The organism is Roseomonas mucosa ATCC BAA-692 (genome assembly GCF_000622225.1).
Lineage (GTDB): Bacteria > Pseudomonadota > Alphaproteobacteria > Acetobacterales > Acetobacteraceae > Roseomonas > Roseomonas mucosa.
The window spans coordinates 160,572-213,956 of record NZ_JHWD01000009.1 but is presented as its reverse complement, the minus strand read 5'-3'; the positions used below and the strand labels follow the sequence as shown (position 1 = coordinate 213,956).

47 protein-coding genes (1 of these 47 cut by a window edge) are annotated in these 53,385 nt (G+C 71.0%); 29 read left to right on the top strand and 18 right to left on the bottom strand.

Translation table 11 applies throughout. The features are described from left to right. Nucleotides 1-144 precede the first annotated feature (144 nt). Nucleotides 145-867 (bottom strand): phosphonate metabolism transcriptional regulator PhnF, encoded by a 723-nt coding sequence (gene phnF / locus BT98_RS0111850; protein ID WP_019463226.1) that lies wholly within the window; start codon nucleotides 865-867, stop codon nucleotides 145-147. Between the two features lie 85 nt (nucleotides 868-952). Here phnF and phnG point away from each other — a divergent pair, with 85 nt between their 5' ends. The 8 genes from phnG to phnN are packed head-to-tail and all read left to right on the top strand — an operon-like array spanning nucleotide 953 to nucleotide 7,326. Beyond that, nucleotides 953-1,441 (top strand): phosphonate C-P lyase system protein PhnG, encoded by a 489-nt coding sequence (gene phnG / locus BT98_RS0111845; RefSeq protein ID WP_076970021.1) that lies wholly within the window; start codon nucleotides 953-955, stop codon nucleotides 1,439-1,441. Beyond that, nucleotides 1,441-2,040 (top strand): phosphonate C-P lyase system protein PhnH, encoded by a 600-nt coding sequence (gene phnH, locus BT98_RS0111840; protein ID WP_019463228.1) that lies wholly within the window; start codon nucleotides 1,441-1,443, stop codon nucleotides 2,038-2,040. The genes phnG and phnH overlap by 1 nt, the downstream gene beginning before the upstream one ends. 3 nt (nucleotides 2,041-2,043) lie before the next feature. Then, a complete protein-coding gene (locus BT98_RS0111835; RefSeq protein WP_019463229.1) occupies nucleotides 2,044-3,165 on the top strand; it encodes a carbon-phosphorus lyase complex subunit PhnI in 1,122 nt (373 codons plus the stop codon). Continuing rightward, nucleotides 3,162-4,091, top strand: a complete 930-nt coding sequence (locus BT98_RS0111830; protein ID WP_026033588.1) for an alpha-D-ribose 1-methylphosphonate 5-phosphate C-P-lyase PhnJ — start codon at nucleotides 3,162-3,164, stop codon at nucleotides 4,089-4,091. The genes BT98_RS0111835 and BT98_RS0111830 overlap by 4 nt, the downstream gene beginning before the upstream one ends. Continuing rightward, nucleotides 4,088-4,864, top strand: a complete 777-nt coding sequence (gene phnK / locus BT98_RS0111825) for a phosphonate C-P lyase system protein PhnK (protein WP_019463231.1) — start codon at nucleotides 4,088-4,090, stop codon at nucleotides 4,862-4,864. The genes BT98_RS0111830 and phnK overlap by 4 nt, the downstream gene beginning before the upstream one ends. A gap of 8 nt (nucleotides 4,865-4,872) precedes the next feature. Beyond that, on the top strand, nucleotides 4,873-5,592 hold the full coding sequence (gene phnL / locus BT98_RS0111820) for a phosphonate C-P lyase system protein PhnL (RefSeq protein ID WP_019463232.1): 720 nt from the start codon (nucleotides 4,873-4,875) through the stop codon (nucleotides 5,590-5,592). 11 nt (nucleotides 5,593-5,603) lie between these two features. Further along, nucleotides 5,604-6,773, top strand: a complete 1,170-nt coding sequence (locus tag BT98_RS0111815) for an alpha-D-ribose 1-methylphosphonate 5-triphosphate diphosphatase (protein WP_019463233.1) — start codon at nucleotides 5,604-5,606, stop codon at nucleotides 6,771-6,773. A 1-nt stretch (nucleotide 6,774) separates the two neighbouring features. After that, nucleotides 6,775-7,326 carry a phosphonate metabolism protein/1,5-bisphosphokinase (PRPP-forming) PhnN gene (phnN, locus tag BT98_RS0111810; protein WP_019463234.1) on the top strand — a complete coding sequence of 184 codons (552 nt, stop codon included), beginning with the start codon at nucleotides 6,775-6,777 and terminating at the stop codon, nucleotides 7,324-7,326. Between the two features lie 239 nt (nucleotides 7,327-7,565). Here phnN and BT98_RS0111805 read toward each other — a convergent pair whose 3' ends face one another. Further along, nucleotides 7,566-8,570 (bottom strand): asparaginase, encoded by a 1,005-nt coding sequence (locus tag BT98_RS0111805; protein ID WP_019463235.1) that lies wholly within the window; start codon nucleotides 8,568-8,570, stop codon nucleotides 7,566-7,568. A gap of 97 nt (nucleotides 8,571-8,667) precedes the next feature. After that, on the bottom strand, nucleotides 8,668-9,120 hold the full coding sequence (locus tag BT98_RS0111800) for an Lrp/AsnC family transcriptional regulator (RefSeq protein WP_019463236.1): 453 nt from the start codon (nucleotides 9,118-9,120) through the stop codon (nucleotides 8,668-8,670). A 145-nt stretch (nucleotides 9,121-9,265) separates the two neighbouring features. On the opposite strand from BT98_RS0111800, the gene alr reads away from it, so the two are divergent. The 3 genes from alr (at nucleotide 9,266) to BT98_RS0111785 (ending at nucleotide 13,410) form a co-directional block, all read left to right on the top strand. Further along, entirely contained in the window at nucleotides 9,266-10,402 is a 1,137-nt protein-coding gene (alr, locus tag BT98_RS0111795) for an alanine racemase (RefSeq protein ID WP_027297223.1), read from the top strand. A gap of 108 nt (nucleotides 10,403-10,510) precedes the next feature. Further along, nucleotides 10,511-11,809 carry a D-amino acid dehydrogenase gene (locus tag BT98_RS0111790; protein ID WP_019463238.1) on the top strand — a complete coding sequence of 433 codons (1,299 nt, stop codon included), beginning with the start codon at nucleotides 10,511-10,513 and terminating at the stop codon, nucleotides 11,807-11,809. Nucleotides 11,810-11,976: 167 nt separating this feature from the next. Further along, complete coding sequence (locus BT98_RS0111785) at nucleotides 11,977-13,410, top strand: NAD-dependent succinate-semialdehyde dehydrogenase (protein ID WP_019463239.1); 1,434 nt, start codon at nucleotides 11,977-11,979, stop codon at nucleotides 13,408-13,410. Between the two features lie 426 nt (nucleotides 13,411-13,836). On the opposite strand, the gene BT98_RS24185 is transcribed toward BT98_RS0111785, so the two are convergent. After that, nucleotides 13,837-14,382 carry a TetR/AcrR family transcriptional regulator gene (locus BT98_RS24185; RefSeq protein WP_019463240.1) on the bottom strand — a complete coding sequence of 182 codons (546 nt, stop codon included), beginning with the start codon at nucleotides 14,380-14,382 and terminating at the stop codon, nucleotides 13,837-13,839. 292 nt (nucleotides 14,383-14,674) lie between these two features. On the opposite strand from BT98_RS24185, the gene BT98_RS24180 reads away from it, so the two are divergent. From BT98_RS24180 to BT98_RS0111735, 9 genes are all read left to right on the top strand, one after another. Further along, a complete protein-coding gene (locus tag BT98_RS24180; RefSeq protein ID WP_037250545.1) occupies nucleotides 14,675-15,865 on the top strand; it encodes an efflux RND transporter periplasmic adaptor subunit in 1,191 nt (396 codons plus the stop codon). 27 nt (nucleotides 15,866-15,892) lie between these two features. After that, a complete protein-coding gene (locus tag BT98_RS0111770; protein ID WP_027297222.1) occupies nucleotides 15,893-19,066 on the top strand; it encodes an efflux RND transporter permease subunit in 3,174 nt (1,057 codons plus the stop codon). 119 nt (nucleotides 19,067-19,185) lie between these two features. Further along, on the top strand, nucleotides 19,186-19,755 hold the full coding sequence (locus tag BT98_RS26135) for a chalcone isomerase family protein (protein WP_157223086.1): 570 nt from the start codon (nucleotides 19,186-19,188) through the stop codon (nucleotides 19,753-19,755). Nucleotides 19,756-19,880: 125 nt separating this feature from the next. After that, entirely contained in the window at nucleotides 19,881-21,413 is a 1,533-nt protein-coding gene (pehA, locus tag BT98_RS0111760; RefSeq protein ID WP_026032881.1) for a phosphoric/sulfuric ester hydrolase PehA, read from the top strand. Then, on the top strand, nucleotides 21,410-23,044 hold the full coding sequence (locus BT98_RS0111755) for an ABC transporter substrate-binding protein (protein WP_019459219.1): 1,635 nt from the start codon (nucleotides 21,410-21,412) through the stop codon (nucleotides 23,042-23,044). The genes pehA and BT98_RS0111755 overlap by 4 nt, the downstream gene beginning before the upstream one ends. Before the next feature lies 1 nt (nucleotide 23,045). Then, complete coding sequence (locus BT98_RS0111750; RefSeq protein WP_019459220.1) at nucleotides 23,046-24,053, top strand: ABC transporter ATP-binding protein; 1,008 nt, start codon at nucleotides 23,046-23,048, stop codon at nucleotides 24,051-24,053. Beyond that, nucleotides 24,050-25,060, top strand: coding sequence for an ABC transporter ATP-binding protein (locus BT98_RS0111745; protein ID WP_019459221.1), 1,011 nt, complete (start codon nucleotides 24,050-24,052; stop codon nucleotides 25,058-25,060). Before BT98_RS0111750 ends, BT98_RS0111745 begins: the two co-directional genes overlap by 4 nt. Next, on the top strand, nucleotides 25,061-25,993 hold the full coding sequence (locus BT98_RS0111740; protein ID WP_019459222.1) for an ABC transporter permease: 933 nt from the start codon (nucleotides 25,061-25,063) through the stop codon (nucleotides 25,991-25,993). An 11-nt stretch (nucleotides 25,994-26,004) separates the two neighbouring features. Then, nucleotides 26,005-26,898, top strand: a complete 894-nt coding sequence (locus BT98_RS0111735) for an ABC transporter permease (protein ID WP_019459223.1) — start codon at nucleotides 26,005-26,007, stop codon at nucleotides 26,896-26,898. A gap of 389 nt (nucleotides 26,899-27,287) precedes the next feature. On the opposite strand, the gene BT98_RS0111730 is transcribed toward BT98_RS0111735, so the two are convergent. Genes BT98_RS0111730 through BT98_RS0111705 form a run of 6 tightly spaced genes read right to left on the bottom strand, consistent with a single transcriptional unit; the run spans nucleotide 27,288 to nucleotide 34,290 of the window. Then, on the bottom strand, nucleotides 27,288-28,616 hold the full coding sequence (locus BT98_RS0111730; protein ID WP_019459224.1) for an NAD(P)/FAD-dependent oxidoreductase: 1,329 nt from the start codon (nucleotides 28,614-28,616) through the stop codon (nucleotides 27,288-27,290). A gap of 41 nt (nucleotides 28,617-28,657) precedes the next feature. Continuing rightward, complete coding sequence (locus BT98_RS0111725; protein ID WP_237719314.1) at nucleotides 28,658-29,668, bottom strand: ABC transporter ATP-binding protein; 1,011 nt, start codon at nucleotides 29,666-29,668, stop codon at nucleotides 28,658-28,660. After that, complete coding sequence (locus tag BT98_RS0111720) at nucleotides 29,665-30,753, bottom strand: ABC transporter ATP-binding protein (RefSeq protein ID WP_237719315.1); 1,089 nt, start codon at nucleotides 30,751-30,753, stop codon at nucleotides 29,665-29,667. The genes BT98_RS0111725 and BT98_RS0111720 overlap by 4 nt, the downstream gene beginning before the upstream one ends. Further along, nucleotides 30,750-31,640 carry an ABC transporter permease gene (locus tag BT98_RS0111715; RefSeq protein ID WP_019459227.1) on the bottom strand — a complete coding sequence of 297 codons (891 nt, stop codon included), beginning with the start codon at nucleotides 31,638-31,640 and terminating at the stop codon, nucleotides 30,750-30,752. Before BT98_RS0111715 ends, BT98_RS0111720 begins: the two co-directional genes overlap by 4 nt. A gap of 11 nt (nucleotides 31,641-31,651) precedes the next feature. Next, a complete protein-coding gene (locus BT98_RS0111710; RefSeq protein ID WP_019459228.1) occupies nucleotides 31,652-32,602 on the bottom strand; it encodes an ABC transporter permease in 951 nt (316 codons plus the stop codon). Nucleotides 32,603-32,634: 32 nt separating this feature from the next. Further along, nucleotides 32,635-34,290, bottom strand: coding sequence for a peptide ABC transporter substrate-binding protein (locus BT98_RS0111705; protein ID WP_019459229.1), 1,656 nt, complete (start codon nucleotides 34,288-34,290; stop codon nucleotides 32,635-32,637). Between the two features lie 51 nt (nucleotides 34,291-34,341). Here BT98_RS0111705 and BT98_RS27280 point away from each other — a divergent pair, with 51 nt between their 5' ends. The 4 genes from BT98_RS27280 to BT98_RS0111690 all read left to right on the top strand — a co-directional run bounded on the left by BT98_RS27280 (nucleotide 34,342) and on the right by BT98_RS0111690 (nucleotide 37,581). Further along, nucleotides 34,342-34,578: a hypothetical protein gene (locus BT98_RS27280; protein WP_139341637.1), complete on the top strand. Its 237-nt coding sequence runs from the start codon at nucleotides 34,342-34,344 to the stop codon at nucleotides 34,576-34,578. A 65-nt stretch (nucleotides 34,579-34,643) separates the two neighbouring features. Beyond that, nucleotides 34,644-35,789 carry an FAD-dependent monooxygenase gene (locus tag BT98_RS0111700; protein ID WP_019459230.1) on the top strand — a complete coding sequence of 382 codons (1,146 nt, stop codon included), beginning with the start codon at nucleotides 34,644-34,646 and terminating at the stop codon, nucleotides 35,787-35,789. Beyond that, nucleotides 35,789-36,598 carry an IclR family transcriptional regulator gene (locus tag BT98_RS0111695; RefSeq protein WP_019459231.1) on the top strand — a complete coding sequence of 270 codons (810 nt, stop codon included), beginning with the start codon at nucleotides 35,789-35,791 and terminating at the stop codon, nucleotides 36,596-36,598. Before BT98_RS0111700 ends, BT98_RS0111695 begins: the two co-directional genes overlap by 1 nt. Beyond that, the gene (locus tag BT98_RS0111690; protein WP_019459232.1) at nucleotides 36,595-37,581 is read left to right on the top strand and encodes an MBL fold metallo-hydrolase; all 987 of its coding nucleotides are present in this window, start codon (nucleotides 36,595-36,597) and stop codon (nucleotides 37,579-37,581) included. The genes BT98_RS0111695 and BT98_RS0111690 overlap by 4 nt, the downstream gene beginning before the upstream one ends. A 76-nt stretch (nucleotides 37,582-37,657) precedes the next feature. Here BT98_RS0111690 and BT98_RS0111685 read toward each other — a convergent pair whose 3' ends face one another. Further along, nucleotides 37,658-38,686, bottom strand: a complete 1,029-nt coding sequence (locus BT98_RS0111685) for a zinc-binding alcohol dehydrogenase family protein (RefSeq protein WP_019459233.1) — start codon at nucleotides 38,684-38,686, stop codon at nucleotides 37,658-37,660. 301 nt (nucleotides 38,687-38,987) lie between these two features. Between BT98_RS0111685 and BT98_RS0111680 the strand changes: the two genes are divergently transcribed. The 3 genes from BT98_RS0111680 to BT98_RS24170 all read left to right on the top strand — a co-directional run bounded on the left by BT98_RS0111680 (nucleotide 38,988) and on the right by BT98_RS24170 (nucleotide 43,451). Further along, nucleotides 38,988-41,303 carry an ATP-binding protein gene (locus BT98_RS0111680; protein WP_019459234.1) on the top strand — a complete coding sequence of 772 codons (2,316 nt, stop codon included), beginning with the start codon at nucleotides 38,988-38,990 and terminating at the stop codon, nucleotides 41,301-41,303. A gap of 151 nt (nucleotides 41,304-41,454) precedes the next feature. Beyond that, entirely contained in the window at nucleotides 41,455-43,047 is a 1,593-nt protein-coding gene (locus BT98_RS0111675) for an ABC transporter substrate-binding protein (protein WP_019459235.1), read from the top strand. A 128-nt stretch (nucleotides 43,048-43,175) separates the two neighbouring features. After that, entirely contained in the window at nucleotides 43,176-43,451 is a 276-nt protein-coding gene (locus BT98_RS24170) for a hypothetical protein (RefSeq protein ID WP_019459236.1), read from the top strand. A 138-nt stretch (nucleotides 43,452-43,589) separates the two neighbouring features. Here BT98_RS24170 and glpK read toward each other — a convergent pair whose 3' ends face one another. From glpK to modA, 7 genes are all read right to left on the bottom strand, one after another. Beyond that, entirely contained in the window at nucleotides 43,590-45,086 is a 1,497-nt protein-coding gene (glpK, locus tag BT98_RS0111665) for a glycerol kinase GlpK (RefSeq protein WP_019459237.1), read from the bottom strand. Nucleotides 45,087-45,149: 63 nt separating this feature from the next. Continuing rightward, on the bottom strand, nucleotides 45,150-46,004 hold the full coding sequence (locus BT98_RS24165) for an MIP/aquaporin family protein (protein ID WP_019459238.1): 855 nt from the start codon (nucleotides 46,002-46,004) through the stop codon (nucleotides 45,150-45,152). 39 nt (nucleotides 46,005-46,043) lie between these two features. Next, the gene (gene glpD, locus BT98_RS0111655) at nucleotides 46,044-47,570 is read right to left on the bottom strand and encodes a glycerol-3-phosphate dehydrogenase (protein ID WP_019459239.1); all 1,527 of its coding nucleotides are present in this window, start codon (nucleotides 47,568-47,570) and stop codon (nucleotides 46,044-46,046) included. A gap of 180 nt (nucleotides 47,571-47,750) precedes the next feature. Next, nucleotides 47,751-48,560: a DeoR/GlpR family DNA-binding transcription regulator gene (locus BT98_RS0111650; protein ID WP_026032884.1), complete on the bottom strand. Its 810-nt coding sequence runs from the start codon at nucleotides 48,558-48,560 to the stop codon at nucleotides 47,751-47,753. Between the two features lie 42 nt (nucleotides 48,561-48,602). Beyond that, the gene (gene modC / locus BT98_RS0111645; protein ID WP_019459241.1) at nucleotides 48,603-49,730 is read right to left on the bottom strand and encodes a molybdenum ABC transporter ATP-binding protein; all 1,128 of its coding nucleotides are present in this window, start codon (nucleotides 49,728-49,730) and stop codon (nucleotides 48,603-48,605) included. A 55-nt stretch (nucleotides 49,731-49,785) separates the two neighbouring features. Next, complete coding sequence (gene modB, locus BT98_RS0111640; RefSeq protein WP_019459242.1) at nucleotides 49,786-50,508, bottom strand: molybdate ABC transporter permease subunit; 723 nt, start codon at nucleotides 50,506-50,508, stop codon at nucleotides 49,786-49,788. A gap of 100 nt (nucleotides 50,509-50,608) precedes the next feature. Further along, the gene (gene modA, locus BT98_RS0111635) at nucleotides 50,609-51,403 is read right to left on the bottom strand and encodes a molybdate ABC transporter substrate-binding protein (RefSeq protein WP_019459243.1); all 795 of its coding nucleotides are present in this window, start codon (nucleotides 51,401-51,403) and stop codon (nucleotides 50,609-50,611) included. Nucleotides 51,404-51,838: 435 nt separating this feature from the next. On the opposite strand from modA, the gene rimP reads away from it, so the two are divergent. Together rimP and nusA are read left to right on the top strand one after the other, a co-directional pair. Next, nucleotides 51,839-52,402: a ribosome maturation factor RimP gene (gene rimP / locus BT98_RS28050; protein WP_026032885.1), complete on the top strand. Its 564-nt coding sequence runs from the start codon at nucleotides 51,839-51,841 to the stop codon at nucleotides 52,400-52,402. Between the two features lie 5 nt (nucleotides 52,403-52,407). After that, on the top strand, nucleotides 52,408-53,385 hold the 5' portion of the coding sequence (gene nusA / locus BT98_RS0111625) for a transcription termination factor NusA (RefSeq protein ID WP_019459245.1). Its footprint extends 618 nt past the window's final position; only the first 978 of its 1,596 coding nucleotides appear in the window; its start codon is at nucleotides 52,408-52,410; its stop codon lies off the right edge, out of view.

Genomic DNA, 53,385 nt, shown 5'->3' with positions numbered 1-53,385 from the left:
CAGGACACCGGTCGCCGGATGGCATACCGGCGGAACAACCCCCTCCTCGCGGAGCGCTCATGGCGGGGTCTCGGGGGCACACTGTGCCCCTGAGCGGAGGGTCCGGGAGGCAGAGCCTCCCGGTCCAACGGCCCGATCCTCCCTTCACGCCGACAGTTCGACGCGGTCGGCGGCGAAGCGGGAGTGGGTGGCCTGGATGGGGCGGCCCTGGGCATCGGTGTTGACGCTGTCGAGGACGAGGACGACGCGGCCGGGGGCGAGGCTGAGGGATTCGGCTTCTTCCGGCGTGGCGGGGCGCGCGGTGATGCGGGTGGAACGGCGGAGATAGTCGGTGACGCCGTAGGAGGCGTAGGCGCGGGTGATGGAGCCGGTCCCGGCATAGCGCTCGGCGAAGCCGGCGAAGCGCGGCAGGGGCAGGCGGGTGAGGCCGGTGGAGATAGGCACGCCGTCGGCCTCGTGCAGCGTGACGAGCTCCAGGATGGGACTGCCCGGCGGCAGTTCGAGCGCCTCGGCCAGGGCGGCGTCGGCCATGACCTCCCGGGCGGAAAGCAGCCGGCCCCAGGCCTCACGCCCGGCGGCGGTGGCGATCTCGGAGAAGCGGGTGCGCGGCCCGATCGGATAGCGGAGCGGCGGGGCCTCCACAAAGGTGCCGCTGCCCTGGGTGGCGCGGACCAGGCCGCGTTCGGCCAGCGCGGAAAGGGCGCGGCGGACGGTGTGGCGGTTCACGCCGTACTGGGTGGCTAGCTGGGCCTCGGTGGGCAGGCGCGCGCCGCGCGGGAAGCAGCCGGCGGCGATCTCGGCCTCCAGACCGTCGGCGATGCGCTTCCAGGCGGCAATGCCGTCGCCCCGGCGGAAGGGCTCGTTCATCGGCGATGAATCATCGAATTGTCACTGGCTCGTCTTGTTGAGATGTCTATACTACTAGACATATTCGCAGAGGGGCTTCCGGGCAATGGCGGCAGAGAGCGAAACACGAGAGGGGGCCGGGGCGCCAGCCACCCCCGTCACGGCGGCGCGCCAGGCGGTGATGGCGCTCTGCGCCGCGGCGACCGGGGCGGAGCTGGACACGGCGCTGGCGGCGGTGGGCTATGCCGGGCCGGTGCAGGAGCTGCGGCGGCCGGAAACCGGGCTGGTGATGGTGCGGGGCCGTGCCGGCGGCGACGGGCGCCGCTTCAACCTGGGCGAGGCGACGGTGACACGCGCCGCGGTGCGGATCGAGGGCGGCGAGACCGGCTTCTCCTATCTGCTGGGGCGGGATGCGGTGCGGGCGCGGCAGGCGGCGGTGCTGGACGCGCTCTGGCAGGCACGGGCGCATCGTCAGGCAGTGGAGGCAGCGCTGCGGCCCGTCGCCGCGCGACGGGAGGCCGAGCGGGCGCGGCGGGCGCGACAGGCGGCCGCGACGCGCGTGGATTTCTTCACCATGGTGCGCGGAGAGGATTGATGAACGTCGTCACCGGATTGCTGCCCGGCTTCGCCGATCCCGTCCTCGACGCGCAGCGGGTCTTCCGCGGCGTGATGGAGGCGCTGGCACGCCCCGGCAGCCTGCAACCCCTCGCCGACCTGCCGGAAGTTCCGGCGCCGCTGACGCCGGAACTGGCGGCGATCGCCCTGGCGCTGGCGGATGCGGATGCGCCGCTCTGGCTGGACGCGCCGTTGGCCGGGGCGCCGGCGGTGGCGGAGTTCCTGCGCTTCCACACCGGGGCGCCGATCGTGAAGGACCCGGCGGAGGCCGCCTTCGCCCTGGTCGCCGATCCGGCACGCTGCCCGCCGCATGAGGGCTTCGCCCAGGGCACGCCGGACTATCCGGATGCCTCCACCACGCTGGTGCTGGCCCTGCCGCGGCAGGAGGGCGGGAAGCTGCTGCTGCTGGAGGGTCCGGGGATCGAGGGCTGCCGCAGCGTGACGCCGCCCCTGCCGGAAGGCTTCGTGGCGCGGCTGAAGCGGAACCGGAAGCGGTTCCCGCTCGGGCTCGATCACCTGCTGGCCCTGCCGGGCGCGGTGATGGGCCTGCCCCGTTCCACCCGCGTGACGGAGGCCTGACGCATGTATGTGGCCGTGAAGGGCGGCGAGGCCGCCATCGAGAACGCGCACCGGCTGCTGGCCGATGCGCGGCGCGGCGACCGCGCCGTGCCGGAGATCGGGGTCGATCAGATCCGCGAGCAGATGCGGCTCGCGGTGGACCGGGTGATGACGGAGGGCTCGCTCTATGACCCCGACCTCGCCGCGCTGGCGCTGAAGCAGGCGCGGGGCGACCTGATTGAGGCGGTCTTCCTGGTGCGGGCGGCGCGGACCACCCTGCCCCGCTTCGGTGCCTCGGAGGCGATCGACACCGCGGCGATGGCGGTGCGGCGGCGGGTTTCCGCCACCTACAAGGACCTGCCGGGCGGGCAGGTGCTGGGGCCGACCTTCGACTACACGCACCGGCTGATCGACTTCGCCCTGGCGGCGGGGCTGGAGCCGCCGGCCCCGGCCGAGGCGCCCGCCGATCCGGCCGAGCCGGTGCCGCATGTCACGGCGCTGCTGGGCGGCGAGGGGCTGATCGAGCCGAGCGAGCCCGGGGCGGAGGTGGAGAACGGCGCCGAGGTGGGCGACCTGACCCGGGCGCCGGTGGCCTATCCGGCGGAGCGCGACATCCGCCTCCAGGCCCTGGCGCGGGGTGACGAGGGCTTCGTGCTGGCGCTCGGCTATTCCACCCAGCGCGGCTATGGCCGCAACCACCCCTTCGTCGGCGAGATCCGCTTCGGCACGGTGGAGGTGGAGTTCGTGCCGGAGGAGCTGGGCTTCGCCGTGCCGCTGGGCGAGGTCGAGGTCACCGAATGCGAGATGGTGACGCAGTTCAAGGGCTCCTCCCAGGCGCCGCCACAGTTCACGCGCGGCTATGGCCTGTCCTTCGGCCAGGGCGAGCGCAAGGCGATGGCCATGGCGCTGGTGGACCGGGCGTTGCGGGCGGAGGAGCTGGGCGAGGAGGTGAATGCCCCGGCGCAGGACCAGGAATTCGTCCTCTCCCATTGCGACAACCTGCAGGCGACGGGCTTCGTCGAGCACCTGAAGCTGCCGCACTACGTGGATTTCCAGGCGGAGCTGGAGCTGGTGAGGCGGATGCGGGCGGAACATGCCGCCCAGGAAGAAGCAGCGCGAGAGACGCGGAAGGAGGCGGCGGAATGAGCGCTGGAATGACCCCCGGGCAGCAGGCCGGCGCGGGCGTGGCCGGCTACAACTTCGCCTATCTGGACGAGGGCACGAAGCGGATGATCCGCCGCGCCATCCTGAAGGCCATCGCCATCCCCGGCTACCAAGTGCCCTTCGCCTCGCGCGAGATGCCGATGCCCTATGGCTGGGGCACGGGCGGCGTGCAGGTGACGGCGGCGGTGTTGGGGCCCGAGGACCGGCTGAAGGTGATCGACCAGGGCTCGGACGACACCACCAACGCCGTGTCCATCCGCAAGTTCTTCGAGCGCACGGCGGGCGTCGAGACCACCACCCGCACGGCGGAGGCCACGGTGATCCAGACGCGGCACCGCATCCCCGAGCATCCGCTGACCGAGGGGCAGATCCTCGTCTACCAGGTGCCGATCCCGGAGCCGCTGCGCTTCCTGGAGCCGCGCGAGACGGAAACGCGGCGCATGCACGCGCTGGCGGAATACGGGCTGATGCACGTGAAGCTCTACGAGGACATCGCGCGGCACGGCCATATCGCCAAGACCTATGCCTATCCGGTGGAGGTGGCGGGGCGCTACGTGATGGACCCCTCGCCGACGCCGAAATTCGACAACCCGAAGATGGACCACTGCGCCGCGTTGCAGCTCTTCGGCGCAGGGCGCGAGCGGCGGATCTATGCCGTGCCGCCCCATACCGAGGTGCGGAGCCTGGATTTCGAGGACCATCCCTTCACCATCCAGAAGTTCAGCCAGCCCTGCGCGCTCTGCGGCGCCACGGGCACCTACCAGGACGAGGTGGTGCTGGACGACCGGGGCGGCCGGATGTTCGTCTGCTCCGACACGGATTTCTGCGAGGAGCGGCGCGAGGCGGGGCATCGCGGCCCGATGCTGGGCGAGGCCCCCTCCTTCGCACGGAAGGAGAATGCGCGATGAGCGGGCTGCCCCTTCTCTCCGTTGAGAGCCTGAGCAAGCGCTACGGCGCGCGCATCGGCTGTGCCGATGTCAGCTTCGACCTGGAGCCCGGGGAGGTGCTGGCGGTGGTCGGCGAATCCGGCTCCGGCAAGTCCACCCTGCTTTCCTGCCTCGCCACCGAGCTGATGCCCGACAGCGGTCGCGTGCTCTATCGCGGCAAGGATGGCGAGGCGCGCGACATCCTGGCGCTGGGCGAGGCCGAGCGGCGCCTGCTGCTGCGCACCGAATGGGGCTTCATCCGCCAGGATGCGGCGCAGGGGCTGCGCATGTCCGTTTCCGCCGGCGGCAATGTCGGGGAGCGGCTGATGGCGGTGGGGGCGCGGCACTATGGTCGCATCCGCGCCACGGCGCAGGACTGGCTGGGCCGCGTCGAGATCGGCGCCGACCGCATGGACGACACGCCGCGCGCCTTCTCGGGCGGCATGCGGCAGCGGCTGCAGATCGCGCGCAACCTCGTCACCCATCCGCGCCTCGTGCTGATGGACGAGCCGACCTCCGGCCTCGACGTCTCGGTGCAGGCGCGCCTGCTGGACCTCGTGCGCGGACTGGTGGCGGAGCTGGGGCTGGCGGTGATCATCGTCACCCATGACCTCGCCGTGGCGCGGCTGCTGTCGCACCGGATCATGGTGATGCGCCATGGGCGGGTGATCGAGAGCGGGCTCACCGACCAGGTGCTGGACGATCCGTCCGAGCCCTATACGCAACTCCTCGTCTCCTCGGTGCTCGCGGCATGAACCCCTCCATGAACGGGCCTCTCGTCACGCTGGACGGCGTCGGCAAGACCTTCACCCTGCATCTGCGCGGCGGCACCCGGCTCGGCGTCGTCGATGGCGTGTCCTTCTCGGTCGATCCGGGGGAATGCGTGGTGCTCGGCGGCCCCTCGGGCGCGGGAAAGTCCTCGCTGCTGCGGATGATCTACGGCAATTACCGCTGCGACACGGGCCGCATCCTGATCCGCGACGGGGGGAAGATGGTGGATGTCGCCAGCGCCGGGCCGCGCCGGGTGCTGGCGCTGCGGCGGACCACCATGGGCTATGTCTCGCAGTTCCTGCGCGTCATTCCCCGCGTGGGCGCGCGCGAGATCGTGGCCGCCGCCGGGCGCGAGGGCGGGCTCGACGCGGAAACCGCCAGCGCCCGCGCGGCGGAGATGCTGGCGGCGCTGAACCTGCCGGAACGGCTCTGGGACCTGCCGCCCGCCACCTTCTCCGGCGGCGAGCAGCAGCGCGTGAACATCGCGCGTGGCCTGATCGCCGAGCGCCCGGTGCTGCTGCTGGACGAGCCCACCGCCTCGCTGGACGCGCGCAACCGCGCCGTGGTGGTGGAGATGATCCGACGCAAAGCCGCCGCCGGGGTGGCGATGATCGGCATCTTCCATGACGAGGACGTGCGCGACGCGGTGGCGAGCCGCGTGGTGGACGTCACGCGCTTCTCCGCCTCCCAACCCCAAGCCGACGCGGCCTGACAGGAACGACGATGCTGGAACCCGTGGACCTGATCGAGAATGCCGAGATCGTGCTGCCCGACCGCGTGCAGCGCGGCTGGGTGCGGCTGGAAGATGGCCGGATCGACGCGATCGGCGAGGGCGACGTGCCGCGCGCCGTGCTGCCCGCCGCCGGCGAGGGCCGGCGCGTGGACCTGCGTGGCGCGCTGCTGATCCCGGGCCTGGTGGAGCTGCACACAGACCATCTGGAGACGCACTACATCCCCCGCCCCAAGGTGCGCTGGCATCCGCTGGGCGCCGTGCTGGCCTATGACGCGCAGATCGCGGCCTCGGGCATCACCACCGTCTTCGACAGCCTGCGCGCCGGTTCCGACATCGATGGCGGCGGGCTGGGCGGGGAGCTCTTCGAGCTCGCCGAGGCGATCGATGCGGCCCGGCAGGACGACCTGCTGCGCGCCGAGCACCGCACGCATCTGCGCTGCGAGATCCCGGCGCCGGACGTGGTGGAGATGGTGGAGCGTTTCTGCGAACGCTATCCGGTGGACCTGCTGTCGCTGATGGACCACACGCCCGGGCAGCGGCAGTTCCGCGACCTGGAGAAGTACTTCGTCTATGCCCGCCGTTCCGGCAAGTCCACCGAGGAGCTGAAGGCGCTGACCGCCCTCCGCATGGAGACCGGTGCGGAGCGCGCGGCGCGGAACCGGCCGCCCCTGGTCGCGCTGGCACGGCGGCACGGCATCGCCCTCGCCAGCCATGACGACACCACCCTGGCGGATGTGGCGCAATCGGTGGAGGAACGGGTCGGCATCGCCGAGTTCCCGACCACCCACGAGGCGGCGGCGGAAAGCCATGCGCGCGGCATCCGGGTGATGATGGGCGCGCCGAACCTGATCCGCGGCGGCTCCCATTCCGGCAATGTCGCGGCGGCGGAGCTGGCGCGGCACGGGCTGCTGGACATCCTGTCCTCCGACTACGTGCCGGGCAGCCTGTTGCTGGCGGCCTTCGACCTGCCGGAGCGCGTTCCGGGCATCACCCTGCCGCAGGCCATCGCCACGGTCACCGCCAACCCGGCCCGGGCCACCGGCCTGGACGACCGGGGCGTGATCGCGCCCGGCCAGCGCGCCGACCTGGTGCATGTCACCCTGGCGGGCGGCGTGCCGGTGGTGCGGCAGGTCTGGCGCCAGGGAAGGCGGGTCGCCTGAGATGCAGGGAGGCTTCGTGCTGGTGGTCGGGCCGAGCGGCGCCGGCAAGGACACGGTGATCGCGGGCGCCCGCGCCGCGCTGGAAGGGGAGCCGCGCCTGCTCTTCCCCCGGCGGGTGGTGACGCGCCCCGCCTCGGAATGGGAGGCGCATGACAGCCTGGACGAGGCGGGCTTCCGCCGTGCCGAGGCGGCGGGCGCCTTCGCCCTGTCCTGGCGGGCGCACGGCCTCTGCTACGGCATCCCGGCGGAGACGGCCATGGCCGCGCAAACGGGGAAGCTGGTGCTCTGCAACGTTTCGCGCGCCGTGGTGCCGCAGGCGCGGGAACGGCTGCCCGCCGTGACCGTGGTGGAGATCACCGCGCCCGCCGAGGTGCTGGAGCAGCGCCTCGCCCGCCGGTCCCGGGCGGAGGATGGCGATGTCGCCCTGCGCCTGCGCCGCGCCCAGGCGCTGGACGGACCGCCGGCCGAACTCCGCATCGTCAACGACGGTACGCCGGAGGAAGCGGTGGCGCAGCTCCTGGCGCATCTGCGCGACCGGTTGGCGACGGGCTGATCCCCGGGAGCAGGTGGAGACGCGGGGCTCCCGAAAAGAAGGACACCGTGTCCGCGCCCGTGGCACCGGCAGTCCGCCGGAGAGCCATGCTCTCCGGCGCGATCCGGCCGCAGCGAGAACCAACTCATCGGGTCCAGGGCCCGCAGGGTCCTGGCGGATAGGGGGTCCGGGGGAAAGGCAGCGCCTTTCCCCCGGAGACAGAGCAACGCCAGGTGTGCAGCGGAAGCCGTTTGACCGGATCAGGCCAGGGCCGCCGCCGGGCGCAGACTGCCGACCTCGATGCCGTTCCAGTTGCGCAGCACCGGGTTGGCGAGCGGGGCAAGGACGCCGCGACCGGCTTCCCCGGGGTCGAGGAGGCGCAGCAGAAGGGAGGCCAGCACCACCTCCGCCGCGCGGCCGGCGCCGTCTTCGCACTTGATGGCGATGCCCAGGCCCTGTTCCGGCAGTGCGGCGCAGAAGACGCCCTCGGCCCCGACCTTGGTGAAGGCGCGCTCGCCCAGTGCCTGCATGATCACCGTATCGGCCCGCTTGGTGCCCGCGACCAGGAAGGGGTTCGCCGCCACCGCAGCGCGCAGCCGCTTCGCCGCCGCGGCGCGGGCCGGGCCGAAGCCGTGGCCGGTGCCGATCCGGGCGAAGCCATGGGCCAGGGCGCGGAGCGGGATGGCATAGGTCGGGATGGAGCAGCCATCCGTGCCACGCCGCGCCGCGTCCAGCGCGGTACCGGTCACGTCCTCCAGCGCCGCCTTCACCTCCTGCTGCACCTGGTGTCCGGGGCGGACATAGCCCGCCACATCCACCCCCAGGGCGCAGGCGGTGCAGACGAAGCCGGCATGCTTGCCGGAGCAGTTGTTGTGCAGGGCCGTCGCCTCGGCGCCGGAGCGCGCCAGGTCCCGCGCCGCCTGGGCATTGCTGGGCCAGTGCGTGCCGCATTCCAGGCAGCCCGCCTCCTGCCCGGCCTTGCGCAGCATGGCGGCGGCGGTCTCGGCATGCAGAGGCTCGCCGGAATGGGAGGCGCAGGCGAGCGCCAGCTCCGCTTCCGTCAGGCCGAAGCGATCGGCCGCGCCGCTCTCGATCAGCGGCAGGGCCTGGATCACCTTCACCGCCGAGCGCGGGAAAACGGGCCGCTCCACATCGCCGGCGGAGAGGACGAGCCCGCCCTCCGCATCCACCACCGCGAAGGCCCCCGCATGGCGCGATTCCACCTCGGGACCGCGCGTGACTTCCACCAGAACCGGATCTTCCATGCCTGTTTCCTCCCACGGGACGGGCCGGGAATCCAGGGGAGACGCCTTCCTGTTCCGGGGGTCTGTCCCGCTTTTCCCGGGCGTGGCATCCGCCCCCTCACATGTCGACCGGGCGGATCACCGTGCGGATGGTGAAGTTCGACTGGATGCGCGCCACGCCGGGCAGACGGGACAGCACCTCCTTGTGCAGCCGCTCGTAATCCGCCGCATCCTCCACCACGATGCGCAGCAGGTAGTCCGAGGCGCCCGTCATCAGGTAGCACTCCCGGATCTCGGCATGCCTGCGCGCCGCCTGCTCGAAGCGGCCGAGACAGTCGTCGGTCTGCCGTTCCAGCGTGATCTGCACGATCACCACCGTGCCGCGTCCGGTGCGGCGGTCGTCGAGGATGGCGGTATAGCCCCGGATCACCCCGTTCGATTCGAGTTGCCGCACCCGCCGCAGGCAGGCGGAGGGGGAAAGCCCCACCGCCTCCGCCAGGTCGGCATTGCTGATGCGCCCCTGCGCGCGGAGCAGGCGGATGATGCGCTCGTCGAGGCTGTCCAGGAGCATGGAGGCAGGAAATTTCAGGCCGGTGCAGATTCTGCGGAATCCCTAGCACCGGATCGCAGGATCTTCGACTCTTCGCATGAACATGCCGGCCTCTCCTGGCCAGAATCTTGCTTTCATTCCCTCCGCTGATTCGGAGACAGGCGGCATGCACAGCCCTGCCCGGGAAAGGCTCTGGCCAGCGGCCGGCGCCATCCTGACCATCGACCTGGGGGCGATCCGCGCCAACTGGCGCTGGCTGCGCGACCACGTGGCGCCCGCCGCCTGCGGCGCGGTGCTGAAGGCCGATGCCTATGGGCTGGGGGCGGCGCTGGTCGGCCCGGCCCTGCTGGCCGAGGGCTGCCGCGACTTCTTCGTGGCGCATCTGGAGGAGGGCATCGCCCTCCGCCAGGACCTGCGCGTCCTCCCCGGCTCGGAGGAGGCGCGCGTCCATGTGATGCACGGCCTGTTCGATGGCACCGAGCGGGAGGCGCTGGCGCATGGGCTGATCCCGGTGCTGAACAGCCTGGAGCAGGTGGCGGGCTGGGCCACCCTGTCGCGGGCGGAGGGGCGGCGCCTGTCGGCCTGGCTGCAGATCGACACCGGCATGGCCCGCTTCGGCCTTTCCGCCGGCGACCTGGACCGGCTGGTGCAGGATGGGCGCGACCTGGCGGCGGTGGAGCCCGTCCGGGTGATGAGCCACCTCGCCTGCGCCGACGAGCCGGGGCATCCGGCCAATGCGGCGCAGCTCGAATGCTTCAACCGCCTGCGCCAGCGCCTGCCGGCGCTGCCGACCAGCCTCGCCGCCTCCTCCGGCATCTTCCTCGGCAGCCCCTGGCATGGCGGCCTCGTGCGCCCCGGCGTGGCGCTGCACGGCGTGGTGCCGCTGCCACGCGGGGAGAACCCGCTGCGCCCGGTGCTGCGGCTGGATGCGCGCGTGGTGCAGACCCGCGGCGTCCCGGCGGGCACGGCCGTGGGCTATGGCCACAGCTTCACCACCCGGGCGCCGAGCCGGCTGGCCACCATCGCGGTGGGCTATGCCGACGGCTTCCTGCGCAGCGCCAGCAACCGTGGCCGGGCCATGTGGCGGGGCGTGGCGCTGCCCATGCTGGGGCGCGTCTCCATGGACAGCATCGTGCTCGATGCCAGCGCCCTGCCGGAGGATGCGCTGCATCCCGGCGACACGGTGGAACTGATCGGGCCGGACCACGATCTGGATGCGGTGGCCGAGGCCGCCGGGACCATCCCCTACGAGATCCTGACCGGCCTCGGTCAGCGCTACCACCGCCGCTATGCCGGCGGCTGAGGGTTTCCGCCCGGGCGCGCCCGGGCCATTCCCCGCAGGAAACGGCCCCGCTCCGCATGGGCGGCATCAACAAGGCCCCCTCGGGCCGGTCAGGAGTTCAGGTCGGTCATGAAGGTTCTCATCCTCGGCAGCGGCGTGGTCGGCACCGCCTCGGCCTATTACCTCGCCAAGGCCGGCCACGAGGTCACCGTCGTCGACCGCCAGCCGGCGGCGGGGATGGAGACCTCCTTTGCCAATGCCGGGCAGCTTTCCTACGGCTATTCCTCGCCCTGGGCCGGGCCGGGCATCCCGGTCAAGGCGCTGAAATGGCTGATGATGCGCTACCGCCCCTTCGTGATCTGGCCGCGCCCGGACGCGCGGCTCGGCTGGTGGCTGGCGCAGATGCTGGCCAACTGCAACGAGGAAGCCTACCGCCTCAACAAGAGCCGCATGGTGCGCATCGCGGAATATGCCCGCGAATCCCTGACCGCGCTGCGCGCCGAGATGGGCATCACCTATGACGACCGGCAGCGCGGCACCTTGCAGGTCTTCCGGACGCAGAAGCAGCTCGACCATGTCGGGGACGACACGGGCGTGCTCGACCAGTACGGCATTCCCTACGAGGTGCTGGACGCCGCCGGCTGCGTGAGCAAGGAGCCCGCCCTCGGCCTGGTGCGCGAGAAGATGGTGGGCGGCCTCTATCTGCCGCAGGACGAAACCGGCGACGTCCACCAGTTCACCCAGCGGCTCGCGAAGATCTGCGAGGGCATGGGCGTGACCTACCGCTATGGCACCACCATCCAGCGGCTGGCCACCGAGGGCGGCCGCGTCACCGGCGCCGTCACCACCGCCGGGACGCTGACCGCCGACCGCTATGTCGTGGCGCTGGGCAGCTATTCCGCCGCGCTGCTGCGGCCGCTGGGGATGAACCTGCCGGTCTATCCGGTGAAGGGCTATTCCATCACCGTGCCGATCACCGATCCGGACGGCGCGCCCGTCTCCACCGTGATGGACGAGACCTACAAGGTCGCCATCACCCGGCTGGGCGAACGCATCCGCGTCGGCGGCACGGCGGAGCTGGCCGGGTTCAGCCTGACGCTGCGCCAGCCGCGCCGCGCCACGCTGGAGCATTCGGTGCACGACCTGTTCCCCAAAGGCGGCGACCTGAGCAGGGCCAGCTTCTGGACCGGACTGCGGCCGATGACGCCGGACGGCACGCCGATCGTGGGTGCCACGCCCTTCGGCAACCTCTTCACCAACACCGGCCATGGCACGCTGGGCTGGACCATGGCCTGCGGCTCCGGGCGGCTGCTGGCCGATCTCGTGTCCGGCCACACGCCGGAGATCGACAGCAGCGACCTCAGCCTGGAGCGCTACCGCCACGTGCCGCCGGAGGGGAAGGCGGCGGCCCGGAAGCAGGCGGCCTGATCCGTCCCCCCTTGCGGCGCGGCCCGGATGGTGGGAGGTCCACAGGCTCTCCCGTGCCGGGAAGGTATGACCTTTTCCCCGGGGATCGCGCCCCGCCGCCCGCGTGGGGGGTTAATCCGGGGCGATGCGGTCCTATTTGGGCCCTGACCACTTCGACGGAGGACTACATGTATCCGGACGTCCAACTCTTCATCAACGGAACCTGGCGCGCCGCGACCGGCGGCCGCACGGAGCTGGTGATCAACCCGGCCACCGAGGAGACGATCGGCACCGTGGCCTATGCGTCCTGTGCCGACCTGGACGAGGCGCTGGAGGCCGCGGCGAAGGGCTTCCGGACCTGGCGCGCCACCTCGGCCTTCGAGCGCTACAAGCTGATCCGCAAGGCGGCGAACCTGCTGCGCGAGCGGGCCGACAAGATCGCCCGCATCATGACGCTGGAGCAGGGCAAGCCGCTGGCCGAGGCGAAGATGGAGGTGATGGGCGCCGCCGACACCGCCGACTGGCTGGCCGAGGAAGGCCGCCGCACCTATGGCCGCGTCGTCCCCGCCCGGGCCGAGGGCGTGTACCAGCTGGTGATCAAGGAGCCGGTCGGCCCCGTCGCCGCCTTCACGCCCTGGAACTTCCCGATCAACCAGATCGTGCGCAAGCTCTGCTCGGCGCTGGCCACCGGCTGCTCGATCATCGTCAAGGCGCCGGAGGAGACCCCGGCCTCCCCGGCCGAGCTGATCCGCGCCTTCGCCGATGCGGGCATTCCGGATGGGGTGATCGGCCTCGTCTATGGCGTGCCGGCGGAAATCTCGGAATACCTCATCCCGCACCCGGTGATCCGCAAGATCACCTTCACCGGCTCCACCCCGGTGGGCAAGCAGCTCGCCGCCCTGGCCGGCCAGCACATGAAGCGCGCGACGATGGAGCTCGGCGGCCATGCCCCGGCCTTCGTCTTCGACGACGCGGATGTGGGCCTTGCGGCCAAGACGCTCGCCACCTCCAAGCTGCGCAACGCGGGCCAGGTCTGCGTCTCGCCGACGCGCTTCCTGGTGCAGGAGAAGATCTTCGACCAGTTCGTGGAGCAGTTCTCCGGCCATCTCGCCGCGGCGAAGGTGGGCAACGGGCTGGAGGAAGGCGTGACCATGGGCCCGCTGGCCAATGAGCGCCGCATCCCGTCCATCGAGGGGCTGATCAACGACGCCAGGCAGAAGGGCGCCGAGGTCCGCACCGGCGGCAACCGCATCGGCAACAAGGGCTATTTCTTCGAGCCCACGGTGCTGACCGGCGTGACGCGCGAGATGCGGGCGATGAACGAGGAGCCCTTCGGCCCGCTGGCGCTGATGGTGCCCTTCCGCGACTTCGACGAGGCGGTCGAGGAAGGCAACCGCCTGCCCTTCGGCCTTGCCTCCTACGCCTTCACCCGCTCCGCCAAGACGGCGCAGGCGCTGGGCGACAAGGTCGAGGCCGGCATGATGACCATCAACCACCTGGGCCTCGCCCTGCCGGAAGTGCCCTTCGGCGGCATCAAGGACAGCGGCTACGGCTCCGAAGGCGGCATCGAGGCGCTGGAATCCTACCTGAACACCAAGTTCGTCTCCCAGGCCGGGCTCTGAGCCCAGGCCCCAGGGGATAGGACCCGCGACCAAGGGGGGAAAGGGCTTCGGCCCTTCCCCCTTTTTCGTGGCCACGCCGCCGGGGGTTGCACCTCTGGCCGGCCCCGGGGGAGAGGCGCTGCCTCTCCCGCCGGACCCCCTTCCCGCCGGGGACCGAAGCCGGTCCCCGGACCCCGGGCTTGCGTTGGCACTGTGTGTTGGCCGTCAGACTGAGGGTTGATCCCTGGGAACAGGTGGAGAGGCGGGGCTCCCGAGAGAAAGAAAGACACCGTTTCCACGCTGACGGCACCGGCAGTCCGCCGGAGAGCCTGGCTCTCCGGCGCGATCCGGCATCAGCGAGTACCAACTCACCGGGTCCAGGGCACGCAGTGTCCTGGTGGATGGGGTTTGGGGAAGGTGGAACCTTCCCCAAGGCGCAACGCCCCCTCAGCCCGGCAGGCTGGCCTCGATCAGCGTATGGGCGGAGCTTTCGAGCGCGCGGGAGGCTGCCTCGTTGCCCAGGGCCGGGGCAACGGCGAAGGCGCCCTCGATCAGCAGTTGCAGGGAATCGCCCAGCGTGGCAGGGGCTCCGGCCTCGGCGCAGAGGCAGCGCAGCGTTTCGCGCATGGCCTGCTTGTGGTGGTCCGCGACCTGCCGCGCCGGGTGGTGCGGGTCGGGGAACTCCGCGATGGCGAGGCCCAGCGGGCAGCCGCGGAAGCCCGGAGTCAGCACCGTCGCCGCCGCCATGTTGACGCAGGCGAGCAGCCGCTCGCGGGGGGAGAGGCTCCGATCCCCGGTGATGCAGGCGAGCTTCTCCTGCGCATCGCAGCGTTCCTGCAGGATCGTCTCGATCAGCGCGTCCTTGGAGGGATAGGCGCGGTAGAGACCCATCTTCGTGGTGCCGGCGGCCCGGCAGATCTCGTCCACGCCGGTGGCATGGATGCCCTGGCGGTAGAACAGCTCGCGCGCCGCATCGCGGACACGCTGCGCCACGGGGGGCTTGTCCGATGGCCCCGCCTTCCCGGCGGCTTGCCTTCCGGGCTCCCTGTCCGGGGCCTGGCCGGTCCTGGCTTCGCTCACGGGTCTCTCCCTGCCTCCTTCTGCGCCCGAACGGGCCGGGCCGGCGTGGAGAGAGAACAACCGAGCCTCCGCCGCCGGGCTCCGACAACAAGTCCGGGCCGGTGCCGTCCGGCGGTTCCGGAGGGCCCGACCCCTTGTAATGAGACTGACCGGTCCGTATCAATAAGGATGAACCGGTCGGTATCACCCGGCCAGGAGATAGGTCATGCACCCTCCCGAACGCAAGTCCCCCAAGGGCTCCCTGGCCGCCCTTCTCCTCACCTTCGCAATGGCGGCCCCCTTCCTCCCGCAAGCCGCACTGGCACAGCAGCCGGGCGCCGCCCCGCCCGCCGTCACCGTGGCCCAGCCGCTGCGGCGGCAGATCACCGAATGGGACGAGCATCTCGCCCGGCTGGAACCCTCCGCCCGCGTCCAGCTCCGCGCCCGCATCTCGGGCCAGGTGGAGGCGGTGCATTTCCGCGACGGACAGGTGGTGCGGCAGGGCGACCTGCTCTTCACCCTCGACCGGCGGCCCTTCGAGATCGCGGTGGACAGCGCCCGGGCCGAGCTGGCGCGCGCCCAGGCCCAGGCCGTGCTGGCGCAGCAGGAGGTGGACCGCACACTGCCGCTGATCAGCAACCGCATCGCCCCGATGGCACAGCTCGATGCCCGCCGCGCCGCCCTGGCCGAGGCCGTGGCGCAGCGCGACGCCGCCCAGGCCGCGCTCCGCAAGGCGCAGCTCGACCTGGAATGGAGCGAGATCCGCGCCCCGATCGGCGGCCGCATCTCCGACCGCCGGGTGGATGCGGGCAACCTGGTGCAGGCCGGCGAAACGCTGCTGACCACGATCCTGCAGATCGACCCGATCTACGCCGTCTTCGACGCGCCGGAAGCCGACTACCTGCGCCTCGCCCGGCTGGCGCGCAGCGGCGCCCGGCCCAGCGACCAGCCCGCCCGCGCGGGCCAGGGCAACCCGGTGGAGATCCGCCTCGCCGACGAGGAAGGCTGGGATCGCCAGGGGCGTATGGACTTCACCGACGTGGCGCTGGACCCGCGCAGCGGCACGGTGCGCGCCCGGGCGGTGCTGGCGAACCCGGACCTGTTCCTGACGCCCGGCGTCTTCGCCCGGCTGCGGCTGCGGACCGGGGCCTCCGACTCCCTGCTGCTGCCCGATGCCGCGGTGGCGGCGGACCAGGCCGAGCGCATGGTTCTGACCGTGGCGCAGGACGGCATGGTGGTGCCGAAGCCGGTTTCGCTCGGCCCGCTGGTGGATGGGTTGCGGGTGATCCGCAGCGGGCTGGCGCCGCAGGACCGGGTGGTGGTGGCGGGGCTGCACCTCGCCCGCCCCGGCAGCCGCGTCACCGCCGAGGCCGGACGCATCGGCCCCGCCAGCGCACAACTCACGCAGGCGCGGTAGCGCCACCCACGCCGCAGGAACCGCGCCATGCGCTTCGCCCGCTTCTTCATCGACCGGCCGGTCTTCGCCGCGGTGATCTCCATCGCCATCACCCTGGTCGGCGGCATCGCCCTGCTGCGCCTGCCGATCAGCGAGTATCCCGACATCGCGCCTCCCACCGTGACGATCACGGCGAACTATCCCGGCGCCTCCGCCGCCACGGTAGCCGAGACCGTGGCCACGCCGATCGAGCAGGAGGTGAACGGCGTGGAGGGGATGCTCTACCTGAACTCGCAATCCACGGGCGACGGCAAGCTGTCCATCAACGTGGTCTTCCGCCAGGGCACCGACGTGGATGCGGCGCAGGTGCTGGTGCAGAACCGCGTCGCCATCGCCGAGCCGCGCCTGCCGGAGGAGGTGCGGCGGCTGGGGCTGGTGGTGCGCAAGGCCTCGCCCGACCTGATGATGGTCGTGCACATGTATTCGCCGGACGGGTCGCGGGACCAGCAGTACGTCTCCAACTACGCCACGCTGAACGTGCGCGACCGGCTGGCGCGGCTGGACGGGATCGGCGACGTGCAGGTCTTCGGCGCGCGCGACTATTCCATGCGCGTCTGGCTCGACCCGGCGAAGGTGGCGGCGCGCGGGCTCACCGCCGGGGAGGTCGTGGAGGCGCTGCGCCGCGCCAACCTCCAGGTCGCGGCGGGCGGGCTGAACAAGCCGCCGACGGGCGAGACGGGCGTGGGCTTCGAGCTGAACATCCAGGCGCTGGGGCGCCTCGCCACGCCGGAGCAGTTCGGTGAGATCGTGGTCGCCACCAATGCGCGCGGCGCCCCGGTGCGGGTGCGCGACATCGCGCGGGTGGAGCTCGGCAGCCAGGACTATTCCGTTTCCGCCTATCTGGATAATGCGGTGGCGACGGCGATCCCGATCTACCAGCGCCCCGGCTCCAACGCGCTGGCAACCGCCGAGGCGGTGCGCCATACCATGGAGGAGCTGTCGCATTCCTTTCCGCCCGGCATCACCTATGGCGTGGTCTACGACACCACGCGCTTCATCGAGCAGTCGATGGAGGCGGTGGTGCACACCTTCGGCGAGGCGGTGCTGCTGGTTGTCGTGGTGGTGGTGCTGTTCCTGCAATCCTGGCGGGCGGCGCTGATCCCGCTTCTGGCGATCCCCGTCTCCATCATCGGCACCTTCGCCGCCATGGCGGCGCTGGGCCTATCGCTGAACACGCTGTCGATGTTCGGGCTGATCCTGGCCATCGGCATCGTGGTGGATGACGCCATCGTGGTGGTGGAGAACGTGGAGCGGCACCTGGCGCAGGGCGCCACGCCGCGCGACGCCGCCCGCCGCACCATGGACGAGGTGGGCATGGCGCTGGTCGCCATCGCCCTGGTGCTCTGCGCCGTCTTCGTGCCGACCGCCTTCATCTCGGGCATCGCCGGTGCCTTCTACGGCCAGTTCGCGGTGACCATCGCGGTGGCGACGCTGCTCTCGGCGCTGGTCTCGCTCACCCTTTCCCCGGCCCTGGCGGCGCTGCTGCTGCGCCCGCACGCGCATGAGGCGCCGCGTGGGCGCCTCGCCTGGATCGGGGCGCCCTTCCGCTGGTTCTTCCAGGGCTTCAACAGGGTCTTCGACGCGCTCTCCCTGGGCTATGGCGGGCTGACGCGGCGGCTGGTGCGGCTGCCGGTGATCCTGCTGCTGCTCTATGCCGGGCTGCTGCTGGCCACGGGGCAGATGGTGCGGATGACACCCACCGGTCTGATCCCGCCGCTCGACCGCGGCTACCTGATCGCCGCCTTCCAGCTTCCGCCCGGCGCCGCCCTGTCGCGCACCGACGCGGTGATCCGCCGCGCCTCGGAGGCGGTGCTGTCCGTGCCGGGGGTGGAACATGCCATCGCCTTCACCGGCTTCGACGGCGCCACCTTCACCAACGCGCCGAACACGGGCGTGATCTTCGTCGGCCTGAAATCCTTCGAGGAACGGGCGAAGGAGGGCGTCAGCTACGGCGCCCTCATCGGCCAGTTGCAGGCGAAGCTGGCACAGGACCGGGAGGCCCTGGCGCTGGTGATCCCGCCGCCCTCCGTGCCTGGCATCGGCACTGGCGGCGGCTTCAAGCTCTATGTGCAGGACCGGGCCGGGCGCGGGCCGCGGGCGCTGGAACAGGCCACCCAGGCGGTGCTGGCGGCGGCGCGGCAGAAGCCGGAGGTCGGCTTCGCCTTCTCGCTCTTCAACACCGCCACCCCCACCCTGCGGGCCGAGGTGGACCGCACCAAGGCGGAGATGCTGGGCGTGCCGCTGGACAAGGTGTCGGAGACGCTCTCGGTCTATCTCGGCTCGGCCTTCGTGAACGACTTCAACATCCTCGGCCGCACCTACCGCGTCACCGCCCAGGCCGAGGAGGCGCAGCGCCGCACGCCGCGCGACGTGGCGCTGCTGCGCACCCGCAACGCCGACGGGCAGATGGTGCCGATCGGCGCGCTGGCGAGCTTCCAGGACGACAGCGCCGCCTATCGCGTGCCGCGCTACAACCTCTATCCGGCGGCGGAGATCCAGGGCACGCCCGCGCCCGGCGCTTCCACCGGCCAGGCCATCGCCGCCATGCAGTCGGCGCTGGAGGAGGCGCTGCCCGCCGGCTTCTCCTACGAATGGACGGAACTCGCCTTGCAGGAGACGACCCAGGGCAACACCGCGCCGCTCGCCTTCGGGCTGGCCGTGGTCTTCGTCTTCCTGCTGCTGGCCGCCCTCTACGAGAGCTGGCTGCTGCCGCTGGCGGTGGTGCTGATCGCGCCGATGTCGGTGCTGGCGGCGCTGCTCGGCGTGGTCTGGCGCGGGCTGGACAACAACGTGCTGGTGCAGGTCGGGCTGGTGGTGCTGGTCGGGCTGGCGGCCAAGAATGCCATCCTGATCGTGGAATTCGCCCGCGCCGCCGAGCGCGACGGCATGAGCCGCTGGCAGGCCGCCGAGGCCGCGGCGCACACCCGGCTGCGGCCGATCCTGATGACCTCGCTGGCCTTCATCCTGGGCGTGCTGCCGCTGGCCGTGGCGACGGGCGCGGGCGCGGAGATCCGGCAGAGCCTGGGCACCGCGGTCTTCGCCGGGATGCTGGGCGTGACCGGCTTCGGCCTGCTCTTCACCCCCGTCTTCTACGTGGTCGCCAGCGCCATGGCCCGGCGGCAGGCGCGGCGGGCGGCCGGTGCCGTGGCGCCGGCGGAATGAACCCTTTCCGGCAGGCCGGGTGGCCTGCCGGAAATCGTGATGGCCCTCCCCCCCGATGGCGGGCTGGCGCGAGGCCGCCCCGGATGTGCAATGTCACGCCCTGTGACTGGAGCGTGACAATGCCTGGACGAATGCTGGCGATCCTCCCTGCCCTGTTTCTCTGTGCGGGCCTGATGCGGGCGGAGGCGGCGACGCTGGACGGGGTGACCTTTCCCGACACCCGGACCGTCGCCGGCCACCGGCTGGTGCTGAACGGGACCGCGCTCCGCACCTATTCCATCCTGCATGTGCATATCTACGTGGCCGCGCTGTATCTGGAACGGCCTTCCTCCGATGCCGCGCAGATCCTGGACTCGGACCAGGCGAAGCTCGTCCAGTTCGTCTTCTCCCGGAACATCGATGCCGCCGATGCCCGCAAGTCCTGGGAGGAAGGGCTGGCCGCCAGTTGCCGCGCCCCCTGCCGGCTGCAGCCGCAGGACGTGGCCCGCTTCCTCGACGCTGTTCCGGCGGTGCACAAGGGGGAGAGCGGTTCCCTGCTCTTCACCCGGGACGGGATGGACGTCTTCACCGATGGCCGCTTCATCGGCCGGATCACCGACCCGGCCTTCACGCGCGTCGTGCTCGCCACCTTCATCGGGCCGCAGAGCCTGCTGCCGGAGGTCCGCGCCGGCCTGCTCAGGCAGCGCTGACCCTTCCCGGCCTCCGCCGGAAGGTTTCACCCGGCCATCGGATTGTCATCCGATCGTCACCCAAGCATCACGCCCGCGACGTGCAGAACGACTAAGCCGCCCACCGAACACGTTCGGATCGACTCATGGCGTCTCAGCGTAACGTCCTCCTCATCGTGGTGGATCAGTGGCGGGCGGATTTCATGCCCGTGCTCGGTGCCGATTTCCTGCGCACGCCGAACCTGGACCGGCTGTGCCGGGAGGGCGTCACCTTCCGCAACCATGTGACCACCGCCGTCCCCTGCGGCCCGGCCCGCGCCAGCCTGCTGACCGGCCTGTACCTGATGAACCACCGCGCGGTGCAGAACACCGTGCCGCTCGACGCGCGCCACATGAACCTGGGCAAGGCGCTGCGCGGCGTGGGCTACGATCCGGCGCTGATCGGCTACACCACCACCACGCCGGACCCGCGCGGCACCAGCCGCAACGATCCGCGCTTCTCCCTGCTGGGCGACCTGATGGAAGGCTTCCGCAGCGTCGGCGCCTTCGAGCCCTCGATGGACGGGTATTTCGGCTGGCTGGCGCAGAAGGGCTATCCCCTGCCGCCGAACCGCGAGGACATCTGGCTGCCGGAAGGCATGGACGACGTGCCCGGCGCCACCGACCGGCCCAGCCGCATCCCGACCGAGCTTTCCGACACCGCCTATTTCACCGAGCGCGCGCTCACCTACCTGAAGGGCCGCGGCGAGAATCCCTGGTTCCTGCATCTCGGCTACTGGCGCCCGCATCCGCCCTTCATCGCGCCCGAGCCCTTCAACCGCATGTACCGGCCGGAGCAGATGCCCGCCCCGGTGCGGATGCCGCACTGGCGCGAGGAAGCGGCGCAGCACCCGCTGCTCGACTTCTACCTGCACGGCGTGCAGCGGGGCTCCTTCTTCCATGGCGCCGGCGGCGCGGCGAACGAGATGGCCGAGTCGGAGATCCGCCAGATGCGCGCCACCTATGCCGGGCTGATCTCCGAGGTCGATGCGGCGCTGGGCGAGGTCTTTGCCCATCTCGACGCCACGGACCAGTGGAAGAACACGCTGATCATCTTCACCTCCGACCATGGCGAGCAGCTCGGCGACCACTACCTGCTCGGCAAGATCGGCTTCCACGACGAGAGCTTCCGCATCCCCCTGGTGGTGGTGGACCCGGATGCGCCGGAACAGGCCGGCCGCGTCGAGAGCGCCTTCACCGAGAGTGTGGATGTGCTGCCCAGCATCATTGACTGGCTGGGCGGCGAGGTGCCGCGCGCCTGCGACGGGCGCTCCCTGCTGCCGCTGCTGCACGGCCGGCGCCCCGCCGACTGGCGCGAGCACCTCTTCTACGAATACGATTTCCGCGACGTGTACTACTCGCATCCCGAGGCGCCGCTGGGCCTCGGCATGGATGACTGCTCGCTCTGCGTGGTGCAGGACGAGCAATGGAAATACGTGCATTTCGCGGCACTCCCGCCCCTCCTCTTCAACCTGGAGGAGGACCCGAACCAGTTCGTGAACCTGGCCGACGATCCGGCCCATGCGGCCATCGTCGCGGATTACGCGCAGCGCGCCCTGTCGCACCGCATGCGCCATGCCGAACGCACCCTGACGCATTACCGATCCACGCCCCAGGGCCTGGAGGAGAGAAGCCGATGATCCTGTCCCGCCGCTCCACGCTGCTCGGGGCCGCCGGCCTCGGCGCGGCCGGCCTGCCGCGCTTCGCCATCGCACAGGGGGACCAGCGCCGCAGCATCGACATCGCCGTCCAGAAGATCAGCAACTCCAACACGCTGGAGGTGCTGCGCGAGCAGTCCAATGTCGGCGAGCGGATCTTCTTCTCCTCGATCTGGGAAGGGCTGATCGGCCGCGACTGGCTGGGCGAGCTGCGCGCCGTGCCGCTGCTGGCCACGGAATGGAAGCGGCTGAGCGACAGCGCTGTGGAGCTGAAGCTGCGCCCCGGCGTGCGCTTCCACAACGGCGACGAGATGACGGCCGAGGACGTGGCCTTCTCCTTCGGCCGCGAGCGCATGTTCGGCGACACGCCGGCCACGGCCCAGGGCCGCACCATCGCGGTGAAGGGCGAAGGCATCCCGACCCGCGCGGGCCGCGAGCTGCCGGCCGAGGTGCCCGCCGTCGCGCGCCGCTCCTGGCCGGCGCTGGAGCGTGTCGAGGTGGTGGACCGGTACACCGTCCGCTTCCACAACGCCTCGCCCGACGTGACGCTGGAAGGCCGTCTCGCCCGCTACGGCAGCGAGATCATCTCCCGCCGCGCCTATGTCGAGGCGCCGAGCTGGTTCGACTGGGCGCGCAAGCCCGTCACCACCGGCCCCTACATGGTGGCCGAGTTCAAGCCGGACCAGTCGCTGACCCTGGTGGCACACGATGCCTACTGGGGCGGCCGCCCGCCGCTGAAGCGGATCCGCTTCCTGGAGGTGCCGGAGGTCTCCGCCCGCATCAACGCGCTGCGCTCCGGCGAGGTGCAGTTCGCCTGCGACATCCCGCCCGACCAGATCCCCGGCATCGAGAGCGACGCGGCCTATGAGGTGCAGGGCGGCACCATCCTGAACCACCGCCTGACCGTCTTCGACAAGAACTTCCCCGCCCTGCGGGACGCCCGCGTCCGCCGCGCCTTCACCCATGCGATCGACCGCCAGGCGATCGTGGACAGCCTCTGGAGCGGCCGCACCGTGGTGCCGCGCGGGCTGCAGTGGGACTATTACGGCGACATGTTCATCGCCGACTGGTCGGTGCCGAAATACGACCCGGCCGAGGCGAAGCGCCTGCTGAAGGAGGCGGGCTACAAGGGCGAGCCGATCCCCTACCGCCTGCTGAACAACTACTACACCAACCAGACGCCGACCGCGCAGGTGCTGGTGGAGATGTGGAGCCAGGTGGGCCTGAACGTCCAGATCGAGATGAAGGAGAACTGGACCCAGATCCTGGAGCGCAGCCCGGGCCGTGCGGTGCGCGACTGGTCCAACTCCGCGCCCTTCAACGACCCCGTCTCCTCGCTGGTCGCGCAGCACGGGCCGAACGGGCAGCAGCAGCAGGTGGGCGAGTACAGCAACGAGGAGCTGAACCGGCTCTGCGTGGAGCTGGAGACCAGCACCGACCGCCCCCGCCGCAAGCAGGTCTTCCGCCGGCTGCTGGAGATCGCCGAGCGCGAGGACCCGGCCTATACGGTGCTGCACCAGAACGCGACCTTCACCGCCAAGCGCAAGGACATCCGGTGGAAGGCCGCCCCGGCCTTCGCCATGGAGTTCCGCGCCAACAACTGGACGGCCTGACGTGGGGCAACCCCTGGTCGAGATCCGCAACCTCGCCGTCAGCTTCGACGGCACGCCCGCCCTGCGCGGCGTGGACCTCACCATCGGGCGTGGCGAATCCCTGGCCCTGGTGGGCGAATCCGGCTGTGGCAAGTCGGTCACCTGGCTGGCCGCCCTGGGGCTGCTGCCGCCCAAGGCGCGCGTCACCGGCAGCGTGCGGCTCGATGGCCAGGAGATCCTGGGCGCCGCGCCGGCGGTGCTGGACCGGGTGCGCGGCGGCCGCATCGCCATGATCTTCCAGGATCCGGCGAGCAGCCTGAACCCCGTCCACCGCATCGGCCGGCAGATCACCGAGGTGCTGGCCCTGCATCGCGGCATGGCCGGCAAGGCCGCCCGGGCCGAGGCCGAGAGGCTGCTCGACCGGGTCGGCATGCCCGACGCCCGGCGGCGGCTGGATGCCTATCCGCACGAGCTGTCGGGCGGGCAGAACCAGCGCGTAATGATCGCCATGGCGCTCGCCGGCCAGCCGGAGCTGCTGGTGGCGGACGAGCCGACCACCGCGCTGGACGTCACCATCCAGGCGCAGATCCTGGAACTGCTGGCGGAGATCCGCCGCGACACCGGCATGGCGCTGGTGCTGATCAGCCACGACCTCGGCGTGGTGGGGGAAACCTGCGAGCGCGTCTGCGTCCTCTATGCCGGGCGGGTGATCGAGGAGGCCGCCACGGAGCGCCTGCTCAAGGCCCCGCTGCATCCCTATGCGGACGGGCTGCTGGCCGCCCTGCCGCCGATCGACGGGCCGCGCCGCCCGCTCAACGCCATTCCCGGCGCCGTGCCGGAGCCCTGGGCCATGCCTCCGGGCTGCCCCTTCGGCCCGCGCTGCCCCCGCCACGTGGCCGCCTGCGACGCCGCCCTGCCGCGCCTGACCCTGGTGGAGCCCGGCCACCGCGCCGCCTGCTTCCGCCCGGTGCCGCCGCGCGGCATCCCGCCGCTGCCGATCCGGCGCCCGTCGGAGATGCAGTCGGCATGAGCCTTCTCCTGCAGGCCCAGGGCCTCGTGCGCCGCTATGCCATGCGGCGCGGCTTCCTGGGCCGGGCCGCCGAGGTCCGCGCCGTGGACGGCGTGTCGCTGGAACTGCGTCCGGGCGAGACGCTCGGGCTGGTGGGCGAATCCGGCTGCGGCAAGTCCACCACCGGCCGCCTCGTGCTGGGGCTGGAAAGCCCGGACGAGGGCGAGGTCCGCTTCGAGGGCACGCCCATGCCGCCGCCGGGCAGCCCTGCCTGGCGCCGCCAGCGGGCCCGGATGCAGATGGTGTTCCAGGACCCGCTGGGCGCGCTCGACCGCCGGCTGACCGTCGCCGCGCAGATCGCCGAGCCGCTGGAGATCCACGGTCTCGGCGGCGCCTCGGAGCGCGCCGCGAGGACCGAGGCGCTGCTGCGCGCCGTAGGGCTGCGCCCCGACCAGGGCGCGCGCTACCCGCACGAACTGTCCGGCGGGCAGCGGCAGCGTGCCGTGCTGGCCCGCGCCCTGGCCACCGACCCTGCCCTGCTGGTCTGCGACGAGCCGATCAGCGCGCTGGACGTCTCGATCCAGGCGCAGGTGATGAACCTGCTCTGCGAGGTGCAGGAGCGCGCCGGGATCGCCATGCTCTTCGTCAGCCACGACCTGCGCGCGGTGCGCCAGGTCAGCCGCCGGGTGGCGGTGATGTATCTCGGCCGCATCGTGGAGGAAGGCGAACCCGACGCGGTGCTGCACGACCCCGCCCATCCCTATGCGCGCGCCCTGGTCTCCGCCATCCCGCAGCCCGGGCGGAGCGGCCACCGCATCGTGCTCCGCGGCGATCCGCCCAATCCCGCGGCGCGGCCCACCGGCTGCGCCTTCCATCCCCGCTGCCCCGTGGCGGGCCCGCTCTGCCGCCGGGAATCGCCGGCGCTGAAGCTGCGCGGCGATGGCCGCCTCGTCGCCTGCCACGTGGCACAGGGCGACATGACCGCCGGCACCGGCCTGTCGGACGCACCCGTGCTGGAAGCCGCCTGAATGCTCCGTTTCCTCGGCATCCGCCTGTTCCGCGCGCTGCTGACCCTGCTGCTGGTGGTCAGCTTCGCCTTCATCGTGCTGCGCCTGTCCGGCGACCCGGCGCTGCTGATCATGAGCGCCGATGCGCCGCCCGAGGCCATCGCCGCCTTCCGCCGCGCCTGGGGCCTCGATGACCCACTCTGGGTGCAGTACCTGCGCTATTTCGGCGCCATCCTGCACGGCGATCTCGGGCAGTCCATGCGCGACGGCCGCTCCGCCATCGAACTGGTGGCGGAACGTGTCCCGGCCACGCTCGCCCTCACCATCCCCGCCCTGCTGATCAAGCTCTGCCTCGGCATCCCGGCCGGCGTCTATGCCGCCCTGCACCGCAATTCCTGGATCGACCGGGGCGTGATGTTCCTGGCCGTCGCCGGCTTCACCGTGCCCTCCTTCGTGCTGGGCCTGGTGCTGGTGCTGGTCTTTGCGGTGCAGCTCGGCTGGCTGCCCTCGGGCGGGCAGGACAGCTGGCGGCACGCCATCCTGCCGGTGATCACTCTGGGCATGGGCGGGGCCGCCGTGCTGGCGCGCTTCACCCGCTCCGCCATGCTGGAGGTCCTGGGCCAGCCCTACATGCGCACCGCCCTCGCCAAGGGGGTGCCCTGGCACGCCGCCGTGCGCCGCCACGCGCTGCCCAACGCCGCCATCCCCACCGTGACCATCGTGGGCTTCATGGTGGGCAGCCTGCTGGCCGGCGCGGTGGTGGTGGAAAGCGTCTTCTCCTGGCCCGGCGTCGGCCGCCTGCTGGTGGTGGCGGTGGCGAACCGGGACCTGGCGGTGGTGCAGTGCATCCTGCTGCTGGTGGCCGCCACCATGGTGGCGGCGAACCTTGTCGTGGACCTGCTCTATGGCGTCCTCGATCCGCGGCTGCGGGTCGGCGCCGCCAGCGCGCATTGAGGCAGAGCCGCATGTCCGACCTCGCCCTCCCCGCCGCGCCCGCTTCCGCCCCGGCCATCACGGCGCCGCCCGCACCGAAGCGCGTCCCCGTCCCGCTGCCCGTGCTGCTCGGCCTGGGCTGGGTGGTGCTGATGCTGACGGTGGCCTTCACCGCGGACTGGATCAGCCCCTTCCCCATCACCGCGCTCGACCTGCGGTCGCGCCTCGCCCCGCCGGTCGGGCTGGGGGGCACCTGGCTGCATCCGCTGGGCACGGACGAGCTGGGCCGCGACGTGCTGAGCCGGCTCATAGCCTCGATCCGCATGAGCCTGCTGATCGCCTTCGGCGCCACCGCCATCTCGGCGGTGCTGGGCACGCTGCTGGGCTTCCTGGCCGCGCATTTCCGTGGGCTGGTGGAACAGGCGGTGATGGCGCTGGTGGATTTCCAGGCGGCCATGCCCTTTCTGATCCTGGCGCTGGCGGTGCTGGCCTTCTTCGGCAACAGCCTGCCGCTCTTCATCTGCCTGCTCGGCCTCAACGGCTGGGAACGCTATGCCCGCATCGCCCGGGGCCTCGCCATCAGCGCCGGCGCCCAGGGCTACGCGGCGGCGGTGCGCCAGCTCGGCGCCTCGCCCTGGCGCATCTATGGCCGCCACGTGCTGCCCAACATCGCCTCGACCCTGATCGTGTCGATGACGCTGGCCTTCCCGGAGATCATCCTGCTGGAAAGCGGACTCTCCTTCCTGGGCCTGGGTGTGCAGCCGCCGATGACCTCGCTGGGCAACATGGTGGGTTATGGGCGCGAGTACCTGACCCGCGCCCCCTGGATCCTGCTCGCCCCCTCCGCCGTGATCGTGCTGACCACCCTCTCGGTCAGCCTGATCGGCGACTGGCTGCGCGACCGGCTGGACCCGACCCTGCGATAGGCCGCCGGGTTTCGCCTGGGGCGACACGCTGTGGCGTCGCACTTGTGGCCAGCCCCGGGGGAGGCTCCGCCTGCCCCCGGAACCCCCACCGCCGGGGACATGGTATGTCCCCGGACCCCGCCTTTCATTGGCTCGGGGTGGAAAGGTTGGTCTCCCGTCTGAACCCGGAGAGCAGGTGGATCAGCGGGGCTCCCGGAAGAAGAAAGACGCCGTGTCCGCGCGACCTGCACTGGCAGTCGCCGGAGAGCGATGCTCTCCGGCGTGATCCGGCCACAGAGAGCGCCAACGAAAATGGGTCCAGGGCCCGCAGGGTCCTGGCGGAGTGGGGGTTTGGGGGCGAGGCGGCGCCTTGCCCCCAACCACGGCGCCCCCATGACGGGCGAGGAGCGTTACATCGGCCCTGGCGGCAGGGGTGAGCCGTCGATCAGGCGGACATAGCGGAAGGGCGTCGGATCGACGATCGGCGCATCGCCCGCCACCAGATCCGCCGCCAGCCTTCCGGCCCCCGGGCCGATGCCGAAGCCATGGCCGCTGAAGCCGGTGGAGAGGGTCAGCCCCGGCAGCTTCTCCACCGGGGAGATCACCGGCACCGCATCGGGCATGAAGTCGATCCAGCCGCCCCAGGCGTTCTTCATGCGGATGCCGGCCAGGGCCGGATAGGCTTCCACGAGCTGCTTCAGCGCCTCGTCCACCGTGCCGGTATCGGGCGCGGGGTCGAAGACGCGGATACGCTCGAAGGGGGTGGGCTTGTCCGCGCTCCAGCGGCCCAGCGCCTCCGGTCCTTCGAGAAAGGAGCGGCCGACACTGATCTTCACGCCGCCCGCGCGCCGCTTGAGGAAGGCCGGCCAGAACTTGCGGGCGTAGCGCAGCCCCTGCGGCGTCAGCTCCACCAGCCCGCGCCCGCGGATGGAGACGGTGTAGCCACCATCCAGCCGCCGCCGGATGACGAAGCCCGGGGTGGAGAGCCCGCCCGCGGTCACTTCCGGCGCCTCGGTGGTGGAGAAGGCGGTGGAGCGCGCCCCGGCCTGCGGCAGGTCGATGCCCAGGCTACGGCAGAACATCGAGGACCAGGCGCCGCCGGCGAGAAGCACGGCCTGGGTGCGGATCGTGCCCTTTTCCGTCACCACCGCCGAGACGCGGCCGCCCTGGGTCTCCAGCCCGCGTGCGGCGCAGCCCTGGTGGATGGTGACGCCCCGCCGCCGCGCCGCCTCGGCCAAGGCGGGTGCCGCCTTGGAAGGCTCGGCACGGCCGTCGGTGGGCGAATGCACGCCGCCGATCCACTTCTTCGTGCAGCCCGGCGTCAGCGCGTTCGCTTCCTCGGCGGTGAGCATCCGGCTGTGCACCTGGTATTCGCGGGCGAGGTTCGACCACTCCTCCCATTCGTCCAGGTCTGACTGCTTGTCCGTGGTGTAGACCAGCCCGGTGCGGCGGAAGCTGACATCGGCGCCGATCTCCTCGCTCAGCCGGCCCCAGAGCTCCAGGCTGTACTTGATCAGCGGCAGCTCGCGCTCGTCGCGGTTCTGTTGCCGGCACCAGCCCCAGTTGCGGCTGGACTGCTCGCCCGCGATCACGCCCTTCTCGATCAGCGCGACCGAATGCCCCTTCCCGGCAAGGTGCCAGGCCGCCGAAACGCCGGCGATGCCGCCGCCGATCACCACCACATCGGCGGCTTCCGGCAGCTTCGGGTCACTCTGGACTTGATCGACGGGCGGCGACATGAGCGGTGTTGTCCTGGGTCAGAAGAGACGGGCGGAAGCCTTCAGCCGGCGGCCTGCAGGTCGAGGTCGTCGCGGATGCAGGCGGTGAGGTGGCCGGGCGCGACCGCGCGCAGCGGCGGCCGGTCCGCCGCGCAGGCCGGGAGGGCATAGGGGCAGCGGGTGCGGAAGGAACAGCCGGAAGGCGGGTCGAGCGGACTCGGCACGTCGCCCGTCAGCACGATGCGCTTGCGGCGGCGCGTCGGGTCCGGGTTCGGGGCGGCGGAAAGCAGCGCCTCGGTATAGGGATGGCGCGGCGCGGCGAAGAGCGAACGTGTTTCCGCGATCTCCACCAGCCGGCCGAGATACATCACCGCCACGCGGTCGGACATGTGTCCCACCACGGCGAGGTCATGCGCGATGACCAGCATGGTCAGGCCCAGCCGGTCGCGCAGCTCCAGCATCAGGTTCACCACCTGCGCCTGGATGGAGACGTCGAGCGCGCTCACCGGCTCGTCCGCCACGATGAAGTCCGGCCGCGTCACCAGCGCGCGCGCCAGGCCGACGCGCTGCCGCTGTCCGCCGGAGAACTCGTGCGGATAGCGCTGCGCGTGCTGCGGCAGCAGGCCGACGAGGCGCAGCGCCTCCTCCACCTTCTCCATGCGGTCGGCCGGGGTCTCGCCGATATCGTGGATCTCCAGCGGCGAGGCGACGATCCGCTCCACCGTCATGCGCGGGTTCAGCGAGGCATAGGGGTCCTGGAAGACCAGCTGCATCTGCCGCCGCAGCGGGCGCAGCCGGGCGCGCGACAGGTTGGTGATGTCCTCGCCCTTGAAGCGGATGCTGCCCTCGGTGGGCTCCAGCAGGCGCAGCGCGGTGCGGCCCACCGTGCTCTTGCCCGAGCCGGATTCGCCGACGAGGCTCAGGATCTCTCCCGGGTGGATCGAGAAGGAGAGCCCGTCGATGGCGCGGAGCTGCTGCCGTCCCCGGCCGAAGAGCCCTCCGCCCACGGGGAAATGCTTGTGGAGGCCCCGCACCTCCAGCACCGGCGCGGAAGGTGCTGCCACGTCGCTCACGACACCCCCTGCGCCGCGAGAGCGCCGGACAGCTCGCGCCAGCGGAAGCAGCGGCTGAGATGCCCGCCGCCGGTCTCTTCCAGGGGCGGCACCGCGCTGTCGCAGGGGTCGGGCCGGTGATGCGCGCAGCGCGGGGCGAAGGCGCAGCCCGGCGGCGGGTGGCGCGGGTCCGGCACCTGCCCGGGAATGGCGAAGAGCGGCTCGCGCCGCTGCCCCGCAAGGTCGAGGCGCGGCACGGAGCGCATCAGCCCGGCGGTATAGGGCATGCGTGGGCTCCGGAAGAGCGGCAGCAGCTCCGCCTGCTCCACCACCCGGCCCGCATACATCACCATCACCCGGTCGGCGATCTCCGCCACCACGCCGAGATTGTGGGTGATGAAGATCATCGCCATGCCGGTCTGCTTCTGCAGCCGGGCGAGGAGTTCCAGGATCTGCGCCTGGATGGTGACGTCCAGCGCCGTGGTCGGCTCGTCGGCGATCAGCAGCTCCGGCCCGCAGGACAGCGCCATGGCGATCATCGCCCGCTGCCGCATGCCGCCGGAAAGCTGGTGCGGATAGGCGGACAGGCGCCGCTTCGGATCGGGGATGCCGACGAGGTCCAGCAGCTCCGCCGCCCGCCCTTCGGCGGCGCGCCGGCCGAGCCCCTCATGGAAGCGGATCGCCTCCGCGATCTGCGCGCCGATCGTGTGCACCGGGTTGAAGGAGGTCATCGGCTCCTGGAAGACCATGGCGACCTTCGCGGTGCGCATCGCGCGCATCTCCTCCTCCCGCAGGGCGAGGAGATCCACCGTGTTGCCGTCCTTCCGGCGCAGCAGCACCTGCCCCTCCACCCGGCAGGCGGGGGCGGGCGGCGTCAGGCGCAGCAGGGCCAGGCTGGTGACGCTCTTGCCCGAGCCGGACTCGCCGACCAGGGCCAGGGTCTCACCCCGGCGCACCTCGAAGGATACGTCCCGCACTGCCGGCAGCGCGCCGAAGCGGACGTTCAGCCCGCGCACCTCCAGCACGTTCTCCGCCGGCATGGCTCCCGGCGCCGAGCCTGCCGCCGCGCCGGTCTCCGGCGCGGGAAGGGTGGCGGATCGGGTCACTGCCCCGCCGCCCGCGGGTCCAGCGCATCGCGCAGCCCGTCGCCCAGGAAGTTGAAGCAGGTCACCGTCAGCGCGATCACCGCCCCGGGGATGATGGCGAGCCATGGGGCGCTGCCGAGATAGGTCTGCGCGTTGTCGAGCATGTTGCCCCAGCTCGGCGTCGGCGGCTGGATACCGTAGCCGAGGAAGCTGATGTAGGATTCCGCCAGGATCGCATGCGCCACGTTCAGCGTGGCCGAGACCACGATCGGCGCCAGCGCGTTGGGCAGAAGCTCCCGCAGCATGATCCGCGTGTCGCCCGCGCCGCTCGCCTCCGCCGCCACGGCGAAGTCGCGCTCCCGCAGCGCGCGGATCTGTGCCTCCACGATGCGCGCCACTTCCATCCAGGCGGTCAGCGCGATCAGGACGATGATGCTCACCACATCCGGCTGCACGAAGGCCGCCAGGGCCAGCAGCAGGAAGATGCTGGGAAAGCAGAGCATCGCATCGACGAAGCGCATCAGCACCGCCCCCACCACCCCGCCATAGAAGCCTGCGACGAGGCCCACGCTGATGCCGATCAGCATCGACAGCGCCATGGCGGCGAAGCCGACGGCGAGCGAGATGCGCCCCGCCATCAGCAGCCGCGCCAGCGTGTCGCGGCCGAGCTGGTCGGTGCCCAGGACATGCGGCCCGGCGAAGGGCGGCGCGAAGCGGGCGCGCAGGTCGATATACAGGTCGTCATAGGGCAGTAGATGCGGCCCGAAGGCGCAGAGCAGCACCAGGACGAGGATGGTGACGGCGCCGAACAGCGCCAGCCGGTGCCGCAGGAAGCGGCGCAGCGCCGGGTTGCCGGCGCGGCGGGCCGGGGCGGCGGCCAGGGGGGCAATCGTGGCATCGCTGGGCATGGCGCAGCCGCCTATTTCAGCCGCAGGCGCGGATCGGCCACGCCATAGAGCAGGTCCGCCATCAGGCTGCCCAGCAGCACCAGCACCGCGGTGAACATCAGGATGCCCATCACCACCGGATAGTCGCGGTAGCTGATGGAATCGAGGAAGAGCCGCCCCATGCCCGGCCAGGTGAAGACCGTCTCCGTCACCAGGGCCCCGCCCAGCAGGTTCGGAAGCTGCAGCCCGGCCACGGTGATCATCGGCAGCAGCGCGTTGCGCACCGTGTGGTGCAGCAGGATGCGCCGCTCCGGGATGCCCTTGGCCCGGGCGGTGCGCACGAAGTCCTGGTGCAGCACGTCGATCATGGAGGAGCGCATGTAGCGGCTCCAGATCGCGGTGGAGACCAGGGCCAGCACCAGGGAGGGCGCGATCAGGTGGTGCAGCTGATCCAGGAAGGAGCCGTCGCCCATCGTGTAGCGGTTGCCCGCCGGCAGGATGTCGAGATGCACCGAGAAGATGAAGATCACCACCAGCCCGAACCAGAAGGTCGGGATGGAGAGCGCCACCATGGAGCCCACCGTCACCAGCATGTCGAAGAAGGAGTAGCGCCGGATCGCGCTCAGCACGCCGAGCCAGCAGCCCAGCAGCATGGCGATCAGGGTGGAGGTGACCATCAGCTCCAGCGTCGCGCCGAGATGCGAGCCGATCACGGCGAGCACCGGCTGCTGGTCGCGGTAGGAGCGGCCCCAGTCGCCCACCAGCATCCGCCCCAGCCATTCCAGGTACTGCACCGGCAGGGGCCGGTCGAGGCCGAGCTGGCGCTCGACGCGGGCGATGTCCTCCGGCGACATCTCGCCGCCCGCCATGAACTGCGACATCGGCCCGCCGGGCGCCAGGTGCAGGATGGCGAAGCCGATCATCGAGACCAGCAGCAGCAGGACCAGCGACTGCAGCAGGCGAAGGGTGAGGTAGCGCCTCATCGGGCGCCGCGCCCCGTCTCAGCCCCCACCGCTCAGCGAGCCCAGTACCAGGTCGCGATGTTCCAGCAGTTGGACTGCACGTTGATGTTCGGCTTGTAGCCGACGAGCCCCTCCTTGAGTCCTTCCACCGGCGCGGGCTGATAGATCGGCAGGATCGCCAGGTCGTCGCGCACCAGGACCTGCACCTTCTGGTAGGCGGCGCGGCGTTCCTCGCGGTCGAAGGTCGCCGTGGCTTCCTCCAGCAGCCGGTCCACCTCCGGGTTGGAATACTGCATGGTGTTGGAGCCGGCGCCGCCCTTGGCAGGGATGGCCTTGCTGCTGAAGCGATAGGCGCAGTCCGGGTCGTTGCCGGTCTGGTAGGTGGCGGAGACCAGCACCGACTGGTACTTCGACATGGTGAAGAACTCGCCCCAGATCACCGCCGCCGGCATGTTGGCGATCTTCATCGAGGCGCCGATATTCTGCCAGTCCTGTGCCAGGAGCTGCTGCACCTGCTCGCGCAGCGGGTTGCCGGCGGTGGTGGAGGAGTTGAACTCCAGCCGTACGCCGTTCTTCTCGCGGATGCCGCGCGCGCCGCGCTTCCAGCCCGCCTCGTCGAGGATCCTGTTGGCGGCCGCGGGATCGTAGCGATGCGCCGGCAGGTCCGCGTTGTAGGCCCAGGACTGGCGCGGATAGAAGGATTCCGTGGGCTTCGGCAGACCGTAATAGACGATGTCGGTAATCGCCTGCTTGTTGATGCCGTGATACAGCGCCTGCCGCACCGCCTTGTCGGCCAGCGCGGGGAATTCCAGGTTCGGCGCGATCGCCTCCACCTGTTGGCTGGGATTCACCGAGAGCACGAGGCCCTTCAGCTTCTTCGCCTCCTCGTAGAAGTTGGCGAGGATGCCCTGGGTGCCGGCATGGTCGATCTGCCCGGTGCGGAACTGGGTGTAGAGCACCGTCAGGTCCGGGATGTACTTGAAGACCAGCCGCTCCAGATACGGGCCCGTGCCATGGTACTTGGTGTTGGCCAACAGGGTCAGGTGGTCGCCCGGCACGCGTTCGCCCCAGCGGAAGGGGCCGGTGCCGACCGGCGCGTTGCTGAAGGGTGCGGTGTTGGGATCGGAAGCCGAGGCCAGCAGGTGCTTCGGCACAATGAAGGTCCAGGCCAGCAGGGAGAGATAGGGCGAATACGCCTTCTCCATGCGCCAGGAGATCTCGTGCGGCCCCTTGATCGTGATGTCGCGGACGAGATTGGCGCCCAGTCGCGTCCTGGCCCGGAAGGCCGGGTTGTTCAGAAGGTCGATGGTGAACTTCACGTCCTCGGCGGTGAAGGGCGTGCCGTCATGCCAGGTGACGCCCTCCTTCAGCCTGATCGTCCAGGACAGCCCATCCCTGGAGATGCCGCCATTCTCGACCGAGGGCACCTCCTTTGCCAGGGCCGGCGTCAGGTTGCCGTCGGGATCGACGCCCCAGAGCGGGTCGAAGAGGTTCCACCAGACGCCCTGGTCCACCTCGATGGCGGGCATCAGCGGGTTGAAGACGGTGGGTTCCTGCGACAGGCCGACCACCACCTGCCCACGTGGCGCGGGCGGCGGCGGCGGGACGTTCTGCGCCCGCGCGCCGGTCACGGCGAAAGGCAGTGCGGCACCCGCCCCGAGAAGGAGGCGGCGCGGCAGGCCGAGGCTGTTTTCGCGCGAGCGAGACATGACGGATCCCCATCCGTTGCTTCGCCGGCGACTGGTCAGGCTCCCGAAAGCTTGGCCGCCCTTTTCCCGTGGTTCCTGAGGCAGGAAATCCCGGCCGGCGTTGTTGGGGTGGAGCTTGGGCGTGGTGTCGCCGGCCTGTCAATCCGGCCGCACGCTGCAATTCCGTTCAACCGGGGTATGCGCCGGAAGCTTTCCGCCCGTTTTCCGCTCAACCCGCCAATGTTGTTAGCAGATGCACAAAACGAAAACAGGCTTGACCCCGGCGCCGCTCATGATGAACATATCTGATCTATTCATTCAAATATGAACAACGGCGGCCAAGACAAGCCGTCTTATCCCGGACAGGAGCGGACATGCCCGGTTCCCCCATCGGCATCATCGGCGGCGGCATCGGCGGCCTCGCTGCCGCCATCGCGCTGCACCGCGCCGGGCGCGAGGTCCTGGTCTTCGAGCAGGCGCGCCGGTTCTCCCGCGTCGGCGCCGACATCAACCTGACGCCCAACGCCGTGCGCGCCCTGGACGGGCTCGGCATCGGCGCGGCCCTGCGCGAGCATGGCGCCCGCCCCACGCACCGCGTCAGCCGCGACTGGGACACGGGCACGGAAACCTCGGTCCTGGCCATGTCCGGCGAGGCGGAGGCGAAATACGGCGCCCCGCAGCTCACCCTGCACCGCGCCGACCTGCTGCGCGCGCTGGAGGAGGCGCTGCCCGCCGAGTGCATCCGCCTCGGCCAACGGGCCACCGGGATCGCGCAGGACGCGGCGGGCGTGCATCTCGCCTTCGCCGACGGCACGCGGGCCACCGTCGCGGCGCTGGTGGGCGCGGACGGCATCCATTCCGTGGTGCGCGCCGCCCTGTTCGGGGAGGAGCAGCCGCGCTTCACCGGCGTGGTCGCCTATCGCGCCGTGATCCCGCGGGAAAGGCTGGACCTGCCGGGGCTCGACCGCTTCACCAAGTGGTGGGGGCCGAATGCCGCGAGCCAGATCGTCACCTTCCCGATCAGCGCGGGGCGGGAGACCTTCATCTTCGCCACCACGCCGCAGGAAAGCTGGCGCGAGGAATCCTGGACCACGCCCGGCAGCGTCGAGGAGCTGCGCGCCGAATATGCCGGCTACCACCCCGAGGCGCGGGCGCTGCTGGCGGCCTGCGACAGCGTGCTGAAGACCGCGCTCTACGAACGCGACCCGCTCCCGTCCTGGTCGCGTGGCCGCGTCACGCTGCTCGGCGATGCCTGCCACCCGATGATGCCCTTCATGGCGCAGGGCGCCGGCATGGCGGTGGAGGATGCCGTGGTGCTGGCCCGCTGCCTGCACGAAGGCATGGCCGACATCCCCGCCGCCCTGCGCCGCTACGAGCGGGCGCGCCTGGCGCGCACCGCCGAGATCCAGGTGGCATCCCGCGGCAATGCCTGGCTGCGCGCCGGCGGCAATGCCGACTGGGTCTATGGCTACGACGCCTGGAACGTGCCGCTCGACACACCGCCCGCGGCGGCGGCCTGATGCCGGCCGAGATGCCGGAGGAAGCACCGGGGCACCTGATCTCCCCGGTGCAGCGTGCCGTCCGGCTGATGGAATACATCGCGGAGGGCGGCCCAACCGCGAATCTCAGCGAGGCCGCACGGCGCACCGGCATCAACCGTGCCACGATGGCCCGGCTGCTGGACACGCTGGAATACGAGGGCGTGCTGGAACGTGCCCCGGGCGGCGAGTACCGCCTGGGCCTGCGCTTTCTGGGCCTCGCCGCCTCCGCCCTGGCCTCGCGCGACCTGGTTTCCCTGGCGCGGCCGGTGCTGGCGCGGCTGGCGGCGGAAACCGGCCTCTCCTCCTATCTCGTCGTGCTCAGCGGCGGCGAGGCGCTCTACCTCGCCCGCGAGATGCCGGACACGCCGCTGGTCAGCCATATCCGCATCGGCAGCCGCGTGCCGGCGCACCTGACCACGCCGGGCCGCGTGCTGCTCGCGCCGCTGCCGCCGGCGGAGAGACGGGCACGCCTCGGCCCCGGCCCGCTGCCCACCGCCACGCCGCACTCCCCGGCCACGCACGCGGCCCTGGACGCCGTGCTGGCCGAGGACGCGGTGCGCGGCTGCGCCTGGAGCTTCTCCGCCTATGAGCCCGGCGTGGATTCCTGCGCCGCCCCGGTGCTGGGGCAGGAAGGCAGGCCCCTCGCCGCCCTCAGCCTGGCCGGGCCCGCCGCGCAGTTCGGCCCGGCACCGTTCCGCGCGGAGGTGGAACGGCGGGTGAAGGGCGCGGCGGCGGAACTCTCGCGGCTGATGGGCGCCCGCAACGATCGCGGACCGAAGGAGGCATGAGCATCGTGCGACGTCGGAAGCTGCTTCTCGCCGGCATGGCCGGCGGCCTCGTCACGGCACAAGGCGGGAAAGCCATGGGAGCGCCGGAGGCGGCGCCCGTGACGGAGGATCTGTTCCGTGTCACCGTGCTCGGCTCCGGCACGCCCATGCCTTCCGCCCAGCGCTTCGGCAATGCCACGCTGGTGGAATGCGGCCACCGGCGCCTGCTTTTCGACTTCGGGCGCGGCTGCACGATCCGGCTCTGGCAACTGCGCATCCCGCTGGGCAGCATCGACGCGCATTTCCTGACCCACCACCATTCCGACCATACGGCGGGCCTGCCGGATCTCTGGCTGACCGGTTGGCTGCGGCCGCCCTATGGCCGCCGCGCGGCGCCGCTCCTGCTCTACGGACCGCCGGGCACCGAGGCGATGGCGAAGGGCCTCCGCGCGGCCTATGCCGCCGATATCGGCACGCGTCTCGCGGACGAGCACAATCCGGAGGAAGGCATCCGCATCGATGCCCGTGACGTGGCGCCGGGCCTTGTCCACGAACAGGACGGGCTGCGTGTCCTGGCCTTCGACAACGACCATGGCGAGATGGTCAGGCCGTCCTATGGCTACCGCATCGAGTACCGCGGCCGCGTCGTGGTCCTGGCCGGCGACACGCGCTACAGCCAGGAGGTCGTGCGCCAGGGACGGGGTGCGGATCTCTTCCTCCACCCCGTCACGCTGATCCCGGAAGCGCTGCTGGCGGGCGACCCGGCCTATCGCGCGGTCTACAGCCACCTCGCCTCGCCGGACGACGCGGCGCGCGCCTTCCGCGAGGCGAAGCCGCGCCTGGCTGCGCTCTACCATGTCGGGCTGAACGGGAATGCGACGCTGGCCGATCTCCAGTCCGCCATCCGCACCGGCTATGATGGCCCGTTGATGATCGCGTCCGACCTGACCGCCTTCGGGATCGGCCGGGATGCCGTCTCGGTCATGCAGCGCGAGGCGGGCTGAGGCAGCCCGCCCGGAGCACCGCCGCCTCGGGCGCCCTGCCCGCCGGTTCCACTCTCCGGAGGGAAATCCCTTTCCCTCAGAACCCCGTCAGCACCGTCTTGCCGATGGCCCGCCCGCTTTCCAGCGTGGCGTGGACGCGGCGCAGGTTGGCGGCGTTGATGGTGCCCGCCTCCTCGTGCAGCGTGCTGCGCAGGAAGCCCTCGTCCACCAGCGCCGAGACCGCGTTCAGCAGCCGGTGCTGGGCGATCATGTCCGCCGTCCGGAAGACCGGGCGCGCGAACATGAACTCCCAGTGGACCGAGACGCATTTCCGCTTGAACGGCATGATGTCGTAGCTCTTCGGGTCGTCGATCAGCGCCACCTTGCCCTGGGGCGCGATCAGCTTCGCCACGGCGGCCTGGTGCCGGTCGGAGGCGGAAAGGCTGGCGACATACTCCGCCTGTTCGATTCCCGCCTCGCGCAACGCCTCGTCCAGCGGGCGGTGATGGTCGATCACGTGATGCGCGCCCATCTTCCGGCACCATTCGATGGTGGCGGGGCGGGAGGCCGTGGCCACCACGGTCAGCCCGGTCAGGCGGCGGGCGAGTTGCGTCAGGATGGACCCCACGCCTCCGGCGCCGTTGATGACCAGCAGCGTTCCGCCGCCCGCCATGGGCCCGCCGGTCAGGGCGCCATAGGGCACGCCCAGGCGGTCGAAGAGCAGCTCCCAGGCGGTGATGGCGGTCAGCGGCAGGGCGGCCGCCTCGGTGAAGGACAGGCTGGCCGGCTTGTGGCCGGCGATCCGCTCGTCCACCAGGTGGAACTCGCTGTCCGTGCCGGGGCGGTCGATGCTGCCGGCATAGAAGACCTCGTCGCCCGGCCGGAACAGCGTGACCCCGGCGCCGACCGCCTCCACCACCCCGGCGGCGTCGTAGCCCAGCACCTGGACCCCGCCCTCGGGCGGCGTCGCGCGGGCACGCTGCTTGGTGTCCACCGGATTGACCGAGACCGCCTTCACCGCGACGCGCAGGTCGTGCGGTCCGGGTTCCGGCACGGGCAGATCCAGGTCGATCAGGGATTCATCATGGGCGACGGGCAGGTTCCTGCGATAGCCGACGGCCTTCATGGCAGCTCTCCTCTGGCAGGCGGGCGCGGAGGGGGCCGGACCAGGCCCTTGCGCCCCGCACCCCATCATGGCGGAGGAACCGGCAAGACGGGCGAAAGCTGCATGGCCGGCCCCGTCCTGCAATATCCCACCCTCCAGCCGCTCCGGCACCCCTGTTCGTTGCCTTGTCGGCACCTGTCTGGCGAAGGGGCCGCCGGAGTGGCATCATGGGTTTTCCTGACCTCTTTCCGTACCGGAGGAGTCCTGTCCTTCGCCCTTCCCGGCGCCGGACCGGGGCTGGCCGCCGCAGAACCGAGTAGCGATGCTGAGCAGGATCACCACAGAGGCAGACCCTTGGCCGTTCGGCGGCGGCGATACCGGCGCGCTGGTCCGGGAGCCGGGTTTCGAGGCCAGCGGGCTGGGGCCGGTCACCGACTGGCCGGCTTCCCTGCGGACCATCGCCGAGATGGTGTTCAACTCCCGCCAGCCGAAGTTCGTCGCCTGGGGGCCGGATCTCGCCTTTCTCTACAACGATGCCTATACGCCGATCTTCGCGGAGCGGCATCCCTGGGCGCTCGGCCGGCCCTTTGCCGAGGTCTGGGCCGATATCTGGCCGCAGTTCGGCCCCATCGTGGACCGCACCCTCTCGGGCGACGCCCAGTATTACCGCGAGCTGCCGATCCCGATGCTGCGCCAGGGCCGGCGTGAGGAAACCTGGTTCACCTTCTCCTACACCCCGCTGCGCGACGAGAGCGGCCAGATCGCCGGCCTGGTCTGCGCGGCCATGGAGGTGACCGACCAGGTCCTGGGCCGGCAGCGCGAACAGGCGGCGCTGAAGGCGCTCCAGCAGCAGACCGAAACCCTGGCGACGGTGAACCGCGCCGGGATCGCCATCACCAGCGAGCTCGATGTCGGTCGCCTCACCCAGCTCGCGGTCGATGCGGGCATCTCGCTGACCGGCGCGGAGTTCGGTGCCTTCTTCTACAATGCCGAGGACGAGACGGGGCAGGACTACCGCCTCTACGCCCTGTCGGGGGCCGATGCCGCGGCCTTCGCCAGCTTCCCCATGCCGCGCGCCACCCCTCTCTTCTCGCCGGACTTCGCGGGCCGGACGGTGATCCGCTCCGACGACGTGACCCGTGACCCGCGCTATGGCCCCGACGCGTCGCATGCCGGCATGCCGCCGGGCCACCTGCCGGTGCGCAGCCACCTCGCCGTGCCGGTCCGCTCCCGCACCGGCGCACCGATCGGCGCCCTGCTCTTCGGCCATCGCGAACCCGGCCGCTTCGACGCCGCCAGCGAGACCAGCTTGGTGAGCCTGGCCGGGCAGGCGGCGGTGGCCATCGACAACGCCCGGCTGCTACAGGCCGCGGAGCGCGAGATCGCGCAGCGGCGCGAAGCCGAGGAGCAGCTGCGGCAGCTCAACGAGACGCTGGAGGCGCGCGTCGTCACCGAGATCGCCGAGCGCCGCCAGGCCGAGCTCGCCTTGCAGCAGGCGCAGAAGATGGAGGCGATCGGCAAGCTCACCGGCGGGGTGGCGCACGACTTCAACAACCTCCTCCAGGTGGTCTCGGGCAACCTGCAGCTTCTGGCGGCGGATGTCGCGGGGCGGGAGAAGGCGGAACGCCGCCTCGCCAACGCCATGGCCGGGGTGCAGCGCGGCGCCAAGCTCGCCGCCCAGCTCCTCGCCTTCGGGCGGCGCCAGCCGCTGGAGCCGAAGGTGGTCAATCTCGGCCGGCTGATCGCCGGCATGGAGGACATGCTGCGCCGCAGCCTGGGCGATGCGATCGAGATCGAGACGGTCGTGTCCGGCGGCCTGTGGAACACCCTGATAGACCCGACGCAGCTCGAGAACGCGCTGCTCAACCTCGCCATCAATGCCCGGGACGCGATGGCGGGCTGCGGCCGCATCACCATCGAGGCCGGCAACGCGATGCTCGATGCCGACTATGCCCGCCTGCACGCGGACGTCACGCCCGGGCAGTATGCGCTCCTCGCCGTGACCGATACGGGCAGCGGCATGCCCCCGGAGGTGGTGCGGCAGGCCTTCGAGCCCTTCTTCTCCACCAAGCCGGACGGCAAGGGCAGCGGGCTCGGCCTCTCCATGGTGCATGGCTTCGTCAAGCAGTCGGGCGGTCACGTGAAGATCTACAGCGAGCCGGGCCAGGGCACCGTCGTCCGGCTCTACCTGCCCCGCGCGCACCAGGGCGAGGACCGGCCGGTGTCGCTGGAAAGCGGCCCCGTCGCCGGGGGCTGCGAGACCGTGCTGGTGGTCGAGGACGACGACAGCGTCCGGGCCACGGCGGTCGAGATGCTGAATGAGCTGGGCTACCAGGTTCTGACGGCGCGCGACGCGGCCAGCGCCCTGACCGTGATCGAGAGCGGGGTCGCCGTGGACCTGCTCTTCACCGACGTCGTCATGCCCGGGACGCTGCGCAGCCCCGAACTGGCGCGCAAGGCGCGGGAAAGGCTGCCCGGCATCGCCGTGCTCTTCACCTCCGGCTACACCGAGAACGGCATTGTCCATGGCGGCCGGCTGGACCCGGGGGTCGAGCTCCTGTCCAAGCCCTATACGCGGGAGGCCCTGGCCCGCAAGATCCGCTATGTCCTGGCCAAGCAGCGGCCGGCCAGCCCCTAGCCTCCTTTCCCGCAAAGAGGCTGCCGGGGCCATGAACCGTGCATTCCCCTTGCGGCCTGCATGGCGGGAGGGGAAGCATGGCGCCGCCGCGCCCAGGGGGGAAATGCCATTCCCCTGACGGGCGCTCCGGGAAAACGGGAGTTCCCTTGCCATGCAGCGACGCCAGTTCCTTTCCGCCACCGCCGCGCTGGGCGCCTTCGGGGCGCTGTCCGCGCCGCGACTCGGCTTGGGCGCGGAAAACAAGTTGCTGCGCTTCATCCCCGAAAGCGACGCGACGGTGCTGGACCCGATGTGGACCACCGCCACCGTCACCCGCAACCACGGCTACCTCGTCTTCGACACGCTCTACGGCCAGGACGAGAGCTATGCGATGCAGCCGCAGATGGTGGAGGGGCATGTCGTCGAGAATGACGGCCGGCTCTGGACCCTGACGCTGCGCGAGGGGATGAGGTTCCACGACGGGGAGCCGGTACGCGCCATCGATGCGGTGACCAGCATCCGCCGCATCGCCGCGCGCGATGCCTTCGCCGCCGCGCTGATGGCCGCGACGGACGATCTCTCGGTGATCGACGACCGGCGCTTCCGCTTCCGGCTGAAGAAGCCCTTCCCGCTGCTGCCGAACGCCCTGGGCAAGACCGGCACCTCGATGCCAGCGATCATGCCGGAACGGCTGGCGAAGACCGATCCCTTCGTCCGCGTGGACGAGATGGTCGGTAGCGGCCCCTTCCGCTACAAGGCGAGCGAGCATGTCGCGGGCTCGCTTGCGGTCTATGAGCGCTTCGATGGCTATGTGCCGCGTGCCGGCGGCACGCCGAGCTTCACCGCCGGGCCGAAGCGTGCGCATTTCGACCGGATCGAGTGGCGGGTCATCCCCGATGCCTCCACCGCCGCCAATGCCATGATGAATGGCGAGGCCGACTGGTGGCAGCAGCCCACGGCGGACCTGATGCCGCTGCTGAAGGGCAACCGCAGCCTGAAGAGCTCGATGCTGGACCCCTCCGGCAACATGGCCATCATGCGCTTCAACACGCTGCACCCGCCCTTCGACAATCCCGCGATCCGCCGCGCCCTGCTGGGCGGGGTAAGCCAGACCGACGTGATGATGGCCATCGCCGGGGAGGATCGCAGCATGTGGAAGGACGATGTCGGCGTCTTCAGCCCCGGCACGCCCTTCGCCAACGACGCGGGAATGGAGGTCCTCACCAGCCCGCGCGACATGGACAAGGTGAAGCGCGACCTCGCCGCCGCCGGCTACAAGGGCGAGGCCGTGGCGCTGCTGGTGGCGACCGACTACCCGGACCAGAACGCGGCGGGCCTCGTGGTCGCCGACCTGCTGCGCCGCGCGGGCATGAAGCTGGACCTCCAGTCGACGGACTGGGGCACGGTGGTGCAGCGCCGCGCGAAGAAGGACCCGCCCGCCCAGGGCGGCTGGAACGCCTTCATCACCAACCTGACCGGCACCAACAACTTCGATCCGGCGAGCCATCTCGGCCTGCGCGGCAACGGCGACAAGGCCTGGTTCGGCTGGCCCAACGCGCCGAAGCTGGAGGAACTGCGCCAGCAGTGGTTCGACGCGCCGAACGAGGCCGAGCAGAAGCGCATCTGCCGCGAGATCCAGGCCGATTTCATGCGGGAGCCGACCTATCTGCCGCTCGGCGCCTACTACCCGCAGACCGTGTTCAGCGCGAAGCTGACGGGCATGCGCAGCGGGCTGCCGCAGTTCTACGACATCCGCTGGGCCTGACCGCCCCGCTGCAGCCGCCGGAGGGAGGCCCCTCCGGCGGCGGATGTCGCAGGCTTCATCCGGCGGCCACCACCCCGCCCGCCCCATGCGGCGTTGCTTCCAGGCAAAGAGCTTCGGAGGATCGCTGCATGCGTCGTCGTATCACCCTCTCCGCCCTCGCGGTTCCACTGCTGGGGCTCGGCCTGCTGGCCGCACCGTCACTGAGCACCCCGGCCTCGGCCAAGGAGGGCGGCTGCGTCAAGGACGGCGCGGTGGGCGCGGTGGCGGGTCATTTCGTCGGCAAGGGCCATGCGGTGGCGGGGGCCGCGGCGGGATGCGCCGTGGGCGTCCATCGCCGCCATGCCGCCGAGAAGCAGGACCAGAAGCAGCAGGACGACAAGGGCGGGAATGGCAGCTCCGGCTGAGCCTGCCACTCCCGGGACGAGGCCATGAGTGGGTCCATGAGTCCTGTGGCAGGGATCACGCAGCCTGTGCGTGGGACTCCACAGTCAATATCCCCGTTATCCACAAACTTCTCCCCCGGGTGAGGGGGTGGGGGCGCCCTATTTCGCCGGAAGGGTGCGCTTCAGGGCATCCTTCCACCCCGCGATCATGCGGGCCCGCTGCTCCCCATCCATGCGCGGCTCGAAGACAGCCCCCCGCTTCCAGGTGGCGGCGACCTCGTCCAGGTCCTTCCAGACACCGACTGCGAGGCCGGCCAGGAAGGCAGCCCCCATGGAGGTGGTCTCCAGGCAGGCGGGGCGCTCCACCTCGGCCTGCAGCATGTCGGCCAGGAACTGGCAGAACCAGTCATTCGCCGACATACCGCCATCGATCCGGATGGTCTTCAGTTGTCCGGCGCCATCCCGCTGCATCGCCTCGGCGAGGTCGAGCGTCTGGAAGGCCACGGATTCCAGCGCCGCCCGCGCCAGATGCGCCGCCGTCGCGCTGAAGGTCAGGCCGCAGATCAGGGCGCGTGCCTCCGGATCCCAGTGCGGCGCGCCCAGGCCCACGAAGGCCGGCACCATGTAGACGCCGTGGCTGTCCGGAACCCGGGTGGCCATGTCGTCGGTCTGCGAGGCATGGGTGATCACCCCCACGCCGTCGCGCAGCCATTTGATCGCGGCGCCGGCGACGAAGATCGCCCCTTCCTCGGCATAGACCGTCCTGCCGCCGAGGCGATAGGCCACGGTGGTCAGCATGCGGTTGTCCGAGGAGACCGGCTTCTCGCCGGTGTTCAGCAGCATGAAGCAGCCGGTGCCGTAGGTGGACTTGGCCATGCCCGGCGCGAAGCAGGCCTGACCGATCACCGCCGCCTGCTGGTCCCCCGCCATGCCGGCGATGGGAATGGCGCGGCCGAAGAGCGCGGGATCGCTCTCGCCGAAGACGGTGCTGTTGTCCCGCACCTCCGGCAGGACCGCGGCGGGAATGCGGAACAGCTTCAGCAGGTCCTCGTCCCAGACCTGCCGGTGGATGTCGAACAGCAGGGTGCGCGAGGCATTGGTGGCATCCGTCGCATGCACCTTGCCGCCGGTCAGGCGCCAGAGGAGGAAGCTGTCGATCGTGCCGAAGGCGAGTTCGCCGCGCTCCGCCCGCTCCCGCACGTCCGGGAGGTTGTCCAGCAGCCAGGCCAGCTTGGTGGCGGAAAAATAGGGGTCCAGCAGCAGGCCGGTGCGGGCGCGCACCAGATCTTCCGCCCCTTCCTGCTTCAGCTTCGCGCAGAGGGCTGCCGTGCGGCGGTCCTGCCAGACGATGGCGCGGTACACGGGCTTGCCGGTCTCCCGCTCCCACAGCACCACCGTTTCGCGTTGGTTGGTGATGCCGATCGCGGCCACCCCGGTCCCGTCCGTGAGCCCGGCCTCGCCGAGCGCCTCCCGCACCGTGTCCACCACGTCGCGCCAGATATCCTCCGGGTCGTGCTCGACCCAGCCGTCATCCGGGTAGTGCTGGGCGAATTCCCGCCGCGCCAGGGAGATCTGCTGGGCCTTGTCGTCGAAGACGATGCAGCGGGTCGAGGTCGTGCCCTGGTCGATGGACAGGACGTAGCGGGCTTGGCTCATGGATGTTCCTTGGGACGTTCTGTGGTGTTCGTTGGCCGGTCGGGGGGATCGGTCGGGAGGGGGTCAGTCGGCGCCGATCTGGCGGATCGAGAGGTCGGGTGCCTCCCGCAATGGCGCGGCCTGGGGCTGCTGGCGGCGCGAGGGCAGGAAGGGCCGGATCAGGCACTGGTAGGCTCCGCCGCCCACGACACCGCCGATCAGCGGTCCCACGATCGGCACCCACCAGTAGTTCTGCGCCGCCGGCAGGGCGGCCGGTCCCCACCCCGTGAAATAGGCGAAGAGACGCGGTCCGAAGTCGCGGGCCGGGTTCAGCGCCCAGGCCTCCAGATAGCCGGCCGAGGCACCGATGATCGCGACGAGGAGGCCGATGACCAGCGCGCCGAAATTGGCCTGCGGCGCCATGGTGTTGAATTCCTCGGTGATGGCGAAGATGCCGAAGAGCAGCAGCGCGGTCAGGACGATCTCGTTCCAGAGCGCGTGCATCGGCGTCACCGCCAGGCCGGGCGCGGTGAAGAAGACGCCGGCTGCGCCGCCCGCCTCGCGGGTCAGGCCCTGGGTGGCGTTGAAGTGGTCGATGACCGGGCCATAGAGGCTCAGCACGATCGCGGCGCCTACCATGCCGCCCAGCACCTGCGCCACCCAGAAGGGCAGGACCTTGCGCCAGGGGAAACCCCGATAGAGGGCCAGGGCAAGGGTCACGGCCGGGTTGGCATGGGTGCCGGAGACCGCCCCGGTCACATAGATGGCCACGGTCACGCCGAGGCCCCAGGTGATGCAGACGCCCCAATAGGCGAGCTTATAGGGGCTGGGGTCGTAGAGCACGTACATGGCCGCCACGGAGCAGCCGAAGGTGATGATGATGGCGACGGCCACGGCTTCGGAGACAAGTTCCCCGAGAAATTGCCGCTTCTCGTTCATGGATGTTTCTCCCCACGTCTTGCGAGACGCATTGCACGCTCAGCCGGCGGCGATCTCCTGCGACTGCTTCTGCCGCGCGAGATAGTCTTCCAGCCGCCCGGCCGTGCCGGCTGGCACGTGCAGGCCGAGCTTGGAGCGGCGCCAGAGGATGTCCTCCGCCGTCACCGCCCATTCCTCATGGATCAGGTAATCGACCTCGGCCTGCGTCAGGCCGGCGCCGAAATCCTCGCCCAGATCCTCCATGCCGCGTGCCTTGCCCAGCAGCCGGTCGGCGCGCGTGCCATAGGCACGGGCAAGGCGATAGGCCAGGGCTTCCGGCAGGAAGGGAAAGCGTTGCCGCAGCCCGGCCAGGAAGCGGTCGAAATCCGCATCCGGCATGTCGCCGCCGGGCAGAGGCGCGGCCGCCGTCCAGGCGGGCTTCAGCCCTGGCAGGTGCGGCTCCAGCTTTTCCAGCGCATGTTCCGCCAGCTTGCGATAGGTGGTGATCTTGCCGCCGAAGACGGAGAGCAGTGGCGCTTCTCCCTCCGGCGCGTCCACCTTCAGCACATAGTCGCGCGTGACCGCCGAGGCGTTCTTCGCGGCATCGTCATAGAGCGGCCGCACGCCCGCATAGCTCCAGACCACGTCCTCCGGGGCGACCTCCCGCTTGAAGTAGCGGTTGACCGTGTCACAGAGATACCGCGTCTCCTCCGCGCTGATCGAGACCGGGCCGGGCGCCTCGGTCCAGGGCACGTCCGTGGTGCCGACCAGCGTGAAATCGCCCTCGTAGGGGATGGCGAAGACGATGCGGCGATCGGGATTTTGCAGGATGTAGCAGTGGTCGCCCTCGTAGAGGCGCGGCACCACGATGTGGCTGCCCTTGACCAGCCGGACCTTGTCCGCGTCGTTGATCTTCAGGCGCCGGGTCAGCAGCTCGCTCACCCAGGGGCCGGCGGCATTGACCAGGATGCGGGCCGTGACCGGGCGCCGCCCGCCGCCCCGCAGGTCCTCGATCTCCGCGCGCCAGATGCCACCCTCGCGCTCCGCCCCGAGGAAGCGGGTACGGGTATGCAGTTCCGCTCCCTTCTCCGCCGCGTCGCGGGCGTTCAGCACGACGAGGCGGCTGTCCTGCACCCAACAGTCGGAATAGACGAAGCCGCGATCCACCCCGGGCCTGAGCGCGGAACCGAGCGGCGAGGTTCGGAAACGAACACCTTCCGAACCCGGCAGGCGCTTGCGGCCGCCCAGGTGGTCGTACAGGAACAGGCCCAGCCGGACCATCCAGGCCGGGCGGACATCGTTCCGGTGCGGCAGCACGAAGCGCAGCGGCCAGATGATGTGCGGCGCCGCGGCCAGCAGGCGCTCGCGCTCGATCAGCGCCTCCCGCACCAGGCGGAACTCGTAGTATTCGAGATAGCGCAGCCCGCCATGGATCAGCTTCGTGCTGGCGGAGGAAGTGTGGCGCGCGAAGTCGTCCTGCTCGACCAGCAGGACCTTCAGCCCTCGCCCGGCCGCGTCGCGGGCGATACCGGCGCCGTTGATGCCGCCACCGACGACGAGAAGGTCATAATCCGCCTGGCTGGCCAAGTTCCCCGCTCCTCTCCCTGCCGCCTCCGCGAAGGCCTTGCGAGGCCCTGTGCCCCGCAAAAGGAAGATAAGCGAAGAAAAAATGTTCGCAAGCGAAAATCAAAGTGCTGGACGGGGCCGTGCCGCCGTTGAGGCCAAGCGCCGCCTCGCCCCCGGCGGGCCACCACGCAGCGCGGCGCCTTACCGGCCCGGTGCCGGCTTCGCCTCTGCCGCCGGGGCGCGGCCCGCCACATGGCAGGCGACACCATGTTCCCGCAGCAGTGCCTGGATGGGACGTGGCGGCGGCTGGTCGGTGAAGAGGGCGGAGACCTCGGTGATGGAGCCGAGCCGCACCATCGGGCGCCGGGCGAACTTGGTGTGGTCGGCCAGCAGGAAGCTCTGCCGCGAATGGCGCAGGATGGCGCGGGCGGCGCGGATCTCGTCATGGTCGAAATCCAGCAGCGTCCCGTCCTCGTCGATGCCGCTGATGCCGAGGATGCCGAAATCCACCCGGAACTCGGCGATCATGTCGCTCACCGTCTGGCCGACGATGCCGCCGTCGCGGTTGCGGACCGTGCCGCCGGTGACCACGACGGAAAAGTCGGTGCGGCTGGACAGCAGCGCCGCCACGTTCAGGTTGTTGGTGATGACACGCAGCTCCCGGTGCCCCAGCAGGGCCCGGGCCAGCGCCTCGGTGGTGGTGCCGATATTGACGAAGAGGGAGGAACGGTCGGGGATCTCCGCTGCCGCCTGCCGGGCGATGGCCTCCTTGGCCTGCGGGTTCAGCACCTGCCGCTCGGCATAGGCGATGTTCTCGGTGGAGGAAGCCAGCCCCGCGCCGCCATGGTGGCGGGCAACCCGGCCTTCCTCCGCCAGCGCGTTCACGTCGCGCCGCACCGTCTGCACGGTGACCTCGAATTCCCGCGCCAGCTCCTCGTTGGACACGTAGCCGCGCTGCCCGATCAAAGCGAGGATCCGCTGGTGGCGCGACGCCGCCTTGCTGCCTGCCAATGCCATCTCCCGAAACCCTTCCCCGCCCCTCGGCCTGGCGGGTCAGCCCGGCTCTTCCTCGCGGGCCGCGCCACCCTGGCTGAGGGCGACCGATTTCACCAGGGCCCAGAGCGGCTGTCCCGGGCGCAGGTCCAGGCGCCGCGCCGCCTCGGCGGTGATGCGCGACAGGAGCACGCCGCCGGCACCCAGGCGCAGGCGCAGCATCACCTCCTGCCCCGTGCCCGGCCCGATGGCCTCCAGCACCACGGGCAGCACGTTGCGGACCGAGATCCCGCGGGGCTCCTCGGTGGCGACCGACACGTCGCGCGCCCGCACCCGGACGCGCAACCGCGTGCCCGGCGCATCCGGCAGCGACGGCAACAGCAGCTCGCCGCCCTCGAAGCCCAGCCGCGCCAGGCCCCCCCCCGCCACACGCTCCCGCACCGTGCAGGCGAGCAGCACGCCCGCATCCCGCCGCCCGGCGAGAAGCGGCAGGTCGGTGCGGGCGGAAAGCTCCTCCACGCTGCCCTCGGCGAGCACGCGCCCCGCCTCCATCAGCACCAGCCGGTCCGCCAGCCGGTCCACCTCCTCCATCGCATGGGTGACGTAGAGGAGCGGGATGCTGAGCCGGTCGCGCAGCCGCGTCAGGAAAGGCAGGACCTCCGCCTTGCGCGCGGCATCCAGCGCGGCCAGGGGCTCGTCCATCAGCAGCAGGCGGGGGCGCGACAGCAGGGCACGGCCCAGGGCGACACGCTGCCTCTCGCCGCCGGACAGCGCGGCGGGGCGGCGGCGCAGCAGATGGCCGATGCCGAGCAGCGCCACCACCTCCTCGAAACCGGGTCCGTCCACGCCGCGCGGTGCCCGGCGCAGCCCGTAGCGCAGGTTGGTGTCCACCGAAAGATGCGGGAAGAGCCGCGAATCCTGGAAGACCACGCCGCAGCGCCGCTGTTCCGGCGGCAGCATGCGCCGCGCCGCGCTGTCGAACAGCACCATGCCATCCAGCGCGATCCGCCCTTCCCGCGGGCGCAGCAGCCCGGCCACCGCGGCGAGCAGGGTGGACTTGCCGCAGCCCGAGGGGCCGAAGACCGCCGTGACGCCCGGTGTCGGCGAAGCGAAGGCCGCATCGATGGCAAAGCCCGGCATGTCCGGGGCGGGGGCGGGAAAGCGGTGGCGCAGGCGGACTTCCAGCATCAGCCGCGCCGCCTCGGCGCGCCGGGTGGCGCGGCCCGGCCGGACGGGCGCGGCATCAGCGCGGCGCCCGGCCGAGCATGACCTGCATCCGCCGCCCGGCGAATTCCGCCAGCAGCAGCCCCAGCACGGCCAGCACGAAGGAGACCGCCGCCAGCTTGGCCGCCGTCGCCTCGCCGCCCGGGGTCTGGGTGGCCGCGTAGATCGCCAACGGCAGGGTCTGGGTCTGGCCGGGGATGTTGGAGGCAAAGGTGATCACCGCGCCGAACTCGCCCAGCCCGGCGGCGAAGGCGGTGATGGCGCCGGACAGGATGCCGGGCGAGATCAGCGGCAGGGTCAGCGTCACGAAGCGGTCCAGCGGCCCGGCGCCGAGCGTGCGCGCCGCCGCCTCCAGCCCCGGATCGACGGAATCCAGGCTGAGGCGCACCGCGCGCACGATCAGCGGAAAGGACATGGTGGCGGTGGCGAGCGAGGCGCCGGCGGTGGTGAAGACCAGCCGGATGCCGAACCAGTCGTTCAGCAGCGCCCCGACCGGCCCGCGGATGCCGAAGGTGACCAGCAGCAGCCAGCCCACCACCACGGGCGGCATCACCAGTGGCAGGTGGACGAAGGCGTCGAGCAGGGCACGCCCCGGAAAGCGGTGCCGGGCCAGCAGCCAGGCGGCCAGTACCGCCGGGGGCAGGCCGAACACCACCGAGCGCAGCGCCACCTCCAGGCTGAGGCGCACGGCCTGCCATTCCTCGGGCGTCAGCCAGCCTGCCGGGTTGCCGGGCCAGGTCATGCGGAGCGGGTCAGGCCCCAGCGGGGCGGGACATGGCCATCGGGCGGGATCGGGCGGGCCAGGGGCGGTCGGGGTCCAGTGGGCAGGGACCGATCATGCCCTATGGCTGACGCAGGGCGAAGCCGAAGCGCTGGTAGACCGGCGCCGAGTCGGGGCCCGTGATGAAGGCCAGGAAATCGCGCGCCTGGGCATTCCCCTCGGCCCGTTTCGCCAGGGCGAAGGGATAGGTGATCGGCGGGTGGCTTTCCGCCGGGAAGGTGGCCACGACCCGCACCCCCTTCGAGATCGCGGCATCGGTGGAATAGACGATGCCGAGCGGCGCCTCGCCCCGTTCCACCAGCAGCAGGGCGGAGCGCACATTGTCCGCCCGCGCCAGGCGCGGCGAGAGCTTGTCCCACTGCCCCATCCAGCCCAGCGCCGCCTGGGCATACTTGCCCACCGGCACGTTGGAGGGATCGCCCGTCGCGATCCGCCCATCGGCCCCGAGCAGCGCCGAGAGGTCCGTGTCCCGGGTCAGCACCAGCTTCGGCGCCGGCTTGTCGGCGGGGGCGATCAGCACCAGGGCATTGGCCAGCGGGCTGACCCGCGTGCCGTCCACGATCAGCCCGCGCTGCTGGACATAGTCCATCCAGGGCTCGTCGGCGGAGGCGAAGATGTCGGCGGGCGCCCCCTGCTCCATCTGGCGCGCCAGGGCCGAGGAGGCCGCGAAGGAGAAGCGCGGCGCCGGATGGCCCTTGGCCTTCCAGGCCTCGCCCAGCGCGCGCATGGCATCGGTCAGGCTGGCGGCGGCAAAGACCGTGGGCCCCCCGGCCTCCTGCGCTCTCGCGCCGGACAGGCCCACCAGCGGTGCCGCGAGGCACAGGGCGAGGGCCGAGGCGAAAAGCCGACGACGCATGGGGGGTCTCCGCTTCGCTATTCCTCGTTGGATATATCGGTGGGCTTCCCAAGCCGCAACCATCCCTTCGCCGAGGCTATATGCCGCGGATATATACGGTGTGCCGGGATAATGCCGGTTCGCCCTGGCGGTCGCCCCCGGGGAACAGAGCAACGGCAAAGGCGAGGCACCGGAACCCGCGCAGCCTGGGGCCTGGGAGGCTGCGTGCCTTCCTGGTGGGAGGGCGGCGAGGGGGTGCCCGCGGCGACGGGCCGAAGGGCGCCCCGTGGAATCCTCTTGCTTCCCCTGTCTCGCGGCACTACATCCCTGCCGAGACAATCCGCCGTTTTCAGGGGGGTGGCCTTCACGGGCCGCCTTTTTTTATTGCCGAAGCCCGACGCCGACGACCGCGAGAGTAACGACACCGCCAGCGACACCGCCCCGGGCACGCCCGATCTGACCGGCGGCCTGGAGGCGCGGCTGGCGCGTGTGGTGGAGCCTGCACTGGCCGGCATGGGCTATGAGCTGGTGCGCGTGCAGGTCAGCGGGACGCGGACGCCCACGGTGCAGATCATGGCCGACCGTGCCGATGGCGCGCTGATCGGCGTGGAGGACTGCGAGGCGATCAGCCACGCCGTCGGCGCCGTGCTGGATGTCGAGGACCCGTTCAGCGGCGAATGGAACCTGGAGGTTTCTTCCGCCGGCATCGACCGGCCGCTGACGCGCACCAAGGACTGGCTCCGCTTCGCCGGGCATGTCGCCACGGTGGAGCTGCTGGTGCCGCAGGACGGGCGCCGGCGCTGGAAGGGCCGCATCCTGGCGGCGGACGAGAATGAGGTGAGGCTCCGGCTGGACGAAGGCGGCGAGGCGGTGATCCCCCGCGACACCATCCGCCGCGCCAAGCTGGTGCTGACCGACGAGTTGATCGCCGCCACGGCGACGGAAACGGCGGGCGAGCCCGGGGACGCCGAAGAGGCGGACGAGCAGCCGCGCCGCAAGCCGCACGCGAAGAGGAACTGACGCCAATGGCTCTGGACGCCTCCGTCCTTCGCCCCGAACTGCTGCAGGTGGCCGACGCCGTCGCGCGCGAGAAGATGATCGAGCGCGACGAGGTGCTGGAGGCCATGGAGCAGGCCATCCAGAAGGCCGGCCGCGCCAAGTACGGCGCCGAGAAGGACATCCGCGCCACCATCGACCGCCGCTCCGGCGAGGTGAAGCTCTCCCGCTGGACCGAGGTGGTGGACGCCGACACGGTCGAGAACGAGGAGACGCAGATCCCGCTGCGGATCGCGCTGAAGTTCCAGCCGGAGATCGAGGCCGGGCAGTTCATCGTCGATCCGCTGCCACCGATCGATTTCGGCCGCATCGCCGCGCAGACCGCCAAGCAGGTGATCGTGCAGCGGGTGCGCGAGGTCGAGCGCAAGAAGCAGTTCGACGAGTACAAGGACCGCGTCGGCGAGATCATCAACGGCGTCGTCAAGCGCACCGAGTACGGTAACCTGATGGTCGATCTCGGCCGGGCGGAGGCGCTGCTGCGCCGCGACGAGACCATCCCGCGCGAGGCCTTCCGCAACGGCGACCGGGTGCGCGCCTATATCTATGACGTGCGCGAGGAGACGCGGGGCCCGCAGATCTTCCTCTCCCGCACCCATCCCGGCTTCCTGGCCAAGCTGTTTGCCCAGGAGGTGCCGGAGATCTACGACGGCATCATCGAGATCAAGGCCGTGGCCCGCGACCCGGGCTCGCGCGCCAAGATGGCGGTGATCTCGCGCGACAGCTCCATCGACCCGGTCGGTGCCTGCGTCGGCATGCGCGGATCGCGCGTGCAAGCCGTGGTGGCGGAGCTGCAGGGCGAGCGCATCGACATCATCCCCTGGTCCGGCGACCCGGCGACCTTCCTGGTGAACGCCCTGGCCCCGGCCGAGGTGACCAAGGTGGTGCTGGACGACGAGGGGCGCCGGGTTGAAGTCGTGGTGCCGGATGACCAGCTTTCGCTGGCCATC

Bases quoted from the DNA above. Each gene is read 5' to 3' on its own strand.
- modC (WP_019459241.1), bottom strand. From the start codon at position 49,730: ATGCTGGAAGTCCGCCTGCGCCACCGCTTTCCCGCCCCCGCCCCGGAC.
- BT98_RS0111830 (WP_026033588.1), top strand. From the start codon at position 3,162: ATGAGCGCTGGAATGACCCCCGGGCAGCAGGCCGGCGCGGGCGTGGCC.
- phnF (WP_019463226.1), bottom strand. From the start codon at position 867: ATGAACGAGCCCTTCCGCCGGGGCGACGGCATTGCCGCCTGGAAGCGC.
- phnL (WP_019463232.1), top strand. From the start codon at position 4,873: ATGAACGGGCCTCTCGTCACGCTGGACGGCGTCGGCAAGACCTTCACC.
- BT98_RS0111690 (WP_019459232.1), top strand. From the start codon at position 36,595: ATGAGCATCGTGCGACGTCGGAAGCTGCTTCTCGCCGGCATGGCCGGC.
- BT98_RS0111730 (WP_019459224.1), bottom strand. From the start codon at position 28,616: ATGTCGCCGCCCGTCGATCAAGTCCAGAGTGACCCGAAGCTGCCGGAA.
- BT98_RS0111705 (WP_019459229.1), bottom strand. From the start codon at position 34,290: ATGTCTCGCTCGCGCGAAAACAGCCTCGGCCTGCCGCGCCGCCTCCTT.
- alr (WP_027297223.1), top strand. From the start codon at position 9,266: ATGCACAGCCCTGCCCGGGAAAGGCTCTGGCCAGCGGCCGGCGCCATC.
- BT98_RS0111815 (WP_019463233.1), top strand. From the start codon at position 5,604: ATGCTGGAACCCGTGGACCTGATCGAGAATGCCGAGATCGTGCTGCCC.
- BT98_RS0111785 (WP_019463239.1), top strand. From the start codon at position 11,977: ATGTATCCGGACGTCCAACTCTTCATCAACGGAACCTGGCGCGCCGCG.
- BT98_RS0111675 (WP_019459235.1), top strand. From the start codon at position 41,455: ATGCAGCGACGCCAGTTCCTTTCCGCCACCGCCGCGCTGGGCGCCTTC.
- BT98_RS0111755 (WP_019459219.1), top strand. From the start codon at position 21,410: ATGATCCTGTCCCGCCGCTCCACGCTGCTCGGGGCCGCCGGCCTCGGC.
- BT98_RS0111800 (WP_019463236.1), bottom strand. From the start codon at position 9,120: ATGCTCCTGGACAGCCTCGACGAGCGCATCATCCGCCTGCTCCGCGCG.
- BT98_RS0111715 (WP_019459227.1), bottom strand. From the start codon at position 31,640: ATGCCCAGCGATGCCACGATTGCCCCCCTGGCCGCCGCCCCGGCCCGC.
- BT98_RS0111805 (WP_019463235.1), bottom strand. From the start codon at position 8,570: ATGGAAGATCCGGTTCTGGTGGAAGTCACGCGCGGTCCCGAGGTGGAA.
- BT98_RS26135 (WP_157223086.1), top strand. From the start codon at position 19,186: ATGCCTGGACGAATGCTGGCGATCCTCCCTGCCCTGTTTCTCTGTGCG.
- BT98_RS0111745 (WP_019459221.1), top strand. From the start codon at position 24,050: ATGAGCCTTCTCCTGCAGGCCCAGGGCCTCGTGCGCCGCTATGCCATG.
- BT98_RS24165 (WP_019459238.1), bottom strand. From the start codon at position 46,004: ATGAACGAGAAGCGGCAATTTCTCGGGGAACTTGTCTCCGAAGCCGTG.
- BT98_RS24180 (WP_037250545.1), top strand. From the start codon at position 14,675: ATGCACCCTCCCGAACGCAAGTCCCCCAAGGGCTCCCTGGCCGCCCTT.
- BT98_RS0111770 (WP_027297222.1), top strand. From the start codon at position 15,893: ATGCGCTTCGCCCGCTTCTTCATCGACCGGCCGGTCTTCGCCGCGGTG.
- phnN (WP_019463234.1), top strand. From the start codon at position 6,775: ATGCAGGGAGGCTTCGTGCTGGTGGTCGGGCCGAGCGGCGCCGGCAAG.
- BT98_RS24170 (WP_019459236.1), top strand. From the start codon at position 43,176: ATGCGTCGTCGTATCACCCTCTCCGCCCTCGCGGTTCCACTGCTGGGG.
- BT98_RS0111680 (WP_019459234.1), top strand. From the start codon at position 38,988: ATGCTGAGCAGGATCACCACAGAGGCAGACCCTTGGCCGTTCGGCGGC.
- BT98_RS0111710 (WP_019459228.1), bottom strand. From the start codon at position 32,602: ATGAGGCGCTACCTCACCCTTCGCCTGCTGCAGTCGCTGGTCCTGCTG.
- phnG (WP_076970021.1), top strand. From the start codon at position 953: ATGGCGGCAGAGAGCGAAACACGAGAGGGGGCCGGGGCGCCAGCCACC.
- phnK (WP_019463231.1), top strand. From the start codon at position 4,088: ATGAGCGGGCTGCCCCTTCTCTCCGTTGAGAGCCTGAGCAAGCGCTAC.
- modB (WP_019459242.1), bottom strand. From the start codon at position 50,508: ATGACCTGGCCCGGCAACCCGGCAGGCTGGCTGACGCCCGAGGAATGG.
- pehA (WP_026032881.1), top strand. From the start codon at position 19,881: ATGGCGTCTCAGCGTAACGTCCTCCTCATCGTGGTGGATCAGTGGCGG.
- glpK (WP_019459237.1), bottom strand. From the start codon at position 45,086: ATGAGCCAAGCCCGCTACGTCCTGTCCATCGACCAGGGCACGACCTCG.
- phnH (WP_019463228.1), top strand. From the start codon at position 1,441: ATGAACGTCGTCACCGGATTGCTGCCCGGCTTCGCCGATCCCGTCCTC.
- BT98_RS0111735 (WP_019459223.1), top strand. From the start codon at position 26,005: ATGTCCGACCTCGCCCTCCCCGCCGCGCCCGCTTCCGCCCCGGCCATC.
- BT98_RS0111700 (WP_019459230.1), top strand. From the start codon at position 34,644: ATGCCCGGTTCCCCCATCGGCATCATCGGCGGCGGCATCGGCGGCCTC.
- BT98_RS0111790 (WP_019463238.1), top strand. From the start codon at position 10,511: ATGAAGGTTCTCATCCTCGGCAGCGGCGTGGTCGGCACCGCCTCGGCC.
- BT98_RS0111835 (WP_019463229.1), top strand. From the start codon at position 2,044: ATGTATGTGGCCGTGAAGGGCGGCGAGGCCGCCATCGAGAACGCGCAC.
- BT98_RS0111740 (WP_019459222.1), top strand. From the start codon at position 25,061: ATGCTCCGTTTCCTCGGCATCCGCCTGTTCCGCGCGCTGCTGACCCTG.
- BT98_RS0111685 (WP_019459233.1), bottom strand. From the start codon at position 38,686: ATGAAGGCCGTCGGCTATCGCAGGAACCTGCCCGTCGCCCATGATGAA.
- BT98_RS0111695 (WP_019459231.1), top strand. From the start codon at position 35,789: ATGCCGGCCGAGATGCCGGAGGAAGCACCGGGGCACCTGATCTCCCCG.
- modA (WP_019459243.1), bottom strand. From the start codon at position 51,403: ATGCGTCGTCGGCTTTTCGCCTCGGCCCTCGCCCTGTGCCTCGCGGCA.